Genomic DNA, 41,580 nt, shown 5'->3' with positions numbered 1-41,580 from the left:
CCCCGCGCGCCCGCGCGCGCCCGCTGCGTGTGGGGGGGGGGGGCTCCGGCGCTCTGCCGCGGCCCCCCCCCCCCCCCCCCCCCTGCCGCTGCAGTTCGGTCTGCTGTTGCTGTTGTTCGGTGACCTCGGACTTCTGGCTGAGGTAGGTCCGCAGCGGCACGGCGATGGTGAACGCCAGCGCGCACACCACGATCGCCACCACCGCCGCCCGGCGGGTGGTGGACATGCCGAGCACCTTCGCCGCACCGGAGGCCCGCTTCGCCGCCAGACCCCGGCGCAGCCGGGTCCTGGTGTTCTCGGCCTCGCCGGTCCGGCGCCGGGAAGACTCGCGCCGGGCAGGCTCACGCCGGGCGGCCTCGGGCCGGCGGGCGCGAGCCGACCCGCTCCCGCCCGCGCGGCCGCCGCGACGGCTGCGTGCCCTCCCCCGGTCAGCCATCCGGGATCAGGACTCCGCGCTGAACCGGGGGAACGCCAGGTCGCCCGCGTACCGGGCGGCGTCGGCGAGGGTCTCCTCGATGCGCAGCAGCTGGTTGTACTTCGCGATCCGCTCGCCGCGGGCCGGGGCACCGGTCTTGATCTGCCCGACACCGGTCGCGACCGCGAGGTCCGCGATGAACGTGTCCTCGGTCTCACCGGACCGGTGACTCATCATCGACTTGTAGCCGTACGACGTCGCCAGTGACACCGCGTCGAGCGTCTCCGACAGCGTGCCGATCTGGTTGACCTTGACCAGCAGCGCGTTGGCGGCGCGGCGGGAGATGCCCTCCTCCAGCCGGTCCGGGTTGGTGACGAACAGGTCGTCGCCGACGATCTGGACCTTGTCGCCGATCTGCGCGGTCAGCGTGACCCAGCCGTCCCAGTCGTCCTCGCTCAGCGGGTCCTCGAGGGACACCAGCGGGTAGTCCCGGACGAGCTGCGCGTAGTACTCGGACATCTGCTCAGCGCTCTTCTTCGCGCCTTCGAACGTGTACGCGCCGTCACCGAAGAACTCGGTCGCGGCGACGTCGAGCGCGAGCGCGACGTCGCGGCCCGGGGCGTACCCGGCCTTCTCGATGGCCTGCAGGATCAGGTCCAGCGCCTCGCGGTTGTTGGCCAGGTTCGGGGCGAAGCCACCCTCGTCGCCGAGCCCGGTCGCCAGGCCGCGGCCCTTCAGCACCGACTTGAGCGAGTGGTACACCTCGGCGCCCCAGCGCAGCGCCTCGCGGAAGGACTCCGCGCCGATCGGCGCGATCATGAACTCCTGGATGTCGACATTGCTGTCGGCGTGGGAGCCGCCGTTGAGGATGTTCAGCATCGGCACCGGCAGCACGTGCGCGTTCGGCCCGCCGAGGTAGCGGAACAGCTCCAGCTCCGAGGACTCCGCGGCGGCCTTGGCCACCGCGAGCGAGGCGCCGAGGATCGCGTTCGCGCCGAGCCGGGACTTCGCCGGGGTGCCATCGAGGTCGACCAGCTTCTGGTCGACGATCCGCTGGTCGACGGCGTCGGTGCCGACCAGGTCGGGGCCGATCTCGTCGAGCACGGCGGCTACGGCACGCTCCACGCCCTTGCCGTTGTAGCGGCCGGTGTCGCCGTCACGAAGCTCGACCGCCTCGTGTTCGCCGGTGGACGCGCCGGACGGGACAGCCGCCCGCGCCAGCGTGCCGTCGTCAAGGGCCACCTCCACCTCGACGGTCGGGTTGCCACGCGAGTCGAGAATCTCACGCGCGCCTACCTGCTCGATGAGAGCCACACCTGCTCCTCATGGGGTCGTGCCTGCGGTGACGCCGCCCAGAGTAGCCGTCCGCTCGGTTCACCCGTTGGAGGCACGGCCGGTCTGGTCCGGATCCGCCCGCACCTCACTCCAGCCGGGTGGCAGCTCGACGGTGTCGGACACCTGCTGCCAGAACGTCCAGCTGTTGCCGCCGATGTCCGCGACGGTGAACACCCGCGCGCCGTACGGCTGGTCCTGCGGCGGATCGATCTCCACCTCGTCGCCGAGGATGCCCTTGATCCGCTCGTACTGCGCGTCGACGTCGTCGACGTACAGGATGTTGAGCTGGCCGACGGGACCGTCGACACCCTTCGCCGTCCAGTACTCGTCGCCGACGCCCGCCAGCTGGATCCGGCACCCGCCCGCGTTCAACGTCGCCTGGAAGACCTCGCCGGTCGAATCGGCGAACCTGAGCTCCTCGGTGAACCCGAAAACCCTGGTCAGCCAGGCCAGCGCGGTGGTGGCGTCCGCGTAGTAGAGGTACGGCGCGAGGCCTAGATAGCCGTCACTCTGGTCGTCGCTCATGGCGAGACAGTCCATCACGCCCCGTCCGACGGTCGAGAAACACCCCGTCCACCGAGTATTGTGAGAGTGACTATGACGGACGCCGCTGCACTACCCGAGCCCTCCGGCGAGTCCAACTTTTATGCCTTCCGACAGGCCGAAACGCTCATCGGGCAACGCAGACCGCTCGACGCGCTGAAAGCGCTCGAACCACTGCTGGACGACGAACCGGACAAGCCGAGCGTCCAGCTGCTCGCCGGCCGCGCGTACTTCCACTCCGCACAGTTGCGCCGCGCCGAACGCGCTTTCACCCGGGTGCTGGAGCTCGACCCGACCGATCACTACGCACGGTTCGTGCTCGGCCGGACCCTGCAACGCCTCGGCCGATTGGCCGAGGCGCTCGCGCAGCTGCGCATGGCCTCGGCCATGAACCCGGTGCCGGAGTATCTCGAGGCGATCAGCGAGGTCAACGCCCGGATCGCGCTCGGCGGCTCCTGACCCTCGGCAGATCGGCGAGATGACCGGTCGGCCGGTGCGCCCCGGCCGGTCGGCCGATCCGCGGGAGGGCACCCACCAGCGATTCTGGTTCCAGGCCGCCGAAGAGGCAGCCGAACCGGAGTCCTGGAGGAGGACATCATGACGATCTTCGCGACGATCGGCGCGTTCGCCGGCCTGTTCCTGCTGGTGCTCATGGCGGTGACGCCGACGCTGGTCGACCTCGCCCAGCGTTTCCCGGTGCGCCGCCGCCCTGCCGCCAAGCCCGCTGCCCGGCACGCGCACACCTCGCGCGGCACCGCGCACGCCGCCGCCTGACCGCGCGGAACCACCTGCCTTTCGAACCACCTCGAATTCCTATACCCCCCAACGAAAACGACCCGCCGTGCGCACTTGACGACGCCCAGTGGACTGGTCCATTCTGCGAAATCAGCCGAGGGACAGAGCGGGGGCCCCATGAATCTGGCGTCATCGGCGCGCAGGAAGATCGCGGCGTTCGGAGCGATCCTCGCCGTCGGCACCGTGTCCGCCTGTTCCGGCGGGGAGAACGCGGTACCCGGCGGGCAGCAGGCCGCGCAGGGCATCGTCGATCGCGCCCCGGTGGCCACCGAAGCGGAACTGGCCGCGAGCCCGACGGCGCAGGCCATCAAGAAACGCGGCGAACTGCTCGTCGGCAGCGTGCTGGACACCCCGCTGCTCTCCCAGCAGAATCCGGCCACCGGAGAGGCCGAGGGCTTCGACGCGTTGCTGAGCAAGATGCTCGCCAAGTACATCCTGGGCACCCCGAACCGCAAGATCGTCAACGGCACACCACAAACCCGTGAGGCGTTGCTGGGCAACGGAACCGTCGACACGATCTTCATGGCCTACGGCATCAGGCCCGAACGCGCCGCGAAGGTCGGATTCGCCGGACCGTACTTCACTTCCGGCACCGCGATCGCCACGATGAAGAGCACCAACGACATCACCAAGGCCGCCGACCTCAACGGCAGGAAGGTACTCGTGCTGTCCGGGTCGAGCGCGGTCGACGAACTCAAGACCGTCGCGCCCAACACCGCGAGCGTGCAGCAGTTCCCGAGCACCCAGGAAGCCGTGCAGGCGCTCGTCCAGGGCCGGGGCGACGCCTTCGCCAGCGACCTCGTCGCCCTCGCGGGCGCCGCGTACAGCGAAAACAGGATCAAGGTGGCCGACGCGCGGGTGTTCGTTCCGGAAGCCGAAGGCATCGGTGTCCGGCACGGTGACGACGCGTTCAAGAAGTTCGTCAACGACTGGCTGAAGAAGATCGAGGACGCCAAGCTCTGGCACGAGGCGTACAAGGAGACGTTCGGCAAGGCGCTGCCCGATGTCCCGGAGCCACCGAAGATCGGCGACATCCCCGGGCTCTGACGGATCCGACGGACCTGACGCACGCGGAGATGAGTCAGCTGATCGAGTCCCTCGGCGAGTTCGGCAAGGGCGTGCTGACCACCGTGGAACTGGCCGGCGCTTCCTTTCTCGGCGCCGTCGTGGTTGCCGTCGTCGTGGTCACCTGCCGGATCGTCCCGGTGCGGCCGTTACGCCTGTTCGGCACCGCGTACGTCGAAGTGTTCCAGAGCATCCCGTTGCTGCTCTGGCTCGCGCTGGTGTTCTTCGCGCTGCCGGAAACCGGCGTCGAGTTCGGCGCGTTCGCCAGCGTGGTGCTGGCTTCCTCGCTCTACCAAGGTTCCTACTACGCCGAGGCGATCCGCTCCGGGGTGAACGCGGTACCGAAGGGGCAGGCGGAAGCCGCTCGCGCGCTGGGCTTGGGCGCCCGTCGGCTGCTCACGGAGATCGTTCTGCCCCAGGCGTTCCGCAGCACCATCCAGCCGCTGACCAACATCACCATCACGCTCGTGCTGGAGACCGCGCTCGCCGCGACGGTCGGCCTGCTCGACCTGACCGAGGCGGCGAACCGGATCAACTTCCGCACCGCGGAGCCGATTCTCGTCTACACCGGTGCCGGGCTCTGCTACGCGGTGCTGGCGGTGCTGGTCTCCACGATCGGCGGCAGGCTGGAACGCGGGATGGTGATTCACCGGTGAGCGACACCCTCTTCGACGTCCCGGGGCCGAAAGCCCGGCGGCGGATCGGAATCGCCACCGTGGCGTCGATCCTGCTCGGCGTCACGGTGCTCGTGGTGGCGCTGCTGAAGTTCGCCGACCACGGCCAGCTCGCGTTCGGCCGATGGCGCCCGTTCGGCACCTGGCCGGTCCTCGGCTATCTGTTGCAAGGCTTCGGCGGTACGGCGCTCGCCGCGGCACTGTCCACTGTGCTCGCCGCGGCGTTCGGCCTGCTCCTCGCGTTCGCCAGGATCTCCGGGCCGCACCCGGTCGCGTTCCTCGCCAGGGCTTACACGGAAGTGATCCGGGTACTCCCCGGGCTGCTGCTGATCTACGTCGTGCTGTTCGCGCTGCCGCCGCTCGGGCTGTCCATGAGTCCACTGTGGATGCTCGTCACCGCGATCACGGTGTACCGGGCGACGCAGTTCGGCGAGATCTTCCGCAGCGGCATCCTTTCCCTCGACCGCGGCCAGGGGGAGGCGGCGCTGGCGCTCGGGATGACCAGGACGGGCGCGCTGTGGCACGTCGTCTTCCCCCAGGCGCTGCGGCGCGTGACGCCGTCACTGGTGGGACAGCTCGCCGGGATCGTCAAGGACACCGCGTTCGGCTACCTCGTCAGTTACGCGGATCTGCTGTTCCACGGCAAGACGCTGGCCGGCTACAACCACCTGCTGATCCAGACCTATCTGGTGATCGCGCTGGTCTACTTCCTGGTCAACCACGGGCTTTCCCGGCTCGCGAGATGGCTCGAAGCACGGGAACGCCGCCGGTCCGCAGCCCCCGCGACCGATCCGAACCGCGACCTGGCCGCGGCCCCGGGCCAGTAACCACCGAGGGACGCCCTTGGTGCGTTGAGTGCGACGGGGGCGTCCCTCGGCACGTCCAACGCACCGAAGGCGTCCCTCGGCACCCGAGCCGCGCCGAGGCGGACCGAACCCTGACCCCCTACGGCTGGAGGCTGGCGCCCGCGTAGGCGTCGGCGCCACTGAAGACGTCCTGCCCGTACGTCACGGCCTGGTTGTAGAACAGCACCGCGTGCCACCACCCGGCGGGCGTCGCCAGGTCGTCCCCGGCCGAGCACAGATAACGCGCGGCGGTGAAGGCGGCGTCGTCGATGTTCTGCGGATCCGGCGCCGCGCCGTCGCCATTGGCCCGCTCGGCGTACTTCCGCCAGGTCACGGGCACGAACTGCATCGGGCCGACCGCGCGGTCCCAGGTCGTGTCGCCGTCGAGCTTGCCGCCGTCGGTGTCCCGCACGGCCTGCACGCCCGGCGAACCGTCGAGGGCGGGGCCGATGATCGGTTTGGTGACGCGGCCGTCCGCACCGATCTCCGCGCCGCCGAACCGGCCGTGCCGCGATTCGACCCTGCCGATCCCGGCGAGGAACGTCCACGACAGATGACACGACGGCTTCTGCCGCGCCATCCACATTTCGGCTCGCCCGTAGGCCGCGAGCACCCGCGCCGACACCTGCGTCTTGTCCGCGACCCGCCCGGCCCAGGCGTCGAGCTCGGCCTGATCCGAGACCTCCGGACGGTCCGGCGGCGCCGCGAGACCCGCGCGCGGGACACCCTCCCCCGGCTTCGGGCGCTGCTCTTCGACGACGAACGCGGGCTTGGGCGGCGGTTCGACCGCCGGTTGCCGCATCCCGACGGTCACGAGCAGCACCACCGCCGTCGCCACCAGCGCGAGCACGAGGATCACCCGGCCGAGGGACCGGCGAGGCGGGGGAAGATGGGGTGGCGGGAGCGGCGGGGCGGCGATCGGCGGGGTCGGTTCGGCCACCCGTTCAGGTTACGTGCCCACCCGCGAGAGGGAACCGGAAAGCCACCTCCGGCAAGCAGACGGTAAAAATTCGGGGACCGGAACGTAGCTCACACATTTCGTTATCGAACCGCGCCACAGCGTCCTGACCTGCGGTTACCCTAACCTAATCCGGATCTTCGGTCCTTTTTGCCCGGTTCACCACGTTAGGCAAGGCTTACCCTCTACTGGACTTACAGGTGAGCCTTACCTAAAACCGTCACGTCGAATGCAGGGACGCGAGGAGGCGGAGCGGTGTTGTTCTCGAGCGCACTGATCGGGTTGCGCGAAGGTCTGGAAGCCGCCCTCGTGGTCAGCATCCTCGTCGCGTTCCTGGTGAAAACGGACCGGCGGTCCGCGCTGCGGTGGGTGTGGCCCGGCGTCGGCGCGGCGGTACTGCTGAGCGTCGCGGTCGGCGCGATCCTCACCTACACCACCGCCCAGCTGAGTTTCGAGCACCAGGAACTGCTCGGTGGCAGCCTGTCCATCGTCGCCGTCGTGTTCGTCACCGCGATGATCTTCTGGATGCGCAAGGCGTCCCGCAGCATCGCCGCCGAACTGCGCGGGAAGATGGACGAAGCGCTCAAGGTCGGCCCGCTCGCCGTCCTCGTGCTGTCGTTCCTCGCCGTCGGGCGCGAGGGCCTGGAAACCGCGGTGTTCTTCTACTCCGCCGTGCAGACCGCGCAGTCGGACACCGCGCAGCCGCTGATCGGCTTCGCCGTCGGCATCGCCGCCGCGATCGTGCTGGCCTACCTGCTCTACCGCGGCGCGGTGCGCTTCAACCTTGGCAAGTTCTTCCTGATCACCGGCGTGCTTCTGGTGTTCGTCGCCGCCGGGGTCCTCGGCTACGGCCTGCACGATCTGCAGGAGGCCGGATTCCTGCCGGGCATCGGCACGCTCGCCTTCGACGCGTCGAACGCGCTGCCGGAGACGTCCTGGTACGGCGCGCTGCTCAAGGGGATCTTCAACTACTCGCAGCAGACGACCGTGCTGCAGGCCATCGCCTGGGTCGCCTACGTCGTCATCGTGCTGCCGCTGTTCCTCAGGCCGGTCAAGGCCGGCAAGAAAACCGCCCCGGCGTCCGCCGTGGCCACCGCTAAGGAGTGACCGTGCGCAACACCCGTCGATTCCCGCTGGCCGTCCTCGGTGCCGGCGCCCTGGTGGCGCTCACCGCCTGCGGCGGCAAGGAGGACACCGCGGGCGCCGCCGCAGGCCCGATCAAGGTGGAAGCCACCGATACCGCGTGCACGGTGTCGGTCAACAAAGCCAACGCCGGGAACCTGACCTTCGAGGTCACCAACAAGGGCACCAAGGTCACCGAGTTCTACCTCTACGCCGAGGGCGACCGGATCATGGGCGAGGTGGAGAACATCGCGCCGGGGCTCAACCGCAAGCTGATCGTCGAGGTCGCCGACGCGGGCAAGTACCAGGCCACCTGCAAGCCGGGTATGGCGGGCAACGGGATCCGCAGCGAGTTCACCGTCACCGGCGGCGCCCCGAAACAGAACGACGCGAACGCGCTCAAGGCGCAGGCGACCAAGAGCTACGCCGAGTACGTCGCGAACAACGCCACCGCGCTGGAGGACGGCACGACCAAGTTCGTCAACGCGGTCAAGGCGGGCAAGGCCGACGAAGCCAAGGCCGCCTACGCGTCGACCCGCGTCTTCTACGAACGGATCGAGCCGGTCGCCGAGAAGTTCGGCGACCTCGACCCGGCGATCGACGCCCGCGAGGCCGACGTCGAGGAGGGCAAGCAGTTCACCGGGTTCCACCGGCTGGAAAAGGATCTGTGGAAGACCGGGCTGCAGGCCGACAGCGGCCAGATCGCGGACAAGCTGCTCACCGACGTCAAGGACCTGATCGGCAAGGCGAAGGGCCTGCAGCTGAGCGCGCTCGACCTCGCCAACGGCGCGAAGGAACTGCTTGACGAGGTCGCGACGAAGAAGATCTCCGGCGAGGAGGAGACCTTCTCGCACACCGATCTCTGGGACTTCCAGGCCAATGTGGACGGATCGAAGGCTGCGATCAACGCGCTGCGCCCGATCCTGCAGCAGAAGGACGCCACACTACTGGCCACTTTGGACAAGGAGTTCGGGAACGTACAGCGGCAGCTCGACGAGCAGCGCAGCGGGGACGGGTTCAAGACCTACACCGATCTGGCCCCGGAGAAGGTCAAGCAGTTCGCCTCGGCGGTGGACGCGCTGGGCGAGCCGCTGAGCAAGGTCGCGGAGGTAGTGTCGCGGTGACGTCACCAACGGGGAGCGAAGACGGCGCCCGCGTCTCCCGCCGCAAGCTGTTCGGCCTGGCGGGAGCGGGAGCCGCCCTGGCGGGAGCCGGGGTGGCGACGGGGATCGGCATCGACAGGCTGGGCGGCGAAAGTTCCGCACAGGCCGCGGTCAACACCGTGGACTTCCACGGCGCGCATCAGGCGGGCATCACCACGCCCACCCAGCAGAACCTGCACTTCGCCGCGCTCGACGTGACCACAAAGGACCGTGAGAAGCTGGTCAAGCTGCTGCGCACGTGGACCGACGCCGCGCGCCGGATGACCGCGGGCCAGGAGGTCGTCGCGAACGGGGCCATCGGCGGCAACGCCGAGGCCCCGCCGGGGGACACCGGCGAGGCGCTCGACCTGCCCGCGTCGTCCCTCACGCTGACCATCGGCTTCGGCCCGTCGCTGTTCGACGACCGGTTCGGGCTCGCATCGAAACGCCCGGAGCAGCTGATCGATCTTCCGTTGTTCCCGAAGGACAAGCTCGACCCGAAACGCAGCGGCGGCGATCTGTGCGTCCAGGCGTGCGCGAACGACCCGCAGGTCGCCGTGCACGCCGTGCGCAACCTCGTCCGGCTCGGCTTCGGCGTCACGGAGGTCCGCTGGTCGCAGCTCGGCTTCGGCCGCAGCTCGTCGACGTCGCGGACGCAGACCACCCCGCGGAACCTCTTCGGTTTCAAGGACGGCACGAACAACATCAAGGCCGAGGACACCGACGTGCTGCGCGATCAGGTGTGGGCCGAAGCCGCGGACGGCCAGGCGTGGATGGCGGGCGGCACCTATCTGGTGGCGCGCCGGATCCGGATGCACATCGAGACCTGGGACCGCGAACGCCTGACCGGTCAGGAAGAGATCATCGGCCGCAAGAAGGGCGACGGCGCGGCGCTCGGGCAGGCCGCCGAGTTCGATCCGGTCGACCTGCACGTCGGCGGCAAGGACGGACAGCCGATGATCCCCGAGGACTCGCACATCCGGCTCGCCTCGCACGAGACGTTGAACGGCGCGCGGATCCTGCGTCGCGGCTACAACTTCGTCGACGGCTCGGACGGCGTCGGGCATCTTGAGGCCGGGCTGTTCTTCCTGGCGTTCAACCGGGACAGCCGCAAGCAGTTCGTCCCGATGCAGCAGGCTTTGTCCACAAAGGACGCGATGATGGAGTACATCCAGCACACCGGCTCGGCGCACTTCGCCGTCCCGCCCGGCGTGTCGGACAAGGGCTACTGGGGTGAGGGACTGTTCGGCTGACGATCACCGCGGGTTAACTTAACTCAAAGTCACGATTTCGCCTCCACGCTTCTTACCACGTAACGATCTTCACCCTTTTGCCCACCTCCTGGATACCTAACGTCACCAGGAGAGGGGCTGCCATGACCCGTCTGCTCCCCATCGCCGTCGCACTGATCGTCACGACGAGTGTTCTCGTTGCTACTCCGATGATCGGTGCGGCGCAGGCCGTCCCCGCCGCCACCACCCTCACGTTCAGTTCCCACGAGGACGACGACCTGTTGTTCATGAGCCCGGACATCACGTCGGACGTCCAGGCGGGCTACGCGGTCTGGATCGTCTACCTCACCGCCGGCGAGACCCCGCCCGGCGACCTCGCCTACGCCGACAAACGCATCCAAGGTGAGCGCGCCGCCTACGCCCGGGCGGCGCACCGGGCCAACCAGTGGACCTACGAGCCGATGTCCTTCGGCGGCCACGACCTGGCGACGAACCGGTTGAACGGCACCAATGTCCACCTCGTCTTCACCTTCGTGCACGCCGCGGACGGCGGGCACGGCGATCCCTGCGGCGACCTGTTCCGGATGCTGCACCTCCCGGCCTATGTCGCCCAGCCGATCGACGGCCGCGCTCCGTACACAAAGGACTCGTTCGTCGGGATGCTCGGCTCGATCATCGACACCATCCGGCCCGACTACATCCGGACCCACAACAGCCTCGGTCATCGCGATCCGGCACCGAACACCGATCACGTGGACCACATCTCCGGGGCGATCCTGTCCGCCGACGCCGACGCGGACGCCGCGGGCAGCACGAAGATCCGCCGCGACGAGTACCTCGGGTACATCATCAGGACACTGCCGGACAACGTGTTCGGCTACTGGCGTGACGAGAAAACCGCCGTGTGGAAGGCCTATCAGCCCTTGGACACGCAAACCTTCTCGACGTCGTGGAGCGTCGCGATGGGCAGGCAGTACCGCCCGGAAGGCCGCATCTTCTTCCCCGGCGCCCGGTGGGTCCCGCCCGACGACTTCACCTCGTGCTGACCCGGGCTTGACTTCAAGGGAACTTGAAGTTGGACGCTGAGGACATGTTCACCGAAGCCGAAATCGAGTACCTGTCCACCCAGCCGCTCGGCCGGATCGCGACCGCACAGCCGAACGGGACGCTGCAGGTCAGCCCGGTCGCCTTCACCTGGAATCCGGAGGCGAAGGCCATCGACGTCACCGGGTACAACCTGACCAGGAGCAAGAAATATCGCAACGTCGCGGCCAACGGCCAGGTGGCGTTCGTCGTCGACGACCGGCCGTCGCTGGAGCCGATGCGGATCCGCTGCCTCGAGATCCGGGGCCGCGGCGAGGCGATCCCCGGCGTGTTCGCCCCGGACGGCCACCTCGACGGCGCGGTGATCCGCATCCATCCCGAACGGATCATCAGCATGGGCATCGAAGACGGCGACCACGACCCCCTCGACCTCGTCCCGAACAACCGCGACGTCTAGGCGCGGGCCGCCCAGCGCCCCTCGCGGCGGGTGATCCGGACCGGGTGATCGAAGCATTTGCTCACCTGATCGGTGGTCAGCACGTCGTCGACCTCGCCCGACGCCAGGCAACGACCTTCGCGCAGCAGCAACGCGTGCGTGGTGGTCGCGGGCAGTTCTTCGAGGTGGTGGGTGACCAGCACCGTTGCCAGCGACGGGTGTTCGCCGCGCAGCCGGTCGATGGCGGTCAGCAACTGTTCGCGGGCCGCGAGATCGAGGCCGGTCGCGGGTTCGTCGAGCAGCAGGAGCCGCGGTTCGGGCATGAGCGCGCGGGCGATCAGGGCCCGGCCGCGCTCGCCCTGGGACAGGACCGGCCACGCGGCCGTACTACGCCGGTCCAGGCCGAGCAGGCCGATGAGCTCGTCCGCGTGCGCGGCCTGCTCGGCCGTGGGTGCCCAGCGCGGGACGAGTTCGGTGGTGTTGGTCAGCCCGGTGAGCACGACTTCCCTTACGCTCAACGGCGTTCGCAGCGGATGCCGCGGGTTGACGTGCCCGAGGTACGAGCGCAGCTCCCGCATGTCGACCCGGCCGAGCCGCCGCCCCAGCACCTCGACGACGCCCCGCGTCGGATGCGCGACGGCCCCGGCGAGGCCCAGCAGCGTGCTCTTGCCCGCCCCGTTCGCCCCGAGCAGCGCCCAGTGCTCCCCCTGCCGGACGGTCAGCGAAACGCTGTCGAGCAGGTAGGTCCCGTCGCGGACGAAATCGACGTCGTCGATCCGCAGCACGGCGGTCATCGATCATCTCCTTGTTTCGAGCGGAGAAAGTCCATAATGGTGTCCACATTGGACACCGTGGCGGCGATCGCGGCTTCGGGGTCCCCGTTTTCGAGCGCGGTCAGCAGCTCGGCGTGGGAACACGACTGGTCGGGCAGGCCCGCCTCGTGGGCGACCATGTCGACCAGCGCCTCGCGCAACTGCAGCCGGACGGAGTCGAAAAGGCCCAGCAGCACGGCGTTTCCGGACAACTCGACGACGCCCCGGTGGAAGTCGAGGTCGGCGTCGACGAACGCGGCCGGGCCGTCTTCGAGGTGTGCCTGTCGGTTGTCCAGCCGCGCCGCCAGCCCGGCGACGTCCTCGCGCCGGATACGTTTCGCCGCGAGGCGCGCGGCTTCGACCTCCAGCGCGCGACGGACCTCGTGCAGCTCCAGCAGCTCCGCGCGGCGCAGCATCCGGCCGACGTCGACGGGGATCTCCCGTGCGGCGAAGGTGCCCGAACCGTGCCGGACGTCGACCCAGCCGTCGCGCGCGAGCAGCCTGATCGCCTCCCGCACCGACGAGCGCCCGACACCGAGTTCCGCCGCGAGCTGGACCTCGTTCGGCAGCCGCCCGCCCGCGCCCCAGCGCTTTTCGCGGAGCATCTCGCGCAGCAGGCGTTCGACCTGGGGCACCACCGGCCCGTGCCGCAGTCCCGTCATCTCGCCTCCCGTGTCGGGGCGAGCCTAACAGAAGTCCTCAGACGTCTGAGGTGAGTACGCTCACCTGGCGATACCCGGAACCAGCGCGTCCAGCGCATCGCCGTGGCAGGTGAGCAGCGCCTGCCGCAGAGCCAGGATCCGCGTCTGCTGCTCCGGCTCGGGCAGCGCTCGCAGAGCGTGCCAAGCCGCCTCCGCGATCGGCGCCGCCCGCTGATCGGAGTACGAGCCCGCATGGAAAGGCTTCAGGTCCCCGACGAACCACGCGGCGGCGACGACGCGCGCGGCGAACTCCCGCGGCTCGTCGCGCTGCACCGAAAAGCACGACGAAACTCCTGCCCCGCCGACCAGGACGCGAGGAAGATCGGCCGGGGCCGTGTGCTGACCCACGTAGCTCTGGAGGTCGACGAAAACCGTGGCGGGATCGCGCGGCATCACGTCGCGGAACGACGCGGGAGCCGACGATTCCACGACCCTGGTCGGGGCGCCCGGCAGTTTCGCCAGCAGCCGCAAGGTTTCCCGGCCAGGGCCCACCAGTCCGGCGAGCCTGTCCTCGTGCACTCGCGTCACGCAGACGGGCCCGTCGCACACCAGCTCGGCGGCAGCACGATCGAAGACCAGGTCGTCCGCCGGCGAAGCCGGGAACAGCGGGATCGCGATCAGCGCGCCGAGCGCCATCGGAGCGAGTGCGAACACCTTGACCCGGACGGATTTCACCACCAGCAGAAGAAAACCGGTGACGGCGAGACCGAGGAACCACAGTGTCTGTCCAATGTCGACCGAGGTGGCCGTGGTCGCGAAGACGGTCTGTGGGTCCGCGAACGCCGGCGCCAGCAACGAGACCTGGTTGGGCAGGAAGCCCTCGCCGAAAGTGCTGTTCAAGAACGACAGGTACAGCGCCGCCTCGACCACGAATGTCACGACCGCGAGGACCGGCGCGATGATCGGGGAAGGCAGTGCGCGCCCGGCGCCGAGCCCGATACAAGCCACGGCGACGACCGCCAGCCCACCGATCAGGAACGCCGGGAGCCAGGCGAACGAGAAGTATCCGCCGCGGGCGACGACCTGCGCCGCACCGATGCCGAAGATCACCGCGTAGGCGAGAAAGGAGAGACCGGCGAGGAGTCCCGCCAGCTTCGCCGCGCGGTGCCAGGCAGGACGCGGTGTCGTGCCGAGGAGTTCCACGGTGCCGGACCGGCTGTCGCGCATGCCCTGCAGCGCTCCGGCGCCGATGACGATCGGCAGCAGGTACATCAGCAGCATGCGGGTCCACAGCGCGGACGACACCCACTCCTGCCCAAAGGCCGCGGGCAACCTCAGAATCGGCCCTCGGATCGCGTACACGGTGAAGATCGCGACCGCGAGAAGCAGGAGCGCCGTCCACGGCGCGATCGTGCGGCGCAGCTCGATACGCAGGATACGCGCGTTCACCAGTTCCCTCGTTTCCGGTCGCCGCCGAGGATCGCGGAGTAGCCGCGCTCGATCGGGCTGTCGCCAATGTCGTCGGAGCTGCCCGCAGCGGCGAGATCGTCCGGTGTGCCTTGGAAAACGCGGTTGCCTTCGGCGAAGAGAACGACGTCGGCGCAGGCGGCCGCGACGTCCTCGACGAGGTGAGTCGAGACGACGACGCAGGCGTCCTGGCCGATCTCCTGGAGGAGTTCGCGGAACCGGACGCGCTGCATCGGGTCCAGGCCCGCGGTCGGCTCGTCGAGCAGCAGGATGTCCGGGTCGTTGACGATCGCCTGCGCGATGCCCGCGCGGCGCACCATGCCTCCGGAAAGCGTTTTCATCCGGTCGTCGGCGCGGTCGGTGAGGCCGACGCGGTCGATCGCGCGCTGTACCGCGGCCGGGATGTCCTTTTTGGACATCTCCTTGAGCCAGGCGAGGTATTCGACGAACTCGCGCACGGTGAAACGCTTGTAGAAACCGAAGTCCTGGGGCAGGTAGCCGATCCGGCGACGGAGGCCGCGTTGATCGATGCGTCCCCCGATCGACTCACCGAGCAACACGAGCCTGCCGCCCGCCGGCCGGAGCACCGTGGCCAGTGCCCTGATCAGCGTGGTCTTCCCGGCCCCGTTCGGGCCGAGAAGGCCGTGTACTCCCACGCCCAGCGCGAGATCCAAGCCGTCGACGGCGAGCTTGCGCCTGCCGACCCTGACCTGGAGTCCTTCCGCGTGGATCTCCTGCGCGTAAGTCGCCGGAGCGACTTCCGCGGCACTCACCGGACGCATCACATCTTCCCCTCTTCTCATGCCTGCCGCGCGCTGAGCCGCGTGAAAGCACTACGCCGCAGCACGATGACGATCGCCGTGACGACCAGGGCGGTGGCCCACAATGGCAGCCACTCCTTGCTGAACAGGAACGTTTCGCGCTGGGAGGTCACGGTCGGCACGATCACGATGGCGGCCCAGACCCCGATCAGCGCGTACGCCGCCCTGGCCATGCCGATGACGCCGCCGAGCGCGAGCGTGCCGGTGGTGAAGGCGAGACTGGGCAGCAGGGTCATCGCGATGCTGCCGCCGGTCGCCCACTGGGCGAGCAGGAGCAGCGGGACCACCACGGCCAGTACCGCGGCCGTCCGCCTGAACACGAGATAGAGCCCTGCCCTCGGGGTCGCCGCGGTCAACTCGTATGCCGGGTCGACGCCGCGGGTCCACGCGGCCGCGACTCCCAGTACCGGCAGGATCGGCGCGAAGAGCCGCACGAACGAGATGCCGTCCTCGCCCCGCCACAACCGGTCCATGGCCACGGCCGCGACGACGACCAGCAGGGCCATCAGCAGCCACGGCAGCATCACCGGGGTCACCCAGGTGCTGAGCCAGGCAGCTCTCCGGCGCGGTGCCGGGGTCGTCCGCGCGAGTTCCGGCTCCAGCAGGGACCAGACGCTCTCGAGCGCCGTGAGCGTGCCGGGGGTGTCGACCTCGGCGAGCCTGCCTCGGCAGTCCGCGCAGGTTTCGAGGTGGGATTCCAGTGCCCAGACGGCGTCACCGGCGAGTTCCTCGCCGCGCACGTATCTGGTGATCAGCGCGGCCGAAGCGTGTTCGGCGTTCATGACATGGCCTCCCGCATGGCGATCCGCGCCCTGCGTGCACGGGTTTTGACTGTTCCTTCCGGCAATCCGAGCAGGATCGACGTCTCACGGACGGTCAGGCCGTCCAAGACCATCGCCTGCAGTACGGCGCGAAGTTCGGGGGCGAGGCGGCGCAGTGCGTCACCGACGTCGTCGCCCACCGTGGTGGCCAGCGCCTCGTCCTCGGCCGCGGGCGCCAGTTCCACGGCCAGCATCGTAGGCGGCGGCTGGGCGTGGTGCGCCCGGCGGCGGAAGGCGTCGACGAGGCGGCGCGCGGCGATGGTCCACACCCAGCCGACGGCGCTGCCCCCGGTCACGCTGCCGGCGAACGAGCCGGCGGCCCGCCACACCGCGAGGTAGGTCTCCTGCAGTACGTCGGCGACGACCTGCTCGTCGGAGCAGCGGCGGCGCAGACGCACGATGAGCCACGGCGACGTGCGGCGGTAGAACTCCTCGAACGCCGCTCGGTCGCCTTTGGCTGTGAGCCGGATGAGCTTCTCCTCGTCCAACTCGCCTAGTGCACGCTTCACACCAGGCAAGACGCCGGAATCCGGCGACAGGTTCTCACTCGATGGTGTTCTGTGTCACATACTTTCGCCGTTACGTAGGCTGCGCCCATGACCACTTCCGATCTCGTGCCGGCGTTCGCCCCCACCGGCACCTTGCGCGCGTCGATCAACCTCGGCAACCCGATCCTGGCGGGCCGGGACGCGGTGAGCGGTGAGCCGGCGGGCGTGTCCGTCGACCTCGCCCGCGAGTTCGCGTCGCGGCTCGGCGTGGACGTCGAACTCGTGGTGTTCGAGAAGGCCGCCGCGTCGGTCGAGGCGGTGCGCGGCGAACAGGCCGACATCGGCTTCTTCGCCATCGACCCGGCGCGGAGCGAAGGCCTGCTGTTCACCGCGCCGTACGTGCTCATCGAAGGCGCGTACCTGGTGCCGGAATCGTCGCCCCTGCCCGGCAACGCGCAGGTCGACGCTGCCGGGCAGCGCATCTCGGTCGGCTCCGGCAGTGCGTACGACCTGTTCCTCACGCGGGAGATCCGGCAGGCGGAGATCGTCCGGCTCGAGGGCGCGGCGGGCGCCGTCGCGGCGTTGCGTTCAGGCTCGGTATCGGTGGCGGCGGGGATCCGGCAGGTGCTGGAGCGAGAGGCGTCGCGGTCGCCGGGGGTCCGGGTCCTGCCGGGGCGGTTCATGGTGATCCAGCAGGCGATGGGTCTTCCCGCCGGGCGTGGCGGCGAGGCGCGGGCCGCGTTGGCGGCGTTCGTGGAGGAGATGAAGGCGAGCGGCTTCGTCGCGGACGCGTTGAAGCGCCACTCCGTCGAGGGCGCGATCGTCGCTCCCGCCTCCGCCGAGTGATCTCGCCGGGGCTGTTCGGGGTCGCGTCGTGCCGTCAAGGCCACCTTACGGGCGTCTGACGCCCGTAAGGTGGCCTTGACGACGCTTTTGTCCTGTGTGGACAGTGCTGGGGGGCGGTAGCGAAGGTCCCTTGCTCGCGGGCCCGGGTGCGTTCCGGCTGCCCGGGGTTTGACCCGGGCGACGCACCCAACGCACCAAGGGCGTCCCTCGGCGCACCCAACGCACCGTGGGCGTCCCTCGGTGCGCCTCCATACCCGAGCGGCCCCCGTTTTGTCGGACCCCGCGCGTAGGCTGTTTGGTAGGGGCGCTCAGAGTGTCCTGAATCTTCCGTTCATTCCTTCAGCACCCCGGCCCGGCGCTCAGGCGGAGGGCCAGAACTTGCGCCAGCCGTCGGCTTCCAGGGTCGTCGGTTCGAGTCCGACGGCGCGGGCGGCTTGTTCGGCGGCGCGGACGTTCCTGGCGAACTGTTTGGCCAGGCCACGCAGTTCCCCCTCGGGGTCGATCCCGGCGCGGCGGGCGGTGGCGGCGGCGCGGAAGAGCTGCGCGGCGACGTCGGTGCCCTGCGGGAAGAGGTCGAGCGGGATACCCGCCCGCCCGGTCCGCTGGCCGAGCTTCCCCGCGAGCGCGGCGGCGGGCTGGCCGAGGGCGACGCCGTCCACAATGGACTCACGGCGCTTCTCGACCTGTTTCAGCTCTTCCCATTTGACTTCCTGGTGTTCGGCAGTCTCGATCCGCGTCGCGTCGGCGAACACGTGCGGATGACGGCCGACCAGTTTTTCGACCAGCCCGCGTGCGACGTCGTCGATGTCGAACGGGTCTTCCCCGTGCTCGGCGGCGACACGCGAGTGGAACAGCACCTGGAGCAGCACGTCGCCGAGTTCCTCGCGTAGCGCCGTCCGGTCGCCTTCCTCGATCGCGTCGAGCAGTTCGTAGGTTTCCTCGACCAGGTACTGCACCAGCGACTCGTGGGTCTGCACCGCGTCCCACGGGCAGCCGCCCGGCGACCGCAGGCGATCCATCACCTCGACGGCCTCGACCAGCGGCGGCACCGGCGTCTCGACCACCCGGGCCCCGGCGGCGAGCAACGACGCCGCAGCGGGCTCGGACCGGGACGCGGCGATCAGGACGATGCCTTGCGTGCCGGGCGCCTCGGCGACCGAGGGCACGCCGAAGGTCGCGGGGTCGACGTCTGAAGCCGCGTACACGGGTTGGGAACGCAGAAGCGGGAGTGCGGCCGCCGGAAGCGTCGCCCCTCGGGCGACCACGACGACGGACGTTGTCACTGTTGTTTGGCCCGAGCGGCACTGTTCGGAAGCAGCACTACGCCCTGGGTGGCGGCTTCGGTCGGCGCGAGGTCCATTGCGACAACATCCCACACGCCGTAACGCGGGTTGACGCGCAGGTCCTCCAGGCTCAGGTACGGCTCCAGCATCCGCCGCCCGAGCGCGACGAGCTGCGCGGCGTTGGGCTCACTGGACTGGTCGACCGCCACCGGCTTGTTGTCGGATCGTTCACGCACGAGGACGACAACCCAGCTGGTGGGATCCTTGGGGGAGTCCTGGAAGGCGGCGACGCCACCGACCGGCAGCCCGAAGTACACCTTGGACGCGGCCGCCGGGGTCTGAACGGCGGCGAAGGTCCGGGTCCCGACCGAGGCGTTGGGGTTCTTCTGCTCCCTCTTGATCATCTCGGACGCCGCGCGCGGGTCGGCGGCGAACTGCTTCGCCGTGCTGATCGCCTGAGCACGCACGGCGGCGGGGTCGGGCGCGGCGGCGGAATCGGGCACGGGCAGGGCGAAGTCCAGGGTCACCGCGAGCTTCGGCAGGTACTTCGCTCCGAGCTGCCGCAGCAGGAGCTGGTCGGTGAGTGCCTCGCGGTGGTCGCGGGCGCTGTTCACGACCAGCGACACGGCGGTCGCCGGGCTCTGCTGCGCCAGCTCGACCGGCACTGGCCGGCTGAGCTGGTCGTCCTGCAGATCCTTGGCGAGCTGAGTCTCGTCGACGGTCAGGCCCTCCTGTTTGGCGGCCTTTCCGATCAGCTCGTGCACCACGAGCTGGCGGACAACCTCGCGCCCGACGAGATCGAGCTTGTGCTGCCGCGCGAGCTGCTGGGCGTACGGCTGTTCCCGGACAGCCTTGTCGATCAGGCTCTGTACCTGGTCCACCGAGGCCGACCGGTCACCGATGATCACCGCCGCGCCGACCTGGCTGGGCCCGGCGCCGCATCCGGAGAGCAGCAGCGCGCCGGCAAGGACAGCGATCAGCCCGCGAGGGCGCCCCATGATCCGCATCACACGCACACCCTCTCATACGACACCGGCGACGAGAACCGTGTCGTGCATCCAGGTACGCGTGTCGTGCCCTTCCGTTACGTCCGGACCGTCCCGGAAAAGGGACTCGCCCCGCCGGGCCCAGTGCGCCGGGGGCTCGCCAGGCGAGCCGCGCGGCAGCCGAGCCTCCTTCGACCTTTTGGCCGATGGGCGGCCGTCTTCATCGGCGTAGCCTCGGCTCCATGGACCACTGGCTCACCATCGAGGTGCTCGACGGGGCGTTTCCCGCGAGTTCCTGGCGCCGGTCCTTTGGCGACAACCTCACGGAAGCCGCGATCACGAACGGCGCCGAACACTGGACGTGGCACCAGTACCGCTGGGGCGTAATCCTCGAAATCGAATTCGCCACCGACGCACGACGCGACCGTTTCCGGAGTCTTCCGGCGGTGACGGCCGCGCTCGATGCCGTCCCGGACCCCGAACACGGGCTGCTCATCTACCCCGGCCGCGGTGGCGGTTCGGGCTCGCGGGTTCCGCGCGGGCCGCGTCCGATGCCGATGGCGGGCGCGGGTGCGCTGCCCGTACCGCAGGAGGAGCGGTACACCCGCTTGGCCGAATCGGAACCGCCGCTCACCCAAGGCGTGACGCTCAGCCCCTGATCGGCTTCGGATCCCACACCACTCCGCCGAATCCGTGAAGGAGGCCTTCACCGCACCTTTGCCGGGAAATCAGGCCGGTGCCGGGGTTTTCGTCAGGTGGGTCAGCAGTTTCGCGCACCAGTCGAGCAACGCGTCGTCGCGGAGCATCGGCGCGCCGATGCGCCCGCCCGCCGGGCCTTCGGTCGGCTTCGGCACCGAGACCGTATTCGTGACGGCCTTGTACACCGCCTTCGGATAAAGGCGTTTCAGCCGCACCAATTGCGAATCCAGTAATGGCAACGGAGCGAACCGGATGGTGTTGCCCTGCACGGCCACCTCCGTCACGCCCGCGGCGCGGCAGGTGTGCCGGAACGCGGCGACCGAGAGCAGCCGCTGCACCGGGGCAGGCGGCTGGCCGTAGCGGTCGATCAGTTCCTCGCGGACCGCGTCGAGGCCCGCGGTGTCCGGCGCCGCGGCGATCTTCCGGTACGCCTCCAGCCGGAGCCGTTCGCCCGGCACGTAGTCGTGCGGGATGTGGGCGTCGACCGGGAGGTCGACGCGGACCTCGGCCAGCTCCTCGTCTTCGGTCGGCTCCGCGCCCGCGTGCTTGCGGAAGGCGTCGACCGCTTCGCCGACGAGACGCACGTACAGATCGAAGCCGACGCCCGCGATGTGCCCGGACTGCTCGGCACCGAGGATGTTGCCCGCGCCACGGATTTCCAGGTCCTTCATCGCGACGGCCATCCCCGCGCCCAGTTCGGTGTTCTGCGCGATCGTGGCGAGCCTGTCGTGCGCCGTCTCGGTGAGCGGCGCCTCCGGCGGGTACAGGAAGTACGCGTAGCCGCGCTCGCGACCACGGCCGACCCGGCCGCGCAGCTGGTGCAGCTGGGCGAGGCCGAGCAGGTCGCCGCGTTCGACGAGCAGCGTGTTCGCGTTGGAGATGTCGAGGCCGGTTTCGACGATCGTGGTGCACACGAGGACGTCGTACTCGTTCTCCCAGAATCCCTGGATGATCTTTTCGAGCTTTTCCTCGTTCATCTGGCCGTGCGCGGTGACGACGCGAGCCTCCGGCACCAGCTCGCGGATGCGCCGCGCGGCCTTCTCGATCGAGGAAACCCTGTTGTGAACGTAGAAAACCTGGCCGTCGCGCAGCAGCTCGCGGCGGATCGCGGCGCCGACCTGCTTGTCGTCGTACGCGCCGACGTAGGTCAGGATCGGGTGCCTGTCCTCGGGCGGGGTGAGGATCGTGGACATCTCGCGGATGCCGGCGAGCGACATCTCCAGCGTGCGCGGGATCGGCGTCGCGGACATGGTCAGCACGTCGACGTGGGTACGCAGCGCCTTGATGTGTTCCTTGTGCTCGACGCCGAACCGCTGCTCCTCGTCGACGATCACGAGGCCGAGGTCCTTGTAGCGGATCCCGGTCTGCAGCAGGCGGTGTGTGCCGATGACGATGTCGACCTCACCCGCCGCGAGCTGTTCGAGGATCGCGTCGGACTCGGCCTTGTTCGTGAACCGGGAGAGCCCCTTGATGGTGACCGGGAACGAGCGCATCCGCTCCTGGAAGGTACTGAGGTGCTGCTGGGCGAGCAGCGTCGTCGGCACGAGGACGGCGACCTGTTTGCCGTCCTGCACCGCCTTGAACGCGGCGCGCACGGCGATCTCCGTCTTGCCGTAGCCGACGTCGCCGCAGATGACGCGGTCCATCGGGACGCCGCGTTCCATGTCCCCCTTGACCTCGTCGATCGCGGCGAGCTGATCCGTCGTCTCGGTGAACGGGAAGGCGTCCTCCAGCTCGGACTGCCACGGCGTGTCCTGGGCGAACGCGTGGCCGGGCGCGGCCTGGCGGGCGGCGTAGAGCTGGACCAGCTCGGCGGCGATCTCCTTGACCGCCTTCTTGGCCTTGGCCTTGGTGTTCTTCCAGTCGGAGCCGCCGAGCTTGTTGAGCGTGGGCAGCTCGCCGCCGACGTACCGGGAGACCTCGTCGAGCTGGTCGGTGGGGACGAAGAGCCTGTCGCCGGGATGGCCGCGCTTGGACGAGGCGTACTCCAGCAGCAGATACTCGCGGGTCGCCCCCGCGACGGTGCGCTGCACCATCTCGACGAAGCGGCCGATGCCGTGCTGGTCGTGCACCACGTAGTCGCCCGCCTTGAGGGCGAGCGGGTCGACCGCGTTGCGCCGCCGGGACGGCATCTTGGTGTTGAGGTCCTTTGTGGACTGTCCGGCGGTGGCGCCGCGGCCGGTGAGATCCGCCTCGGTCAGCACGACCAGTGCGCGTTCCGGGGAGACGAAGCCCTCCGCGAGGCCGCCGCAGGTGACCGTGACGATGCCCGCCGCGGGCACTTCGGCGAGCCCCTCGCCCGCCAGCGTGGCGGGGACGTCGGCGGCGGAAAGCTGCTCGACGGCGCGCGCGGCGGTGCCCTGCCCGGCGACGACCAGCACGGCCGTGCCGCCGGCGGCGACGTGGGCGCGCAGATCCGTCATCGCGCGCTCCAGCTCGCCGCGGTAGGCGGGCGCCGGCTCGACCGTGACGCGGTAGACGTCCGGGTCTTCGCTCGTCAGCTGGGTGAGTGTCCACCAGGGGCGCTTGGTCTCCTGGGCGTGCTTGGCGATCTCGGCGAGGTCGCGGTACGCGGAGGCGCCGAGGTCGATCGGGGCCTGGCCACCCGCGGCCGCCGTCGTCCAGGAGGCCTCCAGGAACTCCTGGCCGGTGCGTACGAGATCCGCGGCGCGGGCGCGGATCTTCTCCGGATCCGCCAGCAGGACGTGGGTGCCGACGGGCATCGCGTCGGTGAGCAGCTCCAGCTCGCCCTCGCAGAGGACCGGGATGAGCGCCTCCATGCCCTCGACCGGGATGCCGTCGGAGAGCTTGGTGAGCATCTCGGCGAGATGCGCGTCGGCCTCGTACGTCTTCGCGAGTTCGGCGGCCTTCGCCTTGACCGGGCCGGTGAGCAGCAGCTCGCGGCACGGCGGCGCGCTGACGCGGGGGATCTCGCCGGGCAGGGAGCGCTGGTCGGAGACCGCGAACGCGCGGATCTCGCTGACCTCGTCGCCCCAGAACTCGATGCGGACGGGATGCTGCGCGGTCGGACCGAAGAGGTCGAGGATGCCGCCGCGGACGGCGAACTCGCCGCGCTTCTCGACCATGTCGACGCGCGTGTAGGCCAGCTCGACCAGCCTGTCGAGCAGGCCCTCGAAGTCGTGTTCCTCGCCAACGGTGAGGTCGATCGGCATGAGCGCGCCGAGGCCGGGCGCCATCGGCTGGATGAGGCTACGCACCGTCGCGACGACGACACGGAGCTGCTCGTCCTCGGTGGCGAGGCGGTGCAGCACCTCGAGGCGGCGGCCGACGGTGTCCGCGCGCGGGGACAGCCGCTCGTGCGGCAGCGTCTCCCATGAGGGGAAATCGGCCACGGCATCGGCGCCGAGCAGCGCGCCGAGGGCAGCCGTCAGCTCGTCTGCCTCGCGGCCGGTGGCGGTCACCGCGAGGACGGGGCGGCCGGCCTTTCCGCCGTCTCCGGTGGCCAGCGCGGCCGCGACGAGCTGGCGTGCCGCTGTCGGGCCCTGTAGCTCGAGCAGCGGAGCGCCGGCGCGCTCGACCACCCCGCGCAGGGCCGGGTCGGGAAGGATGGTGTGGAGGAGTCCGGACAGTGGAGCGTCGGTCACTGTTCCAGCCTACGTGCCGCCACCGACAAGGCGGCGATCACCGCCGTCTCCCGCCCTGCCGGACAGGGCTCCCGGGTGGCTCCATCGGGGTGGTCAGCCCCCTCCCGTCCCGGGGGCACCCCTCCAGCCAGTCTATCGGCTCCGGGGGCCTCGGCGGGGTGGTGCGGGAAATCTGTGGACAACGAAGGCGGTTGTGGACAACTCGGATCGCGGCGGTGGCGAGGTCCGTGAATGCCACATTGAGGGATTCTGAGTCCCTCAATGTGGCATTCACGGACCCGAACTGGACGCCGGTCGAGGGCGGGGCGGGAGTACGTCCTTTGTGGACAGATACGTCGTGAGGGAACTTCCGTGGCGTCTAGTGCGCTGAAGGACCCCTTCACAGCGTTCGGGCAGCCCGAGGGACGTGACACCTGGGCAACGCGACCAGGGCGTCCCTCGGTGAGGCGCCGCGCCGGAGCCGTCAACCGAAGGCGGCACCGCCCGCCTGGCCCAGCAGGATCTCCACGCTCGCCCACAGCACCGCAGCGCACACGCTCCCCGCGGCGAACCGCCGGTACGGCATCGCCGCCGAACCCGCGACCCGCGGCACCAGTGTCCGCACGCCCGCGAGACAGCGTCCGGCGATCACCGCCGGGACGCCGTAGCGGGCCACCGCCGATTCCGCCCGCTCCCAGCGGTGGGCGCCGATGCGGCGCCCGAAACGCGACGAGCGCAGTCGCGGCCCCCAGTATTTTCCCTCCAGATAGGCGAGCTGATCCCCGAGCACCGCGGCCACGACGGCGACCGCCAGCGCCAGTCCCAGGTCAAGGGTGCCCCGCTGCGCGAGGAAGCCCATCAAGAGCAAAGTGGACAGTGTGGGCAGGATGATTCCGGGCAGCAGCGCCGTTTCCGCGGTGATCAACAAGAAACAGATTAGGTAGACCCACGGCGCCGGAGCGTCAAGGAGTGGCCGTAGCAGACTGTCCACGACGCGGTTCCGTTCGGGAGGCGACCGGCAGCGCGGCGCGGTGGACGAAGGCGGGCGGCAGGTTCGGCCACACCACCGGGCCGCGGTCGACGACCGCGAACCGGGCCCGCAACGCTGCGGCGAACCGGCGCGCGGGTGGTGTCCACGCCACGTGCGCGTAGGCGAAGGTGCTGAAGCAGCCTTCCGGGGCGAGGACGGCAGTGACCGCGTCGAGGATGCGGGCCTGCACCGCGTCGGACATGACCGTCCACGGCAGACCGGACACCACGACGTCCACCGGGCCGGCGACGCGCGCGGCCAGTGACTCGGCGGAGTCCTCGACGACCTCGACCGGCGCGTGTGCGAAGCGACGTCGCAGGTCAGCGGCGAGCCGCGGGTTGATCTCGAACGCGGTCAGCCGCGCGCCGGGCGGCAGCCGGTCGAGGACGGCCCGGGTGAACACGCCGGTGCCGGGCCCGAGTTCGACGACGGTGTTCGCGCGCTCCAGCCCGAGACCCGCGGTCATCGCTTCGGCCAGCGCGGGCGAGCTCGCCGCGATGGCACCGGTGCGGACCGGGTGGCGGAGGAATTCCCTGGTGATCGACATGTTTTCGACGCTAGGAACGGGTCTTGTGGCCCGGCGTCGGCCGCGTCGTCGCGGTTCCGTCCTCCTGCGGAAGGACCCGATCGGTACCGCGGGACGACGCCCGCGCACGGCGATCCGGGTTACGTTCGACGCGTGTACCGGCTGAACATCTGGCTCCGCGGACATCCCTGGGTGCGGGATCTGCCGCTGTACGCCGTGTTCGTGTTCATGCGGCCGATGAGTGAATTCCCGGGCGTCTCGCACGCGATCCTGCTGGTGCCCTACCTCTTCCTGCTGCCGTTGCTGTTCCGGCGGCGGTACCCCAGGACTGCCGCCGTCCTGATCATCGCCGGAGTGGTCACCGCCTACACCAACACCATGTGGGCCTCCGATCGCGGCCGCGGCGACCTCGCACTGGCCGTCGTGCTGTTCAACCTGGTCAAACGAGGTGATCGCCGGTTCGCCGCGGTGGTCGCCTGCTGCATCCTGGCGCTCGACATCGGCTGGGCCGTCACCTGGGGCGTGGCCGCGCAGAACATCCCGACCGCCTTCCTCGCGGGCCTGCCGTTGCACATCGCGGCTTGGGCCCTCGGCGAGTTCTTCCGTGCCAGGGAGAAGCTCACCGAGGAGGAGGGGATCCGCGCCGAACTGGCGATATCCGAGGAGAAGGCACAGGCCAGGGCCGCCGTCGCCGAGGAACGCACCCGCATCGCCCGTGAACTGCACGACGTGCTCGCGCACAGCATGAGCGTCATCGTGCTCAACGCCGAGGGCGCGAAACTCATGCGGCACCAGGATCCCGAGTCCGTCGACCGGACGCTCGACACCATCAGCCGCACCGGCCGCGACGCGCTCGCCGAGCTCCGCAGGCTGCTCGAAGTGCTGCACGCGGGTGAAGCGGGCCGCAGTCCACAACCGACGGTCACCGAGCTGCGTACCCTCGTCGATCAGGTGAGCACCGGGGGCCGCCGCGTCGATCTCGCCGTCACCGGCGAACCCGCCGAGCTGCCGGCGAGCGCGGCGCTGCAGGTGTATCGCATCGTCCAGGAGGCGCTGACCAACATGATCAAACACGCGCCCGCCGACGCCACCGGCCGGGTCGAAGTCGACTTCGGACCTGGCGGCGCCCGGCGCGAAATCCGTGTCGAAGTCACCAATTCCGGCGGCAGGGAACATCCCGCCCCCGCGTTACCGTCGTCGGGACGGGGCCTGACCGGGATGGCGCAGCGGGTCGAGATGTACCACGGCAAGCTGGACACCGGGCCGACGGACGACGGGGGCTATCGCGTGAGTGCGACTCTCTTGCTGGAGGACGCCGCGTGATCCGCGTCCTGATCTGCGACGACCAGGAGCTGGTGCGGGTCGGGCTGCGGATGATCATCGACAGCCAGCCCGACCTGACCGTCTGCGGCGAGGCCACGAACGGCGAGGAGGCGGTCGCCGCGGCCCGTGAGCTGGTGCCGGACCTGGTGCTGATGGACGTCCGGATGCCGGTGCTGGACGGGGTCGCCGCGACCGAGCGGATCTGCGCCGGGTTCCCGGACGTCCGGGTGCTGGTGATCACCACGTTCGACCTCGACGAGTACGCCTACTCCGCGCTCCGGGCCGGGGCCAGCGGATTCCTGGTCAAGGACGCGCCGTCGGACGAGATGCTGGTGGCCGTGCGCGGAGTGCTGCGCGGCGACGCCATGGTGTCGCCGTCGGTCACCCGGCGGCTGCTGGACCGCTACCTCGCCGACGATCGCACGCCCGCCGACGTGTCCAAACTGGACTCATTGACCGAGCGGGAGAAGGACGTTCTCGGCCTGATCGCACGAGGACTGTCGAACTCCGAGATCGCCGGGAAGCTCTACATCGGCGAGACGACGGTGAAGACGCACGTCGGCCGCATTCTCGGGAAGCTCGGGCTGCGGGACCGGGTGCACGCGGTGGTGTTCGCGTACGAGAGCGGGCTGGTCCGCCCCGGCGGCTGACCGGCCACAGTGGACACTGTGGCCGGTCGGGAAGCGGTCAGCAGCCTTTGAAACGTTTGTCAGCGGCCCAGCCGGTGTTGGCCCAGGTCTGCGGGGACGCCGGGGTGAACCCGGGGAACTGCTTCGCCAGCTCGCCCAGCAGCCAGGTGGTGAACCGGGCCGCGCCCTGCGGGCAGGTGTGGATGCCGTCGGTGCTGCGGTCGATTTTGCCGTCCCGGTCGCGCTGGTAGGTGGCCCCCCACACGGCGGTGCTGTCGAGGACGACGGCGCGTCCGCCGGAGCCGCCCGCCACCTCCTTGGCCACCTGCGGCGTCCGGTTGAGATCGTCCATATGGGACGCGTAGAACTCGTCCGGGGTGATGGGCGGGAACGGGACGAAGACGAGCCGCGCGCCGGCATCCGCCGCCGTCTTCACCAATCGCTCGTACCCGGCGCGCTGCTCCTGCTCGGAGCCCCAGTCGTACGTCGTGATCTGATAGACGATCACGTTGGGCTTGAAATCGCTTACGGTGCCAGGCAAGTCCTTCCACGTCATCTCCGCGATGGGGCCGACCACGCCACCGCCACCGGCCGAGGCGAGCGACTTCAGCGTGAGGCCGCTGGCCTTCGCCGCCGCTTCCAGCGGCAGGGACTCGCCCTCGGCGATCGAGTCACCCATGAACAACACCTTGGACAGCCCCGGCTTGTTCACCGCGGCTTCCTTTGTGGACGTTTCGTTCGCGCAGCCGGCGAGCGCCATCAGCGCCACTGCCAGGCCTGCCATCAGCTTGGTTGTTTTCCTCACGACACCGACCCTGCCGATCCGGTGTCCTGGCACTGTCCCCGGAATGTCGCGGCTTTGTCGCAGGCCGCCACTCCGAGCCTGCCGACGTCGATCGTGGTCACCGCCGGGGACGGCACGGCCACCCACAGCACGACGAGCGCGGCCATGGCCGAGGCGAACGCGACCGCCCCCGAACGTCCCCGCGCCCAGCGTGCGCGGAACCGGATCGGGTCCTCCACCAGGTACTTCGACAGCGTCGCCAGCCCGATCGACACCACGCAGACGACGGCGGTCCGCGCCCACCCGTCGACACCTGTCCGTTGGGGCGTGAGCAAGAGCAGCACCGGCCAATGCCACAGGTACAGGCTGTAGGAGATCTGCCCCAGCCACCGCAGCGGCGGGCTAGCCAGCACGCGGGCGACCCAGCTTCGCGGTGCCTGTGCACAGAGTGCGACCACCAGCGCGGCCGCGAGCGAATGTGCGAACAGCCCACCACGGAACAGCCACAGTGATTTCTCACCGTCCACCAAGGACCAGGTCACCGCCAGCCCTGCCGTGAGCACGATCAGGACGGCTTTCCCGCCGAACCGGGCGAGCAGGCGCCGCACCGGCTCGGTCGCGGCGAGCGCGCCCAGCATCAGCGAGAACGCGCGGGTGTCGGTGCCGGTGTAGACGCGGGTCGTGTCGGCCGGGTCGAGCAGCACCACCATGAGGATCAGCGACGCCACCGAAACACCGGCCGCGATCACGGCGACCGGCCATTCCGCCCGCCTCGCCCAGCGCGCGACGAGCAGGAGCACCACCGGCCAGATCACGTAGAACTGCTCCTCGACCGCGATGCTCCACAGGTGTTCGAACACCCGGGTCGAGCCGAACCGGTCCCAGTAACTCGCGGACTCGGCGAGCAGATGCCAGTTGACCAGGTCGAACTGCACCCAGGGACCGTCCACCAGCGCGAACCGCAGCAGATCCGGCGGGCCGAGCGCCCAGGCCAGCAGCGTGACCCCGGCCAGCATCACCGCCGACGCCGGCACCAGACGGCGCAGACGCCTGCCCCAGAACGCGACCAGCGACACCGTCCCGGTCGTTTCGACCTCGCGCAGCAGCAGTCCGGTGATGAGGTAGCCCGAAAGCGCGAAAAACAGGTCCACACCGAGAAAACCGCCGGACAGATGGCCGGTGTGGAACAGCAGCACTCCCGCGATCGCGACGCCGCGAAGCCCGTCCAACGCCGGGAGATGCCGCTTTCTTTCCGTGGCACCAGGGGCGGTCAATACGTCAGTCATGCCGCCGAGGGTGGCGACCGTGTGTGCGGGCCGGGTCCACGCCCTGTCGCGGTCGTGTCGCAAGTCGTGGCGCCACATCGGACATCGGGGCATCCTGGGTGCATGCGCCCCGCTGTCGTAGCTCTGCTCGCGTCGGTGACGGCCCTGGTCACGGGCTGTTCGGCCGCGAGCACCCAGCAGTTGCCGGGACCGGCGGCGTCGACGGCGCGACCCGCCGCCGGGGCGTTCAAGGTCGAGCAGGTCGCGTCCGGTCTGGAGCACGGCTGGGACGTCGGCTTCCTGCCCGGCGGCGCCATCCTCGTCACGCAGCGTCCGGGGAAGCTGGCGCTGGTCAGCGGTGACCGCACCACGAACGTCGCCGCGGACTTCTCCGACGTCCTCGTCAACGGCGAGGGCGGCCTGATGGGTCTCTCGGTGAGCGCGGACTTCGCGACGTCCCGCGAGTTCACCACCTGCCAGACGCACAAGGAGGGCGCACGCGCCGTCGACGTCCGGCTGGTGACCTGGAAACTGGCCGAGGACAACGCGAGTGCGGCACGGGTACGGGACCTGCTGACCGGGCTGCCGGTGAACCCGAGCGGGCGGCACTCCGGCTGCCGTCCGACGCTCGGCCCGGACGGCGCGTTGTACGTCGGCACCGGCGACACCGCACGATCGATACTCGCGCAGGACCGGCACAGCCTCGGCGGCAAGGTGCTGCGCATCGACCCGAAGACCGGGGAACCGGTGCCGGGCAACCCGTTCATCGGTTCGGCCGATCCGAACGAGCGGCGGATCTACACCTACGGACATCGGAACGTACAGGGCGTCGCGATCCGGCCGGGCACGAACCAGATCATCACCGCCGAACACGGACCGGCCTTCGACGACGAGGTCAACCTGTTGCGTGCCGGGGCGAACTACGGCTGGGACCCGTCGAAGGGCGGCACCGACAGCAGTTACGACGAGAGCGTCCCGATGACCGACACGAAACGGTTCCCGGACGCCGTCCTTCCACTGTGGACAACCGGGAAGATCACCGAGGCGATCTGCGCCGACGCGTTCCTGACCGGTTCCCGGTGGGGAGCGAACGAGGGCGCGCTGGCCGTCGTCGCGCTGAAAGGACAGAAACTGCTGCTGTTCCAACTCGACGCGGCGGGCACGGTGAAGGACGTCTCGCTGCCGCCGGAGTTCGACGACCGGTTCGGCAGGCTGCGCGCGGCGCGGAGCGGCCCGGACGGCGCCTTGTACGTGACGACGTCCAACGGCACCGACGACAAGCTGCTCCGCGTCACGCCCGCCTGATCGAACTACCCGCTAGCGTCCGGCGAACGCGCCGCCGTTCACGTGTACGACCTGGCCGGTGACGTGCCGGGCGCCGGGGCTCGCCAGGAATGTGACGACCTCGGCGACGTCGTCGGGCTCGCCGGCGCGTTTGGTGAACGTGTTGCCGATGAGCCATTCGCGCCGTTCGTCACTGAGCTTGCCGCGGAAGAACTCGGTGTCGCCGACCAGCCCCGGCGCCACGACGTTCGCGGTGATCCCGCGCGGCCCCAATTCCCTTGCCACGTCGATGTTCCAGGCCTCGATCGCCGCCTTGGCCGCACCGTAGGAGCCGGCCCCGGTGTGCGCCGCGATCGACCCGATCGTGACGACGCGGGCGCCGTCGGCGAGCCGGTCGCGCAGCGCGCGGGTGACCAGCGCCGCGGTGTACACATTGGACTGGATGTTCGCTTCCCACCCCGCGGCGAACGCGGCGAGATCGTCCGGCTGCTCACGCAGGAAGTCGATGTTGCCACCCGCGTTGTTGACCAGCACGTCGACCCGCTCGGGCAGCTCGTCGAGTGCCCTGGTCACCGCGGCGGGGTCGGCCGCGTCGAACACCACCGGCCGGGCACCGAGCAGCGTCGCGGCCTCGCCCAATACCCGTTCGCGGCGCCCGGTGATCGTGACGCGGTCCCCCGCCTTCGCGAAGGCCGACGCCACGGCGTACCCGATGCCGGTACCGCCGCCGGTCACCACGATTTCCCTGCTCTGCCCCATTGTCGAGTACCTCCGTTCGTAGCCGTGTACCCGACCCTAGCGCTGGAGTGGCTCCAGGACGGCTTGGTTTTCGGCCCCTATTTCCTGACCGGTTCGAGGCAGTAGCGGGTGCCGCTGAGCACGCTGCCCATGCCGTACCAGACGGCGTCCGTCGCGGTGGGCATCGACGGGCAGTTCTTCGCGATCGGATCGGTGAGCCCGTCGATCTGCGTGACGCCGTCGACCTTGCCGACGACCTTGAACCGCGCGCCCGCGCCGCAGTCGAGCACGGTCAGGCTCTTGTCCTGCAGGTTCAGGCAGCCGCCCACCACCGGCCTGCGGTGGCCGGGGTTCTTGAGATCCTCCAGGCAGAGCACCTTCTCCTGGGGCAGCGCCGCCGTCCCGGTCCGCTTCCACCGGACCGCGGCGCCCGCGGTCGGTGCCTGGACGCAGGAGTCGCCGCCGAAGCCGAACGCCGACCCCGCTTCGACGGCGACGACCTTGTACCCGGCCTCCCCGCAGGGAACCTTCTCGGTCTTCTGCGATTCGATGGCGTCGCCCTTGAGACAGTCGCCGACGAGCGGCATCCGCTCACCCGGTGTCTTGAGGTCCTCGAGGCAGAACGCCGTGCCGGTGCCCGACCGCGCGCCCTGCCAGAAGATCGCGTCCGCGGTCGGGAACGGCTCACACACCGACGTGGAGATCCGGAGCGCGATCTGAGACTGGTCGGCGACCTTGCCGACGACCTTGTACTTGGCGTCCGGCCCACACGTCACGGTATGAATGCTGTCGGCGTCGTCGACCTGGCCCTGAACGCACGAACCGACGTCCATCCCGGTCCCGAGCTTCGGCACCACCACGACCACGAGCCCGATGAGGAACGCCGCGAGGACAGGAATCCCGGTGAACAGCGCGATCTTCGGCCCCCGGCCGCGCTGCTTGACCGGCAGGATCGGCGGCGCCTTCGGCAGTTCCGACAACCCTCTGCCGAACTCGGCCGGGTCCGACGGCAGCTTGTCCATGACGTTCCCCCTCGACGAAAGACACCGCGCGTCGCGGGTGTGTGATGTCATCCGTCGCCTGCCCGCGGAACGTTACGCACGACCGGCCATTCCGGACGAAATGTAACCGGCCCCACACACGCGGGCCGAAGTCAGCCATTGGGGCGCGTCGGGACGCCGCCGGTCACCTCCTGCCAGCCGAGGACCCGGTCACCGAACGCGGTCCCGGTGGAGCGCAGTGTCCACAGTTGACTCTCGTCGGGCGCGTTCGCGGTGACCACCGCGACGTCGGCCTTCCCGTCCTTGTCGAAGTCCCCGGTGGTGAGCACGGATTTCGCCGGGTCGAACTCGCCCGTGCGCCGCCACCAGTCATGCGGGGCGAAGCCGGTCGTGGAACCGAAGACGACCATAGCCGTGTCGCCACCACCGTGGTCGTACATCGCGACGACGTCGGCCTTGCCGTCCCCGTCGACGTCCGCGGCCACCGGAGTGCTCCGTCCGGTACAGAATGGACCGTCCCATGTGGACGCACCGGCATCGAAGGCGGAGCCGGTCGAGCGGTGCACGGTCAGGTTCGCGTGGCAGTCGCCCTCGTCGCGGAGTTCGGCCAGGTCGGTACGGCCGTCGCCGTCGAAGTCGCCGGCGACCAGGTTCGCCTTGGCCGGGTCACCGGGCGAGGTGTACCAGACGACCGGGGCGTTCAGCGCGCCGCCGGGGAACACCGTCACCTGCCAGCCGCCGCCGTCGGCGGGCCGCTGCACCGCGACGTCCGCCTTGCCGTCACCGGTGAAATCGCCGGAGAACATGCGCAGGGTGCTCAGCGGCCACGCCGCGGAGCCGCTGTCCCAGGTGTTGCGGCCCGCGTATCCGTGGCCGTCCGAGGGATACACCGACAGCTGCGCCCGGTCACCGGGTGCCTGGGTGAACGTCGCGACGTCCGTGCGGCCGTCGCCGTCGAAGTCGCCGCGGACGTAGCGCAGCGGCGCGAGGCCGCCCGAGGAGATACCGGCGTCCATCACCACGGTGCCCTGGTAGAAGCCGCCGTCGCGGGCGGTGACGTTCCAGATTCTCCTGCCGCCGAAGTCGTGGTCCATGAACAGGGTGACGTCGGACCGGCCGTCGCCGTTCATGTCCTCGGGCACATGGGCCCGCGGCGCCGGATTGTCCAAAGCGGACAGATCCCAGGACGGGGTGAGGTCGCTGACGTTGCCCGCCCGGTCGACGGCGCGGACGTAGAGACGCGCCGAGGCGACATGGGTGATCGGGTCCTCGAAGACGGTGACCGGGAGCACCGCGCTGCCGTCCGGCGCCGCCTTGATCCGGTGCGTGACCCTTTCGGCCTTGAAGCCGTACATGAACTCCGCGACGTCGGTGTCGCCCGCGGCGGCGCGCAAGGTCACCGTTCCGGTAGTGCACGCCGGAATCACCGGCTCCCCGTCCGGGAAGTCGGCCGAGGAGATCCGTGGCACGCCAGGACGCACCGCGTCGACCGTGAAATAACAGTCCGGTGTGGACGGACCGACGTCGAGGGCGTCCCTTGCCTGCGCGTGGTAGTGGTAGGTCTGGCCGTCCACGAGCACGCCTTCGGGAAGTTCCGACCACGAGAAGGCGCCACTGCCGATCGGCCCGACCTCGGTGGCGTAAGCGAGCGAGCCGTCCGCGCGGAGGATCTCCAGCCTGGTCGTGATGCCGTCCGAGGATTCGGGATCACTGCTCGCCCCGGAGAACTGACGGACCCGTCCGTCATTGAGGGGCGTTGGCGCTTCAGCGGTACCGCAACGAGACGGATAGGACGTGGAAACCCGGGTCACGGTCGGCGGATTGTTGTATTCCACGGTAAGGAAGGCGCTTTCGGGCTTGAGCGCCATTCCCTTGGGCAGATGCTCGTTCCGCAGTTTCACGCCCAGCGTGACGAAGCCGCTGCGTTCGTCCGCGGCCCTTTGCGCAAGCGCTTTCAATGCGTCACTCGCGAATTCCAGTCGCAGGAGGCCACCGCCGCAGGCGTCGCCGGAACTGGTGGCCAGCGGTGCGTCGCCGAGCCAGGCGTCGCGCGAGTTGTTCCAGGTCAGCGGCTGCGCGGGATCGATGGGCCGGACCGCCCAGAGTTCCAGCGTCGTCGGCGAACACGGCTTCGAGGTGTCGACCGAGACGTCGAATTCGGCCTTGTGGATCCGCGATCCGTTCGTCTTCGACGTGTCGATCCGGAAGAACGAGCGGAACACGCCCTTCGGATCGGCGGACCGGCCGACCCGTGCGGCGTCGCGCGCGGTTTCCCAGTACGAGCGGTCGGGCTCGTGCTTGTTCACCTGCGTCCAGCGGGACATCGGCGCCGCATGGCCGACGGCTCCCGCGACGTTCTGCCCGGCGAGCGCGACGAGCAGCCCCGCCATCAGCATCGTGACGGCGGCTACTCGCGCGGCGGCGCCTGTTCTCGGTCTTTTTCCCGGCTTGTCGTCGTGAGTCGTGTACAACAACGCGGCCTCCCCATGAGCCGTTCTGGCTGTCACACCACGTACGCGCGCTTCCGGCGCGAAGTTGCCCGCGTCGTCCGAGTATCACCCGAATCGCCCAAACGGCTCACGGTGGGAAAATCAGCAACCTCAGCCGAGCCGCAGCTTCGGCTTGTGCTCCAAATGGGACAGTCCGTTCCACGCCAGGTTCACCAGATGCGCGGCGACCTCCTCGCGTTTGGGCTTGCGCGCGTCGAGCCACCACTGCCCGGTCAACGCGACCATGCCGACGAGCGCCTGCGCGTAGAGCGCAGCCAGTTTCTCGTCGTAGCCCCGTGCCGCGAACTGCTGCGCGAGAATGTGTTCGACCTGGCTGGCGATGTCGTTCAGGACCGTGGAGAACGTCCCGGTCGAACTCGCCACCGGCGAATCCCTGACGAGGATGCGGAATCCGTCGTGCGAGTGCTCGACGTAGCTGAGCAGCGCGATCGCCGCCTGTTCCAGCATCACCCTCGGGTGCCCACCGTGCAGAGTGGACACCATCCGGTCGAGCAGGAGCTGGGTCTCGCGGTCGACGACGACCGCGTAGATCCCCTCTTTCCCGCCGAAATGCTCGTACACGACCGGTTTGGACACGTTCGCCCGGTGCGCGATCTCCTCGATCGACGTCCCGTCGAAGCCCTTTTCCGCGAACAGGGCGCGCGCCACGTTCAGGAGTTGTTGCCTGCGTTCGCTTCCGGTCATCCGCACCCGGGTCACCGGGGCCGCCGGACGAGCCCCGGTGACCGTTTCACGCTTTCCCCGCCTTCGTGCCGCCACTACGGCACTGTAGCCGAGCTATGCGATTTATTTACTTTCGGTAGCGATCCGCGCCAGACGCTGCGGGGTCGGCCAGCGCACGTCGTGCACCCAGCCGAACTTTTCGAAGATCCAGATGAGCCGGGCCGACATGTCGAGCTGGCCGCGCTTGACGCCGTGCCGCGCGGACGTCGGGTCGGCGTGGTGCAGGTTGTGCCACGACTCGCCGAAGGAGAAGATCGCCAGCGGCCAGAAGTTCGCCGACCGGTCCCGCGCGGCGAACGGGCGCTCGCCGATCATGTGGCAGATCGAGTTCACCGACCAGGTCACGTGGTGCAGCACGCAGACCCGGACCAGCCCGGCCCAGAAGAACGCGGTCACCGCACCCCACAGCGACCAGGTGACCAGTCCGCCGATCAGCGCGGGCCCGAACAGGCTCACCAGCGCCCACAGCCAGAACAGGCTGTCCACCTTCTTGATGGCCGGGTCCTTGACCAGGTCCGGGGCGAACCGCTCCTGGTTGGTGGTGTCGCGCTCGAACAGCCAGCCCATGTGCGCGTGCCAGAAACCCTTGGCGATGGCCACCGGCGAGGTGCCGAACGCCCACGGCGAGTGCGGATCGCCGTCACGGTCGGAGAAGGCGTGGTGCCGGCGGTGGTCGGCGACCCAGGTGATCACCGGACCCTGCAGCGCGACGCTGCCCGCGACGGCCATCACGACGCGCAGCCATGGCTTGGCCTTGAACGAACCGTGCGTGAAGTAGCGGTGGTAGGCGACGGTGACCCCGAGCCCGCTGATTCCGTAGAAGACGACGAAGAGCGCGACGTCGACCCAGTTCAGTCCCCAGCCCCAGGCGAAGGGGACGGCGACGAGCAGAGCGGCGAGCGGTGCGATCACACCGAAGTAGACCGAAACCTGGACGCCGACGGAGCGTGTTCCGCCGTAGAGGGGCTTGGGGCCCTTCGGGGCCGATGGCTCCCCGGTGGGCTGAGAACGGTCGAGCGTGGCCGTCATGCAGTTCACTTCTTCCTACGTGCATCCCTGCGAAGGGTTACCTAACCTACGATGCCGTAAGTTACGGTACAGGAGGTTTTGGCGGCTGGGGAGGGGCGAACGGCCGCGCGGGGGACGACAACCATGTCCGCGGATACCCGCCACGGCGGGAGATAACCCCTCCCGCACGGGGCCGCGCCGATCGTCGCTATTCTGACCAGGAACGATCCGCCGTAGTGTAATCGGCAGCACTTCAGATTTTGGTTCTGACAGTTCAGGTTCGAATCCTGGCGGCGGAGCAGCGCGAGACGGACAGCGAGCAGCGGGGGTGAGCGCGGCTGAGCGACGAGACGACGATCGACGGCTTCGCGGGAACGGCCAGGCGGCCGACCTTGGTCGAAATGTCCGACGCCTGGCTGGTCGGCCGCGCCCGCGAGCTGACGGCCGCGGTGCAGCGTCTGGAACACGCCCAGCAGCTCGAAATCGTCGCCACGATGGACGAGCTCCTCGACGAGACACAGCGCCGCGGTGAACCGCTGCTGGTCGCGCAGCTGCTGCGCGCGTCCGCACTGGCCAGGCTGCTCACCCGCGGACTCGCCGCGGAGGCGGAGCCCCGGCTCGACGAGATGCTCGCGCACACCCGCCGCCACGGCCTCGCGCTGCTGCGCGCCGACGCGCACGCTCTGCGCGGGCGCCGGCTCGTGCTGGCCGAGCAGGAGGACGCCGCGCTCACCGAGATCGCGCGGGCGCTGGCCATCCTCGACGATTCGACGATCCCGGACCGCGGCGTCGGTGTCCGCAACTGGAACCGGATGCAGTCCACCGCGCTGATCGACTGCTGGATCGTGCTCAACCAGCTCGGCGTGTACGAGGCGGCCGAGGAGGTCATCGGCCGCGCCCACCAGGCGATCCGCGAGAGCGCCAGCCCGCACGAGATCACCCTGCAGCTGTTCAACCGCGTCAAGATGCTGCTCGGCTGGGGTCTGCGGCTCGAACGCGTCGAGCAGTACGAGGCGAGCGCGGAGAAGTTCCGCGTCGCCGCGTCGATGGCCGAGGCCGCGGAGGGCCCGTTCGCCGAATCGCTGTTCCCGCGCAAGGCCGGGGTGGCCGCGGTCGACCAGGTCGGCGCGCTCGCCGCCGCGCTCGCGCTGAACAACCCCGGCGAAGAGCACATCGAACGGCTCGAGCACCTGTACTCCGGCCTCGGGTTCCCGTACGAGAAGGAAGTCGTGGCCATCGCGCTGGCCCGCTGCCTGGACAAGGCCGGGCGCCGCGAAGAGGCGCTCGACGTCCTGCGCACGACGAAGAAGGCCATGGCCGCGGACATCTCGCAGCCGACCATGCGGCTCAACGTCTCGCGCGAACTGGCCCGCCTCGACACCACCCCGGACTACGCGTCCGGTGCCAGCCAGTCGCTGATCGACTACGCGACGACGCTGGAGGCCGAGATGTGGACGCTGCGCGAATCGCAGATCGCCACGCTCAACGCGCGCCGCGAGCACGAGCGGCTGTCGGCCGAGCACGGCGCCATCACCCAGCAGGCGCTGCAGGATCCGCTCACCGGGCTGCCCAACCGCCGCGCGCTCGACGAGAAGCTGCGCATGCTGTCCTCGTCGGCCGACGCGCAGCCGCTGGCGGTCGCGCTCGTCGACCTCGACGGCTTCAAGGGCGTCAACGATCAGCAGTCGCACGCCGAGGGCGACAACGTGCTGCGGGTCGTCGCCAGCACTCTGCGCGACGCGTTGCGCGGCGACGACGTCGTCGCGCGCTACGGCGGTGACGAGTTCATCGTGCTGCTGCCCGGTGCGCCGGCGTCGGCGGCGAAGATGGCGCTCGGCCGCGCGGTGAAGTCCGTCGCGCAGCTCCCGCACCACCTTTCGCACGGCGTGACGCTGTCGATCGGGCTCGTCTCGCTGCGCCCGCAGGAGCGTGCCGAACAGGTGCTCGCGCGGGCGGACGCGGCGATGTACGAGGCGAAGCGCGGCGGCGGCAACCAGGTCGCCTCGGCGAATTCGATGACGGCCGAACCGGCGAACGTTTGGCCTGGTGAGGATGCTCCGACCGACCCCGCGTGGGGCGCCGAGGAGCCCACGTAGGATCGAACCCCGACAGAGCATGAGTTGGTGAACTGTTGGGAGTGTCGTGACCGGCCCGCTGAGCACGTTGATCCTCGCCGCGGGTGAGGGCACCCGCATGCGATCCGCCACCCCGAAGGTGCTGCACCCGATCGCCGGGAGACCGCTGGTCGAGCACGCCGTGCGGGCGGCGGCGGGGCTCGAACCGGAGCATCTGGTGGTGGTGATCGGACACGGCCGCGAGGCGGTCGGCGCGGAGCTGGGCCGCATCGGCGACACGCTCGGGCGCGGGGTGACCACCGCCGTCCAGACCGAGCAGAAGGGCACCGGGCACGCGGTGTCGTGCGCGCTGGCCGCGCTGCCCGACGGCCTGACCGGCACGGTGATCGTCAGCTACGGCGACGTGCCGCTGCTGGACACCGCGACGCTGTCCGCGCTGCTGGCCGAGCACACCGGGACGGGCAATTCGGTGACCGTGCTGACCGCGGTCGTCGCCGACCCGACCGGCTACGGCCGCATCCTGCGGGACGAGGCGGGCGCGGTGGCGGCGATCGTCGAGCAGAAGGACGCGACGCCCGAGCAGCACGAGATCACCGAGATCAACTCCGGGGTGTACGCCTTCGACGCGGCTGTGCTGGCCGACGGGCTCTCCCGGCTCTCCACCGACAACGCCCAGGGCGAGCTGTACCTGACCGACGTGCTGGCCATCGCGCGTGGCGACGGCAAGGGCGTCGGGGCCCTGGTGGTCGACGACCCGTGGGTGACCGAGGGGATCAACGACCGGGTCCAGCTGGCGACGCTGGGCGCCGAGCTGAACCGCCGGATCATCCGCGGCTGGCAACGCTCCGGCGTCACGATCGTGGACCCGGGCAGCACCTGGATCGACGCGGGCGTCACGCTCGAACGGGACGTCGTCCTCGAGCCGGGAGTGCAGCTCAAGGGGACGACGTCGGTCGGCGAGGGTGCCACGGTCGGCCCGGACAGCACGCTGGAGAACGTCCGCGTCGGCGCGGGGGCGTCGGTGGTGCGGACGCACGGTTCGGACTCCGAGCTGGGCGACGGCGTCAAGGTCGGGCCGTTCACCTACCTGCGGCCGGGCACGAAGCTGGGGGCGAAAGGGAAGCTCGGCGCGTTCGTCGAGACCAAGAACGCCGACATCGGCACCGGGACGAAGGTGCCGCACCTGACCTACGTCGGCGACGCGGTCATCGGCGAGCACAGCAACATCGGCTGCTCGAGCGTGTTCGTCAACTACGACGGCGTCAACAAGCACAAGACCGAAATCGGGTCGTACGTGCGGCTGGGCGCGGACAACACGTTCGTCGCGCCGGTGAAGGTGGGTGACGGCGCCTACAGCGGGGCGGGGGCGGTGATCCGCGAGGACGTGCCACCGGGCACGCTCGCGGTGTCCGCGGGACCGCAGCGCAACATCGAAGGCTGGGCGATCCGGCGCAGGCCGGGCACGCCCGCGGCGGAGGCGGCGGAAGCCGCGCTCGCCGCACAGCAGGACACCACCGTTGTGTCCGAACCGGTAGTAGGAAACGACGGGGAGTCGCCAGCATGAGTCAGAAGTCCGGCACGCCGAAGAAGAACCTGATGCTCTTCTCCGGCCGCGCGCACAAGGAACTCGCGGACGAGGTCGCCAAGTACCTCGACGTGACGATCACGCCGCAGACCGCGCACACCTTCGCCAACGGCGAGCTGTTCGTGCGGTTCGAGGAGTCGGTGCGCGGCTGCGACGCGTTCGTCATCCAGAGCCACACGACGCCCATCAACGAGTTCGTGATGGAGCAGCTGATCATGGTGGACGCGCTCAAGCGGGCGAGCGCGAAGCGGATCACCGTGGTCATGCCGTTCTACCCGTACGCGCGGCAGGACAAGAAGCACAAGGGCCGCGAGCCGATCTCGGCGCGGCTCATCGCGGACATGTTCAAGACCGCGGGCGCCGACCGGATCATGACCGTCGACCTGCACACCGCGCAGATCCAGGGCTTCTTCGACGGCCCCGTCGACCACCTGATGGCGCAGAGCGTGCTGGCCGAGCACATCAAGAAGACCTACGGCGGCTCCGACATCGCGGTCGTTTCGCCGGACTCGGGCCGTGTGCGGCTGGCCGAGAAGTGGGCGCAGCAGCTGGGTGACCGGCCGATCGCGTTCATCCACAAGACCCGCGACCCCGACAAGCCGAACCAGGCCGTCGCCAACCGCGTCGTCGGGCACGTCGAGGGCAAGCTGTGCGTGCTGGTCGACGACATGATCGACACCGGCGGCACGATCGTCAAGGCCACCGACGCGCTGCTCGACGAGGGCGCCGCCGACGTCGTCATCGCGACCACGCACGGCATCCTGTCCGACCCGGCGACCGAGCGGCTCTCGAACTGCAAGGCCCGCGAGGTCATCGTGACGAACTCGCTGCCGATCCCGCCGGAGAAGCACTTCCCGGGCCTGACGGTGCTCTCCATCGCGCCGATGCTGGCCGAGGCTATCCAGCAGGTCTTCGAGGACGGCTCGGTGACGTCGCTGTTCGACGGCGCCGCGTAAGTCTCACCGCACATGCCGTTAAGGCCACCTTACGGGCGTCTGACGCCCTTAAGGTGGCCTTAACGGCATTTTCGTCCACTGTGGACACG

The 41,580-nt window shown here is 69.6% G+C and carries 40 protein-coding genes and 1 tRNA gene; 19 read left to right on the top strand and 22 right to left on the bottom strand.

What is annotated here, in order from left to right; all coding sequences use genetic code 11:
• The 3 genes from ACFWY9_RS33665 to ACFWY9_RS33655 all read right to left on the bottom strand — a co-directional run.
• Positions 1-436: septum formation initiator family protein (locus ACFWY9_RS33665; protein ID WP_378340749.1), on the bottom strand; the 436-nt coding region annotated here is incomplete at its 3' end.
• A 6-nt stretch (positions 437-442) separates the two neighbouring features.
• On the bottom strand, positions 443-1,729 hold the full coding sequence (gene eno, locus ACFWY9_RS33660) for a phosphopyruvate hydratase (protein WP_378324493.1): 1,287 nt from the start codon (positions 1,727-1,729) through the stop codon (positions 443-445).
• A 60-nt stretch (positions 1,730-1,789) separates the two neighbouring features.
• The gene (locus ACFWY9_RS33655) at positions 1,790-2,275 is read right to left on the bottom strand and encodes a VOC family protein (protein WP_378324492.1); all 486 of its coding nucleotides are present in this window, start codon (positions 2,273-2,275) and stop codon (positions 1,790-1,792) included.
• 72 nt (positions 2,276-2,347) lie between these two features.
• Here ACFWY9_RS33655 and ACFWY9_RS33650 point away from each other — a divergent pair, with 72 nt between their 5' ends.
• From ACFWY9_RS33650 to ACFWY9_RS33630, 5 genes are all read left to right on the top strand, one after another.
• On the top strand, positions 2,348-2,752 hold the full coding sequence (locus ACFWY9_RS33650; RefSeq protein WP_345398972.1) for a tetratricopeptide repeat protein: 405 nt from the start codon (positions 2,348-2,350) through the stop codon (positions 2,750-2,752).
• A 138-nt stretch (positions 2,753-2,890) separates the two neighbouring features.
• Entirely contained in the window at positions 2,891-3,067 is a 177-nt protein-coding gene (locus ACFWY9_RS33645) for a hypothetical protein (protein ID WP_378324490.1), read from the top strand.
• Positions 3,068-3,205: 138 nt separating this feature from the next.
• Positions 3,206-4,135 carry a transporter substrate-binding domain-containing protein gene (locus ACFWY9_RS33640; RefSeq protein ID WP_378340748.1) on the top strand — a complete coding sequence of 310 codons (930 nt, stop codon included), beginning with the start codon at positions 3,206-3,208 and terminating at the stop codon, positions 4,133-4,135.
• Between the two features lie 29 nt (positions 4,136-4,164).
• Positions 4,165-4,809: an amino acid ABC transporter permease gene (locus tag ACFWY9_RS33635; RefSeq protein WP_378340747.1), complete on the top strand. Its 645-nt coding sequence runs from the start codon at positions 4,165-4,167 to the stop codon at positions 4,807-4,809.
• Positions 4,806-5,654 (top strand): amino acid ABC transporter permease, encoded by an 849-nt coding sequence (locus ACFWY9_RS33630; protein WP_378340746.1) that lies wholly within the window; start codon positions 4,806-4,808, stop codon positions 5,652-5,654. The genes ACFWY9_RS33635 and ACFWY9_RS33630 overlap by 4 nt, the downstream gene beginning before the upstream one ends.
• A 118-nt stretch (positions 5,655-5,772) precedes the next feature.
• Here the strand turns inward: ACFWY9_RS33630 and ACFWY9_RS33625 are convergent, their stop codons facing one another.
• A complete protein-coding gene (locus ACFWY9_RS33625; protein ID WP_378340754.1) occupies positions 5,773-6,510 on the bottom strand; it encodes a lytic murein transglycosylase in 738 nt (245 codons plus the stop codon).
• 375 nt (positions 6,511-6,885) lie between these two features.
• Between ACFWY9_RS33625 and efeU the strand changes: the two genes are divergently transcribed.
• The 5 genes from efeU (at position 6,886) to ACFWY9_RS33600 (ending at position 11,627) form a co-directional block, all read left to right on the top strand.
• Positions 6,886-7,737, top strand: coding sequence for an iron uptake transporter permease EfeU (gene efeU / locus ACFWY9_RS33620; protein WP_378340745.1), 852 nt, complete (start codon positions 6,886-6,888; stop codon positions 7,735-7,737).
• Positions 7,734-8,876 (top strand): iron uptake system protein EfeO, encoded by a 1,143-nt coding sequence (gene efeO / locus ACFWY9_RS33615; RefSeq protein WP_378324484.1) that lies wholly within the window; start codon positions 7,734-7,736, stop codon positions 8,874-8,876. The genes efeU and efeO overlap by 4 nt, the downstream gene beginning before the upstream one ends.
• A complete protein-coding gene (efeB, locus tag ACFWY9_RS33610; RefSeq protein ID WP_378340744.1) occupies positions 8,873-10,147 on the top strand; it encodes an iron uptake transporter deferrochelatase/peroxidase subunit in 1,275 nt (424 codons plus the stop codon). The genes efeO and efeB overlap by 4 nt, the downstream gene beginning before the upstream one ends.
• A gap of 122 nt (positions 10,148-10,269) precedes the next feature.
• On the top strand, positions 10,270-11,172 hold the full coding sequence (locus tag ACFWY9_RS33605) for a PIG-L family deacetylase (RefSeq protein ID WP_378340743.1): 903 nt from the start codon (positions 10,270-10,272) through the stop codon (positions 11,170-11,172).
• Between the two features lie 44 nt (positions 11,173-11,216).
• Positions 11,217-11,627: a PPOX class F420-dependent oxidoreductase gene (locus tag ACFWY9_RS33600; protein WP_378340753.1), complete on the top strand. Its 411-nt coding sequence runs from the start codon at positions 11,217-11,219 to the stop codon at positions 11,625-11,627.
• Here the strand turns inward: ACFWY9_RS33600 and ACFWY9_RS33595 are convergent.
• From ACFWY9_RS33595 to ACFWY9_RS33570, 6 genes are read right to left on the bottom strand one after another with little or no spacing between them, the layout of a single operon-like run.
• The gene (locus ACFWY9_RS33595) at positions 11,624-12,400 is read right to left on the bottom strand and encodes an ABC transporter ATP-binding protein (RefSeq protein WP_378340742.1); all 777 of its coding nucleotides are present in this window, start codon (positions 12,398-12,400) and stop codon (positions 11,624-11,626) included. The genes ACFWY9_RS33600 and ACFWY9_RS33595 overlap by 4 nt on opposite strands.
• Entirely contained in the window at positions 12,397-13,080 is a 684-nt protein-coding gene (locus tag ACFWY9_RS33590) for a FadR/GntR family transcriptional regulator (protein ID WP_378340741.1), read from the bottom strand. The genes ACFWY9_RS33595 and ACFWY9_RS33590 overlap by 4 nt, the downstream gene beginning before the upstream one ends.
• Before the next feature lie 60 nt (positions 13,081-13,140).
• Entirely contained in the window at positions 13,141-14,508 is a 1,368-nt protein-coding gene (locus ACFWY9_RS33585) for a hypothetical protein (protein ID WP_378340740.1), read from the bottom strand.
• Positions 14,505-15,308, bottom strand: coding sequence for an ABC transporter ATP-binding protein (locus tag ACFWY9_RS33580; RefSeq protein ID WP_378340739.1), 804 nt, complete (start codon positions 15,306-15,308; stop codon positions 14,505-14,507). Before ACFWY9_RS33580 ends, ACFWY9_RS33585 begins: the two co-directional genes overlap by 4 nt.
• 17 nt (positions 15,309-15,325) lie before the next feature.
• Positions 15,326-16,129: a zf-HC2 domain-containing protein gene (locus ACFWY9_RS33575; protein WP_378324474.1), complete on the bottom strand. Its 804-nt coding sequence runs from the start codon at positions 16,127-16,129 to the stop codon at positions 15,326-15,328.
• The gene (locus ACFWY9_RS33570; protein ID WP_378324473.1) at positions 16,126-16,677 is read right to left on the bottom strand and encodes an RNA polymerase sigma factor; all 552 of its coding nucleotides are present in this window, start codon (positions 16,675-16,677) and stop codon (positions 16,126-16,128) included. The genes ACFWY9_RS33575 and ACFWY9_RS33570 overlap by 4 nt, the downstream gene beginning before the upstream one ends.
• An 87-nt stretch (positions 16,678-16,764) precedes the next feature.
• On the opposite strand from ACFWY9_RS33570, the gene ACFWY9_RS33565 reads away from it, so the two are divergent.
• Entirely contained in the window at positions 16,765-17,502 is a 738-nt protein-coding gene (locus ACFWY9_RS33565) for a transporter substrate-binding domain-containing protein (RefSeq protein ID WP_378324471.1), read from the top strand.
• Between the two features lie 359 nt (positions 17,503-17,861).
• Here the strand turns inward: ACFWY9_RS33565 and ACFWY9_RS33560 are convergent, their stop codons facing one another.
• The gene (locus ACFWY9_RS33560; RefSeq protein WP_378324470.1) at positions 17,862-18,785 is read right to left on the bottom strand and encodes a MazG family protein; all 924 of its coding nucleotides are present in this window, start codon (positions 18,783-18,785) and stop codon (positions 17,862-17,864) included.
• Positions 18,782-19,792 (bottom strand): hypothetical protein, encoded by a 1,011-nt coding sequence (locus tag ACFWY9_RS33555; protein WP_378324468.1) that lies wholly within the window; start codon positions 19,790-19,792, stop codon positions 18,782-18,784. The genes ACFWY9_RS33560 and ACFWY9_RS33555 overlap by 4 nt, the downstream gene beginning before the upstream one ends.
• Positions 19,793-20,013: 221 nt before the next feature.
• Here ACFWY9_RS33555 and ACFWY9_RS33550 point away from each other — a divergent pair, with 221 nt between their 5' ends.
• On the top strand, positions 20,014-20,430 hold the full coding sequence (locus tag ACFWY9_RS33550; RefSeq protein ID WP_378324467.1) for a hypothetical protein: 417 nt from the start codon (positions 20,014-20,016) through the stop codon (positions 20,428-20,430).
• A gap of 69 nt (positions 20,431-20,499) precedes the next feature.
• Here the strand turns inward: ACFWY9_RS33550 and mfd are convergent, their stop codons facing one another.
• From mfd to ACFWY9_RS33535, 3 genes are all read right to left on the bottom strand, one after another.
• On the bottom strand, positions 20,500-24,060 hold the full coding sequence (gene mfd, locus ACFWY9_RS33545) for a transcription-repair coupling factor (RefSeq protein WP_378324518.1): 3,561 nt from the start codon (positions 24,058-24,060) through the stop codon (positions 20,500-20,502).
• Positions 24,061-24,538: 478 nt separating this feature from the next.
• Complete coding sequence (locus tag ACFWY9_RS33540) at positions 24,539-25,045, bottom strand: DedA family protein (protein ID WP_378324466.1); 507 nt, start codon at positions 25,043-25,045, stop codon at positions 24,539-24,541.
• On the bottom strand, positions 25,017-25,631 hold the full coding sequence (locus ACFWY9_RS33535) for a class I SAM-dependent methyltransferase (protein WP_378340738.1): 615 nt from the start codon (positions 25,629-25,631) through the stop codon (positions 25,017-25,019). The genes ACFWY9_RS33540 and ACFWY9_RS33535 overlap by 29 nt, the downstream gene beginning before the upstream one ends.
• 132 nt (positions 25,632-25,763) lie before the next feature.
• Between ACFWY9_RS33535 and ACFWY9_RS33530 the strand changes: the two genes are divergently transcribed.
• Together ACFWY9_RS33530 and ACFWY9_RS33525 are read left to right on the top strand one after the other, a co-directional pair.
• A complete protein-coding gene (locus ACFWY9_RS33530) occupies positions 25,764-26,933 on the top strand; it encodes a sensor histidine kinase (RefSeq protein WP_378340737.1) in 1,170 nt (389 codons plus the stop codon).
• Positions 26,930-27,583, top strand: a complete 654-nt coding sequence (locus ACFWY9_RS33525; protein ID WP_378324463.1) for a response regulator — start codon at positions 26,930-26,932, stop codon at positions 27,581-27,583. Before ACFWY9_RS33530 ends, ACFWY9_RS33525 begins: the two co-directional genes overlap by 4 nt.
• Positions 27,584-27,620: 37 nt before the next feature.
• Here the strand turns inward: ACFWY9_RS33525 and ACFWY9_RS33520 are convergent, their stop codons facing one another.
• Both ACFWY9_RS33520 and ACFWY9_RS33515 read right to left on the bottom strand, forming a co-directional pair.
• Positions 27,621-28,367, bottom strand: a complete 747-nt coding sequence (locus ACFWY9_RS33520) for an SGNH/GDSL hydrolase family protein (protein WP_378324461.1) — start codon at positions 28,365-28,367, stop codon at positions 27,621-27,623.
• Entirely contained in the window at positions 28,364-29,632 is a 1,269-nt protein-coding gene (locus ACFWY9_RS33515) for an acyltransferase family protein (RefSeq protein ID WP_378340736.1), read from the bottom strand. The genes ACFWY9_RS33520 and ACFWY9_RS33515 overlap by 4 nt, the downstream gene beginning before the upstream one ends.
• A gap of 102 nt (positions 29,633-29,734) precedes the next feature.
• Here ACFWY9_RS33515 and ACFWY9_RS33510 point away from each other — a divergent pair, with 102 nt between their 5' ends.
• Positions 29,735-30,916: a PQQ-dependent sugar dehydrogenase gene (locus ACFWY9_RS33510; protein ID WP_378340735.1), complete on the top strand. Its 1,182-nt coding sequence runs from the start codon at positions 29,735-29,737 to the stop codon at positions 30,914-30,916.
• 12 nt (positions 30,917-30,928) lie between these two features.
• On the opposite strand, the gene ACFWY9_RS33505 is transcribed toward ACFWY9_RS33510, so the two are convergent.
• The 5 genes from ACFWY9_RS33505 to ACFWY9_RS33485 form a co-directional block, all read right to left on the bottom strand.
• Positions 30,929-31,654: an SDR family NAD(P)-dependent oxidoreductase gene (locus ACFWY9_RS33505; RefSeq protein ID WP_378340734.1), complete on the bottom strand. Its 726-nt coding sequence runs from the start codon at positions 31,652-31,654 to the stop codon at positions 30,929-30,931.
• Positions 31,655-31,731: 77 nt separating this feature from the next.
• The gene (locus ACFWY9_RS33500) at positions 31,732-32,655 is read right to left on the bottom strand and encodes a hypothetical protein (protein ID WP_378340733.1); all 924 of its coding nucleotides are present in this window, start codon (positions 32,653-32,655) and stop codon (positions 31,732-31,734) included.
• 131 nt (positions 32,656-32,786) lie between these two features.
• A complete protein-coding gene (locus ACFWY9_RS33495; protein WP_378340732.1) occupies positions 32,787-35,108 on the bottom strand; it encodes an FG-GAP repeat domain-containing protein in 2,322 nt (773 codons plus the stop codon).
• 126 nt (positions 35,109-35,234) lie between these two features.
• Positions 35,235-35,828, bottom strand: a complete 594-nt coding sequence (locus tag ACFWY9_RS33490) for a TetR family transcriptional regulator (RefSeq protein WP_378324454.1) — start codon at positions 35,826-35,828, stop codon at positions 35,235-35,237.
• A 102-nt stretch (positions 35,829-35,930) separates the two neighbouring features.
• Entirely contained in the window at positions 35,931-36,896 is a 966-nt protein-coding gene (locus ACFWY9_RS33485; protein ID WP_378324453.1) for an acyl-CoA desaturase, read from the bottom strand.
• Positions 36,897-37,102: 206 nt separating this feature from the next.
• Between ACFWY9_RS33485 and ACFWY9_RS33480 the strand changes: the two genes are divergently transcribed.
• The 4 genes from ACFWY9_RS33480 to ACFWY9_RS33465 all read left to right on the top strand — a co-directional run bounded on the left by ACFWY9_RS33480 (position 37,103) and on the right by ACFWY9_RS33465 (position 41,491).
• Positions 37,103-37,174, top strand: a tRNA-Gln gene (locus tag ACFWY9_RS33480).
• A 102-nt stretch (positions 37,175-37,276) separates the two neighbouring features.
• Entirely contained in the window at positions 37,277-38,971 is a 1,695-nt protein-coding gene (locus tag ACFWY9_RS33475; protein ID WP_378324452.1) for a diguanylate cyclase domain-containing protein, read from the top strand.
• Positions 38,972-39,017: 46 nt separating this feature from the next.
• On the top strand, positions 39,018-40,514 hold the full coding sequence (glmU, locus tag ACFWY9_RS33470; RefSeq protein ID WP_378340731.1) for a bifunctional UDP-N-acetylglucosamine diphosphorylase/glucosamine-1-phosphate N-acetyltransferase GlmU: 1,497 nt from the start codon (positions 39,018-39,020) through the stop codon (positions 40,512-40,514).
• Positions 40,511-41,491 carry a ribose-phosphate diphosphokinase gene (locus tag ACFWY9_RS33465; protein WP_378324450.1) on the top strand — a complete coding sequence of 327 codons (981 nt, stop codon included), beginning with the start codon at positions 40,511-40,513 and terminating at the stop codon, positions 41,489-41,491. Before glmU ends, ACFWY9_RS33465 begins: the two co-directional genes overlap by 4 nt.
• Positions 41,492-41,580: the final 89 nt, after the last annotated feature.

The organism is Amycolatopsis sp. NPDC059027 (assembly GCF_042739735.1).
Lineage (GTDB): Bacteria > Actinomycetota > Actinomycetes > Mycobacteriales > Pseudonocardiaceae > Amycolatopsis.
Note: the sequence above shows the minus strand (reverse complement) of the source record. Positions and strands in the feature narration are given on the sequence as shown.

Coding starts and splice junctions, on each gene's coding strand:
- ACFWY9_RS33635 (WP_378340747.1), top strand. CDS start 4,165: ATGAGTCAGCTGATCGAGTCCCTCGGCGAGTTCGGCAAGGGCGTGCTG.
- ACFWY9_RS33600 (WP_378340753.1), top strand. CDS start 11,217: ATGTTCACCGAAGCCGAAATCGAGTACCTGTCCACCCAGCCGCTCGGC.
- ACFWY9_RS33655 (WP_378324492.1), bottom strand. CDS start 2,275: ATGAGCGACGACCAGAGTGACGGCTATCTAGGCCTCGCGCCGTACCTC.
- ACFWY9_RS33595 (WP_378340742.1), bottom strand. CDS start 12,400: ATGACCGCCGTGCTGCGGATCGACGACGTCGATTTCGTCCGCGACGGG.
- ACFWY9_RS33505 (WP_378340734.1), bottom strand. CDS start 31,654: ATGGGGCAGAGCAGGGAAATCGTGGTGACCGGCGGCGGTACCGGCATC.
- ACFWY9_RS33515 (WP_378340736.1), bottom strand. CDS start 29,632: ATGACTGACGTATTGACCGCCCCTGGTGCCACGGAAAGAAAGCGGCAT.
- ACFWY9_RS33475 (WP_378324452.1), top strand. CDS start 37,277: ATGTCCGACGCCTGGCTGGTCGGCCGCGCCCGCGAGCTGACGGCCGCG.
- ACFWY9_RS33485 (WP_378324453.1), bottom strand. CDS start 36,896: ATGACGGCCACGCTCGACCGTTCTCAGCCCACCGGGGAGCCATCGGCC.
- ACFWY9_RS33580 (WP_378340739.1), bottom strand. CDS start 15,308: ATGCGTCCGGTGAGTGCCGCGGAAGTCGCTCCGGCGACTTACGCGCAG.
- ACFWY9_RS33650 (WP_345398972.1), top strand. CDS start 2,348: ATGACGGACGCCGCTGCACTACCCGAGCCCTCCGGCGAGTCCAACTTT.
- ACFWY9_RS33490 (WP_378324454.1), bottom strand. CDS start 35,828: ATGACCGGAAGCGAACGCAGGCAACAACTCCTGAACGTGGCGCGCGCC.
- ACFWY9_RS33500 (WP_378340733.1), bottom strand. CDS start 32,655: ATGGACAAGCTGCCGTCGGACCCGGCCGAGTTCGGCAGAGGGTTGTCG.
- ACFWY9_RS33555 (WP_378324468.1), bottom strand. CDS start 19,792: ATGCGGATCATGGGGCGCCCTCGCGGGCTGATCGCTGTCCTTGCCGGC.
- ACFWY9_RS33575 (WP_378324474.1), bottom strand. CDS start 16,129: ATGAACGCCGAACACGCTTCGGCCGCGCTGATCACCAGATACGTGCGC.
- ACFWY9_RS33550 (WP_378324467.1), top strand. CDS start 20,014: ATGGACCACTGGCTCACCATCGAGGTGCTCGACGGGGCGTTTCCCGCG.
- ACFWY9_RS33590 (WP_378340741.1), bottom strand. CDS start 13,080: ATGACGGGACTGCGGCACGGGCCGGTGGTGCCCCAGGTCGAACGCCTG.
- ACFWY9_RS33565 (WP_378324471.1), top strand. CDS start 16,765: ATGACCACTTCCGATCTCGTGCCGGCGTTCGCCCCCACCGGCACCTTG.
- ACFWY9_RS33645 (WP_378324490.1), top strand. CDS start 2,891: ATGACGATCTTCGCGACGATCGGCGCGTTCGCCGGCCTGTTCCTGCTG.
- ACFWY9_RS33465 (WP_378324450.1), top strand. CDS start 40,511: ATGAGTCAGAAGTCCGGCACGCCGAAGAAGAACCTGATGCTCTTCTCC.
- ACFWY9_RS33510 (WP_378340735.1), top strand. CDS start 29,735: ATGCGCCCCGCTGTCGTAGCTCTGCTCGCGTCGGTGACGGCCCTGGTC.
- ACFWY9_RS33605 (WP_378340743.1), top strand. CDS start 10,270: ATGACCCGTCTGCTCCCCATCGCCGTCGCACTGATCGTCACGACGAGT.
- ACFWY9_RS33640 (WP_378340748.1), top strand. CDS start 3,206: ATGAATCTGGCGTCATCGGCGCGCAGGAAGATCGCGGCGTTCGGAGCG.
- ACFWY9_RS33535 (WP_378340738.1), bottom strand. CDS start 25,631: ATGTCGATCACCAGGGAATTCCTCCGCCACCCGGTCCGCACCGGTGCC.